This window comes from Alishewanella maricola (genome assembly GCF_016343785.1).
Classification (GTDB): domain Bacteria; phylum Pseudomonadota; class Gammaproteobacteria; order Enterobacterales; family Alteromonadaceae; genus Alishewanella; species Alishewanella maricola.
The window spans coordinates 460,987-518,657 of the sequence record NZ_JAEINI020000001.1 but is presented as its reverse complement, the minus strand read 5'-3'; the positions used below and the strand labels follow the sequence as shown (position 1 = coordinate 518,657).

Annotated in this window: 45 protein-coding genes and 1 other RNA gene (2 of these 46 only partly in view); 13 read left to right on the top strand and 33 right to left on the bottom strand. The window is 46.1% G+C overall.

The genetic code is table 11. The features are described from left to right. From JAO78_RS02535 to fabB, 4 genes are all read right to left on the bottom strand, one after another. Positions 1 to 3,087: the 5' portion of a FimV/HubP family polar landmark protein gene (locus JAO78_RS02535; RefSeq protein ID WP_226749775.1), read on the bottom strand. The gene continues 105 nt to the left of window position 1, outside the view; only the first 3,087 of its 3,192 coding nucleotides appear in the window; the start codon lies at positions 3,085 to 3,087; the stop codon falls past the left edge of the window. 225 nt (positions 3,088 to 3,312) lie between these two features. Beyond that, entirely contained in the window at positions 3,313 to 4,332 is a 1,020-nt protein-coding gene (locus JAO78_RS02530) for an aspartate-semialdehyde dehydrogenase (RefSeq protein ID WP_226749774.1), read from the bottom strand. A gap of 13 nt (positions 4,333 to 4,345) precedes the next feature. Continuing rightward, on the bottom strand, positions 4,346 to 5,461 hold the full coding sequence (locus tag JAO78_RS02525; RefSeq protein WP_226749773.1) for a 4-phosphoerythronate dehydrogenase: 1,116 nt from the start codon (positions 5,459 to 5,461) through the stop codon (positions 4,346 to 4,348). A gap of 100 nt (positions 5,462 to 5,561) precedes the next feature. Continuing rightward, a complete protein-coding gene (gene fabB, locus JAO78_RS02520; protein ID WP_226749772.1) occupies positions 5,562 to 6,782 on the bottom strand; it encodes a beta-ketoacyl-ACP synthase I in 1,221 nt (406 codons plus the stop codon). Positions 6,783 to 6,947: 165 nt separating this feature from the next. Between fabB and mnmC the strand changes: the two genes are divergently transcribed. Then, a complete protein-coding gene (gene mnmC / locus JAO78_RS02515) occupies positions 6,948 to 8,834 on the top strand; it encodes a bifunctional tRNA (5-methylaminomethyl-2-thiouridine)(34)-methyltransferase MnmC2/FAD-dependent 5-carboxymethylaminomethyl-2-thiouridine(34) oxidoreductase MnmC1 (protein WP_226749771.1) in 1,887 nt (628 codons plus the stop codon). 214 nt (positions 8,835 to 9,048) lie between these two features. Beyond that, positions 9,049 to 9,384, top strand: coding sequence for a hypothetical protein (locus JAO78_RS02510; protein ID WP_226749770.1), 336 nt, complete (start codon positions 9,049 to 9,051; stop codon positions 9,382 to 9,384). A gap of 7 nt (positions 9,385 to 9,391) precedes the next feature. Here JAO78_RS02510 and JAO78_RS02505 read toward each other — a convergent pair whose 3' ends face one another. Beyond that, on the bottom strand, positions 9,392 to 10,273 hold the full coding sequence (locus JAO78_RS02505; RefSeq protein WP_226749769.1) for a flagellar protein MotY: 882 nt from the start codon (positions 10,271 to 10,273) through the stop codon (positions 9,392 to 9,394). A 180-nt stretch (positions 10,274 to 10,453) separates the two neighbouring features. Between JAO78_RS02505 and rnt the strand changes: the two genes are divergently transcribed. Then, positions 10,454 to 11,149: a ribonuclease T gene (gene rnt, locus JAO78_RS02500; protein WP_226749768.1), complete on the top strand. Its 696-nt coding sequence runs from the start codon at positions 10,454 to 10,456 to the stop codon at positions 11,147 to 11,149. Positions 11,150 to 11,251: 102 nt separating this feature from the next. Here rnt and JAO78_RS02495 read toward each other — a convergent pair whose 3' ends face one another. Further along, a complete protein-coding gene (locus JAO78_RS02495) occupies positions 11,252 to 11,590 on the bottom strand; it encodes a Grx4 family monothiol glutaredoxin (RefSeq protein ID WP_226749959.1) in 339 nt (112 codons plus the stop codon). A 227-nt stretch (positions 11,591 to 11,817) separates the two neighbouring features. On the opposite strand from JAO78_RS02495, the gene sodB reads away from it, so the two are divergent. Beyond that, on the top strand, positions 11,818 to 12,402 hold the full coding sequence (gene sodB / locus JAO78_RS02490; protein WP_226749767.1) for a superoxide dismutase [Fe]: 585 nt from the start codon (positions 11,818 to 11,820) through the stop codon (positions 12,400 to 12,402). Between the two features lie 152 nt (positions 12,403 to 12,554). Here sodB and JAO78_RS02485 read toward each other — a convergent pair whose 3' ends face one another. Both JAO78_RS02485 and JAO78_RS02480 read right to left on the bottom strand, forming a co-directional pair. Next, positions 12,555 to 13,517, bottom strand: a complete 963-nt coding sequence (locus JAO78_RS02485; protein ID WP_226749766.1) for a sensor domain-containing diguanylate cyclase — start codon at positions 13,515 to 13,517, stop codon at positions 12,555 to 12,557. Beyond that, complete coding sequence (locus tag JAO78_RS02480; protein ID WP_226749765.1) at positions 13,514 to 14,533, bottom strand: response regulator; 1,020 nt, start codon at positions 14,531 to 14,533, stop codon at positions 13,514 to 13,516. Before JAO78_RS02480 ends, JAO78_RS02485 begins: the two co-directional genes overlap by 4 nt. 62 nt (positions 14,534 to 14,595) lie before the next feature. Here JAO78_RS02480 and tpx point away from each other — a divergent pair, with 62 nt between their 5' ends. Beyond that, entirely contained in the window at positions 14,596 to 15,213 is a 618-nt protein-coding gene (tpx, locus tag JAO78_RS02475) for a thiol peroxidase (RefSeq protein WP_226749764.1), read from the top strand. A gap of 79 nt (positions 15,214 to 15,292) precedes the next feature. Here the strand turns inward: tpx and adk are convergent, their stop codons facing one another. The 9 genes from adk to JAO78_RS02430 all read right to left on the bottom strand — a co-directional run bounded on the left by adk (position 15,293) and on the right by JAO78_RS02430 (position 30,870). After that, positions 15,293 to 15,937 (bottom strand): adenylate kinase, encoded by a 645-nt coding sequence (adk, locus tag JAO78_RS02470; RefSeq protein WP_226749763.1) that lies wholly within the window; start codon positions 15,935 to 15,937, stop codon positions 15,293 to 15,295. A 224-nt stretch (positions 15,938 to 16,161) separates the two neighbouring features. Then, entirely contained in the window at positions 16,162 to 18,090 is a 1,929-nt protein-coding gene (locus JAO78_RS02465; RefSeq protein ID WP_226749762.1) for a methyl-accepting chemotaxis protein, read from the bottom strand. A 127-nt stretch (positions 18,091 to 18,217) separates the two neighbouring features. After that, positions 18,218 to 20,149: a molecular chaperone HtpG gene (htpG, locus tag JAO78_RS02460; RefSeq protein ID WP_226749761.1), complete on the bottom strand. Its 1,932-nt coding sequence runs from the start codon at positions 20,147 to 20,149 to the stop codon at positions 18,218 to 18,220. A 155-nt stretch (positions 20,150 to 20,304) separates the two neighbouring features. Continuing rightward, positions 20,305 to 20,907, bottom strand: a complete 603-nt coding sequence (gene recR / locus JAO78_RS02455; RefSeq protein WP_226749760.1) for a recombination mediator RecR — start codon at positions 20,905 to 20,907, stop codon at positions 20,305 to 20,307. Between the two features lie 2 nt (positions 20,908 to 20,909). Continuing rightward, positions 20,910 to 21,236: a YbaB/EbfC family nucleoid-associated protein gene (locus JAO78_RS02450; protein WP_226749759.1), complete on the bottom strand. Its 327-nt coding sequence runs from the start codon at positions 21,234 to 21,236 to the stop codon at positions 20,910 to 20,912. Positions 21,237 to 21,309: 73 nt separating this feature from the next. Further along, on the bottom strand, positions 21,310 to 23,463 hold the full coding sequence (gene dnaX, locus JAO78_RS02445) for a DNA polymerase III subunit gamma/tau (protein WP_226749758.1): 2,154 nt from the start codon (positions 23,461 to 23,463) through the stop codon (positions 21,310 to 21,312). A 42-nt stretch (positions 23,464 to 23,505) separates the two neighbouring features. After that, complete coding sequence (gene apt, locus JAO78_RS02440) at positions 23,506 to 24,054, bottom strand: adenine phosphoribosyltransferase (protein ID WP_226749757.1); 549 nt, start codon at positions 24,052 to 24,054, stop codon at positions 23,506 to 23,508. Between the two features lie 346 nt (positions 24,055 to 24,400). Then, positions 24,401 to 27,385 (bottom strand): TonB-dependent receptor plug domain-containing protein, encoded by a 2,985-nt coding sequence (locus JAO78_RS02435; RefSeq protein ID WP_226749756.1) that lies wholly within the window; start codon positions 27,383 to 27,385, stop codon positions 24,401 to 24,403. A 503-nt stretch (positions 27,386 to 27,888) separates the two neighbouring features. Beyond that, a complete protein-coding gene (locus tag JAO78_RS02430; protein ID WP_226749755.1) occupies positions 27,889 to 30,870 on the bottom strand; it encodes a TonB-dependent receptor domain-containing protein in 2,982 nt (993 codons plus the stop codon). A 273-nt stretch (positions 30,871 to 31,143) separates the two neighbouring features. Here JAO78_RS02430 and dinG point away from each other — a divergent pair, with 273 nt between their 5' ends. From dinG to JAO78_RS02410, 4 genes are read left to right on the top strand one after another with little or no spacing between them, the layout of a single operon-like run. Further along, complete coding sequence (gene dinG / locus JAO78_RS02425; protein ID WP_226749754.1) at positions 31,144 to 33,198, top strand: ATP-dependent DNA helicase DinG; 2,055 nt, start codon at positions 31,144 to 31,146, stop codon at positions 33,196 to 33,198. Positions 33,199 to 33,214: 16 nt separating this feature from the next. Continuing rightward, a complete protein-coding gene (locus tag JAO78_RS02420) occupies positions 33,215 to 33,994 on the top strand; it encodes a TSUP family transporter (protein ID WP_226749753.1) in 780 nt (259 codons plus the stop codon). Between the two features lies 1 nt (position 33,995). Beyond that, the gene (priC, locus tag JAO78_RS02415) at positions 33,996 to 34,565 is read left to right on the top strand and encodes a primosomal replication protein PriC (protein WP_226749752.1); all 570 of its coding nucleotides are present in this window, start codon (positions 33,996 to 33,998) and stop codon (positions 34,563 to 34,565) included. Next, on the top strand, positions 34,562 to 35,500 hold the full coding sequence (locus JAO78_RS02410) for a histone deacetylase family protein (RefSeq protein WP_226749751.1): 939 nt from the start codon (positions 34,562 to 34,564) through the stop codon (positions 35,498 to 35,500). Before priC ends, JAO78_RS02410 begins: the two co-directional genes overlap by 4 nt. Here JAO78_RS02410 and JAO78_RS02405 read toward each other — a convergent pair. Beyond that, positions 35,471 to 36,568: a tryptophan 2,3-dioxygenase family protein gene (locus tag JAO78_RS02405; RefSeq protein WP_226749750.1), complete on the bottom strand. Its 1,098-nt coding sequence runs from the start codon at positions 36,566 to 36,568 to the stop codon at positions 35,471 to 35,473. The genes JAO78_RS02410 and JAO78_RS02405 overlap by 30 nt on opposite strands. 124 nt (positions 36,569 to 36,692) lie before the next feature. Between JAO78_RS02405 and JAO78_RS02400 the strand changes: the two genes are divergently transcribed. Continuing rightward, entirely contained in the window at positions 36,693 to 36,950 is a 258-nt protein-coding gene (locus JAO78_RS02400) for a late competence development ComFB family protein (protein ID WP_226749749.1), read from the top strand. Beyond that, entirely contained in the window at positions 36,950 to 37,105 is a 156-nt protein-coding gene (locus JAO78_RS02395) for a DUF2496 domain-containing protein (protein WP_226749748.1), read from the top strand. The genes JAO78_RS02400 and JAO78_RS02395 overlap by 1 nt, the downstream gene beginning before the upstream one ends. A 793-nt stretch (positions 37,106 to 37,898) precedes the next feature. Here the strand turns inward: JAO78_RS02395 and ffs are convergent. Both ffs and JAO78_RS02385 read right to left on the bottom strand, forming a co-directional pair. Then, an RNA gene (gene ffs / locus JAO78_RS02390) (signal recognition particle sRNA small type) lies at positions 37,899 to 37,995 on the bottom strand. Between the two features lie 109 nt (positions 37,996 to 38,104). Then, the gene (locus JAO78_RS02385) at positions 38,105 to 38,974 is read right to left on the bottom strand and encodes a DUF3014 domain-containing protein (RefSeq protein ID WP_226749747.1); all 870 of its coding nucleotides are present in this window, start codon (positions 38,972 to 38,974) and stop codon (positions 38,105 to 38,107) included. A gap of 137 nt (positions 38,975 to 39,111) precedes the next feature. On the opposite strand from JAO78_RS02385, the gene JAO78_RS02380 reads away from it, so the two are divergent. Together JAO78_RS02380 and JAO78_RS02375 are read left to right on the top strand one after the other, a co-directional pair. After that, positions 39,112 to 40,254 (top strand): patatin-like phospholipase family protein, encoded by a 1,143-nt coding sequence (locus JAO78_RS02380; protein WP_226749746.1) that lies wholly within the window; start codon positions 39,112 to 39,114, stop codon positions 40,252 to 40,254. A gap of 134 nt (positions 40,255 to 40,388) precedes the next feature. Next, positions 40,389 to 41,330, top strand: coding sequence for a GGDEF domain-containing protein (locus tag JAO78_RS02375; RefSeq protein WP_226749745.1), 942 nt, complete (start codon positions 40,389 to 40,391; stop codon positions 41,328 to 41,330). Here JAO78_RS02375 and tilS read toward each other — a convergent pair. From tilS to JAO78_RS02310, 13 genes are all read right to left on the bottom strand, one after another. After that, a complete protein-coding gene (gene tilS / locus JAO78_RS02370) occupies positions 41,284 to 42,615 on the bottom strand; it encodes a tRNA lysidine(34) synthetase TilS (protein WP_226749744.1) in 1,332 nt (443 codons plus the stop codon). The genes JAO78_RS02375 and tilS overlap by 47 nt on opposite strands. A 27-nt stretch (positions 42,616 to 42,642) precedes the next feature. Continuing rightward, positions 42,643 to 43,599, bottom strand: a complete 957-nt coding sequence (accA, locus tag JAO78_RS02365; protein WP_226749743.1) for an acetyl-CoA carboxylase carboxyl transferase subunit alpha — start codon at positions 43,597 to 43,599, stop codon at positions 42,643 to 42,645. A gap of 17 nt (positions 43,600 to 43,616) precedes the next feature. Further along, a complete protein-coding gene (dnaE, locus tag JAO78_RS02360) occupies positions 43,617 to 47,117 on the bottom strand; it encodes a DNA polymerase III subunit alpha (RefSeq protein ID WP_226749958.1) in 3,501 nt (1,166 codons plus the stop codon). Then, positions 47,114 to 47,743, bottom strand: coding sequence for a ribonuclease HII (gene rnhB, locus JAO78_RS02355; RefSeq protein ID WP_226749742.1), 630 nt, complete (start codon positions 47,741 to 47,743; stop codon positions 47,114 to 47,116). The genes dnaE and rnhB overlap by 4 nt, the downstream gene beginning before the upstream one ends. After that, entirely contained in the window at positions 47,736 to 48,899 is a 1,164-nt protein-coding gene (gene lpxB / locus JAO78_RS02350; RefSeq protein ID WP_226749741.1) for a lipid-A-disaccharide synthase, read from the bottom strand. Before lpxB ends, rnhB begins: the two co-directional genes overlap by 8 nt. A gap of 167 nt (positions 48,900 to 49,066) precedes the next feature. Further along, positions 49,067 to 49,837 (bottom strand): acyl-ACP--UDP-N-acetylglucosamine O-acyltransferase, encoded by a 771-nt coding sequence (gene lpxA / locus JAO78_RS02345; RefSeq protein ID WP_226749740.1) that lies wholly within the window; start codon positions 49,835 to 49,837, stop codon positions 49,067 to 49,069. Between the two features lies 1 nt (position 49,838). Beyond that, entirely contained in the window at positions 49,839 to 50,291 is a 453-nt protein-coding gene (fabZ, locus tag JAO78_RS02340) for a 3-hydroxyacyl-ACP dehydratase FabZ (protein ID WP_226749739.1), read from the bottom strand. Positions 50,292 to 50,293: 2 nt separating this feature from the next. Next, a complete protein-coding gene (gene lpxD, locus JAO78_RS02335) occupies positions 50,294 to 51,349 on the bottom strand; it encodes a UDP-3-O-(3-hydroxymyristoyl)glucosamine N-acyltransferase (RefSeq protein WP_226749738.1) in 1,056 nt (351 codons plus the stop codon). Between the two features lie 4 nt (positions 51,350 to 51,353). Beyond that, positions 51,354 to 51,872 (bottom strand): OmpH/Skp family outer membrane protein, encoded by a 519-nt coding sequence (locus tag JAO78_RS02330; RefSeq protein ID WP_226749737.1) that lies wholly within the window; start codon positions 51,870 to 51,872, stop codon positions 51,354 to 51,356. Between the two features lie 18 nt (positions 51,873 to 51,890). Then, complete coding sequence (bamA, locus tag JAO78_RS02325; RefSeq protein ID WP_226749736.1) at positions 51,891 to 54,380, bottom strand: outer membrane protein assembly factor BamA; 2,490 nt, start codon at positions 54,378 to 54,380, stop codon at positions 51,891 to 51,893. Between the two features lie 26 nt (positions 54,381 to 54,406). Next, entirely contained in the window at positions 54,407 to 55,762 is a 1,356-nt protein-coding gene (gene rseP / locus JAO78_RS02320; RefSeq protein WP_226749735.1) for a sigma E protease regulator RseP, read from the bottom strand. Beyond that, positions 55,762 to 56,952, bottom strand: coding sequence for a 1-deoxy-D-xylulose-5-phosphate reductoisomerase (ispC, locus tag JAO78_RS02315; protein ID WP_226749734.1), 1,191 nt, complete (start codon positions 56,950 to 56,952; stop codon positions 55,762 to 55,764). Before ispC ends, rseP begins: the two co-directional genes overlap by 1 nt. Beyond that, positions 56,949 to 57,671, bottom strand: the 3' portion of a protein-coding gene (locus tag JAO78_RS02310; RefSeq protein WP_226749733.1) for a phosphatidate cytidylyltransferase. Its footprint extends 138 nt past the window's final position; only the last 723 of its 861 coding nucleotides appear in the window; its start codon lies off the right edge, out of view; the stop codon is at positions 56,949 to 56,951. Before JAO78_RS02310 ends, ispC begins: the two co-directional genes overlap by 4 nt.

Genomic DNA, 57,671 nt, shown 5'->3' with positions numbered 1-57,671 from the left:
TAAATAAGCGCGAATCAAATCCAGTTTGCCGGCAAAACCTTCATCTTCTTTATCAACGTCCATCTTAGTATGTTCGCCAATAATACCGGCATAATCCTCTAAGCCGACATCCACATTTAATTGATTGAAACGCTGCTCATCTTCATCAGCATGCTCCATGGCAGATAACAAATTATCAATTTCAACAAAGTCATCATCTGAAATGGCCGGCTCATCGCTGATCTCCGCGGCTGTAGATTCGGCATTAGAAATAGCGAAAGCATCGTTGGCCTGCTCAACATCGTTGTCTGCCTGGGTAACGTTTTGATCTACCGCTAACTCATTTAATAACGAATCGAACTGACTGTCTTCCAGCTCGGTTAGGTTAAATTCCTCTGGGCTCAGTTCTGGGATAGCATCTTCGTCTTCGTTTTCACTCTGCTCAGCTAAGGCAGCAGCTAATTCTTCATCGCTAAATTCTGCAGCAGACTCATTGGTTAATTGCTCAATTTGCTCGGCAAGCTGGCTAAACTCATCGTCATCCGCAGTATCGTCTGACATGGCTAATTCAGGATAGCTGTCCAGTACTTTACTGGGGTTTTCTACAGACAGTGCCGCTTCTGAAGGGCGCGTGACTGAATTATCCTCATCTGAAGCTAAGTCCAGTAATAATTCTGCATCGCCTTCTGGCTCGGCATCACTGTCTAAAGCGACATCAGGGAAATGCTCTGACGATTCCGCTGTTAGAGCATTCTCAACCGCCTCTTCGTCAGCCGATGTATCTGGTCGGGTTAGCTCTGCCGCAGCATCATCAGTGTCCGTTGTGACAGCATCATTAAGCGCTTGAGCTTCAGAGTGTTCTGCCAACTCATCGGCAGTCGCGTCATCAGGTTCAGTTAATAAGTTCGTAAGATCATGGCTAAACTCGTCTTCTGCCGTTAACGTCTGGGCAATATCAGACTCAGCGTCTTCGTTCAGCAAATCGGCAATCTGTTGCACGGATGTTGCGTGCTCTGAGGCTTTTCGAGCAGCGCTGCTTTCGCTGCTATCAGAAGCGGTCTGCTCATTCAGCTGCTCGTCGATAGCAGGTAACGCGATGTCTTCAGCTAGGCTTAGTTCGTCACTCAACCGCTTAGCAGCGGCAAGCTCGAGCTCATCATCAATTAACGCTTCGCCTGCTGCCAGTTCGGTTTCTTCCGGCAGCTCACACTCAGTCACTAAATCATCATCAGCCGCCGCTTGGTCAGTAATAATGTCATCAACACCGCCTTGTGCAGTGGTGTCGATTAAATCCATGTCATCAAGCGCTTCAAGGGTGAGTTCATCGACATCCGCCTCACGAACCTCAGGGGCTGTCGCTTGCGATTGCTCCGCTGCCGCTTGCTCTAAGATATCGTCAAGCTCGGCATTCAATTGCTCTTCATCTGCAGATAAGCTGTCTGCATCTTCCGCTTCAATCGATTCTGCAGCCAATTGCTCGGCAAAGTCATCTAAATCAGAATTATCAAAACGGGCTTCTGTGGCTAATAAACGTTCGCGCTCATTATCTAACAGTAACTCGTCAATATCATCAGCATCGAGTTCGTCTGTTGCGGCATCGACTGCCTCGTCAGCAGACCTATCCAGCACATCGTCGTTAAGCTCTGCGGCTTCTTCAAGCTCATCATTATTTGTCGGCACGGGCGTAGAGTAGGGCTCATCATCCGGCAGCTCAACTTCAATTTCTTCAATATGATCGTTAACATCATCTGCAGTCTCGCGCTCTGGCGCAATAGGTTCTGCTGCTAGCTTGGCTGTTTCTGCCTCACTCGGATCCGCTAACTCAATAACATCATCATCGTCATCAGCCATTAATAAGGCCGATAAATCCGTATCCGACAAAATATTATCCGGGTCGAAATCTAATTCTTCCACGCCTTCTAATTGAATATCGTGCTCTTCCCGCACCGGCGTTACCGGATCTAAGGCGTCGTCATCAACATCTAAACGATCATCATCCATGCCATCTAACATGTCCGTGCGCAGTGGATCCGGCTCAACTAACTCGTTAATTAAAATATCGTCACTGAAATCCGGTAATGTATCATCTTCAAGGCTATCATCTAGGGCACTGACTGCACTTGGACTGGCTTCATCAAAATCGTTTTTAAACAGATCGTCATCCATATCGAGCAGGCTTTCGTCAAAATCCTGACTATTGTCGATAGGTGGCACCGGTGATTTATAGCCTGCCGAGGTCTGTGGCTCTTTGATCGCATTCGCTACCGCTTCTTCGGTTTGCCGCCCACGCCGTTTAACCCAAGCGATAAAGCCCATCAATAACAAAATAGCGGGTAACGACGCAGCAAGCGCCCACGTAATCGGATTGTTGAGCCAATTGGAGGCTTCTGCTTCTGCAGCTGCGGCGGCTGCAAGTTGCGCGGCTTCCTCCGCTTCGCGTCGGGCTTGTTGCTCGGCCAAAATTTGCTGCTGTTGTTGCAGTAGTTGGTTAAGCTGCTGTTGTAACAAGCTGTCTTCCGCTAATTGCGCTTTTAAGCCTTCAAGCTCTTGTTCCACTCGCCCTAACGAACCACGTAATTGCTGGTTTTCCAGTGCTATACCTTCAATTAATTGAATGGAGTCTTGATATTGATCTTTTAGAGCGTTCAGCTCTGCAGCGGTTTGTTGCTGCACGACATTAGGTTTATTAGCTTCTTCGCGTGCTTTGGCGCGGGCAGCAGCATCACGCGCGACTTTTTTCGCCCACTCAGCATCATCGCTATCGGCTTTACGTCGAGCGACTTCGGGATCAACCAAACGAATCTCACGCAACTCAGGGACAATTAAAATGGCACCAGGCCGTAAATGATTGAAGTTGGCGTCATTAAACGCACCAGGGTTTTTCATGAAAAGTGCGTACATCACTTGGAATGTGGTTACACTGTCGCTAGGCTTGACCTGCTCGGCGATACGCCACAAAGTGTCGCTGGGTGTTAAAGGGCCAAATTGCTTTTGCAATAGCACACTATCCGCGTTTTTCGGGCCACGGATCTGCGTCGGCGCAGACTGAGCCAGCACCATCGACGAAAAATTGACTAACAGCAAAAGTAAAATTATACGAACAGGCATCAGGATTCCTTAGCCGAGCACCTAGACTCACGTTAAAGCAAAATCATATGATAGTGTTATGCAAGCAGTGTTCCATTATTACTGCTGCTGACTCAACAAATATAATGCAGTTAGCCTCGGCTTACCAGTAAATAGCAACAAGCTCTGTTGTTTACCGCTATAAATAACACAGAGCGCCCTAAGGCGCTCTGTGATTTGTGACTCAATTAACCCGCCAAAACGGTATTACAAATAATCACGAATTAAGTGCTCAGCAATTTGAATACTATTGGTGGCAGCACCTTTGCGAATATTATCTGCCACAACCCACAAGTTTATGCCGTTTTCATGGGTAATATCTTGCCGTATACGCCCAACAAACACCTCATCTTTGCCTGTTGCGTTACTCACCTGCGTTGGAAAATCAGCGTTATTTTCAAATAACACCACGCCTGGGGCATTCGCTAAGAGCACTTTAACTTGCTCAACGGTAATCGGCATCCGCGTTTCTATGTGGACCGCCTCAGCGTGACCAAAAAACACCGGCACACGTACCGCTGTTGCATTAACACCAATGCTGTTATCACCCAGAATTTTTTGCGTTTCCCAATGCATTTTCATTTCTTCTTTGGTGTAACCGTTATCCATAAACACATCAATTTGCGGGATCACGTTAAAAGCGATCTGCCGAGCGAAATGGCCCCCTTCTTCTAAAGGCCGACCATTTAATAACTGCGCTGTTTCTTGGGCTAAGGCTTCAACTGCCGCTTGGCCAGCACCGCTTACCGATTGATAAGTCGCCACATTAATACGGCTGATCCCCACGGCATCATGAATGGGCTTTAAAGCGACCAACATTTGGATCGTAGAGCAGTTTGGGTTAGCAATAATATTACGATTACGATAATCTGCAATGGCTTCTGGGTTAACTTCGGGCACTACTAACGGAATATCCGCTTCGTATCGATAGTGTGAGGTGTTATCAATCACCACACAGCCTGCATCTGCGGCTTTTGGAGCATAAATAGCTGACACGCTACCACCGGCTGAAAACAAACCAATTTGAGCTTGACTCCAGTCAAAAGTATCCGCATCTAACACGGTAATTTTTTTGCCTTTAAAGGTAACAGTGCCACCGGCAGAGCGGCTGCTAGCCAAAGGAAATAGCTGGGCAACAGGGAAATCGCGCTGCTCTAATATTTCAATTAAATGTTGGCCTACCAAGCCCGTCGCGCCTAGGACTGCGACATTATATTGTGACGCCATCTGATGCATCCTCTTAAATCTGACTATTAAAGCCCAATTGGCCAAGCCAGGCCGGTACGGCCTGACCGACAAGCTGCAGCGCGCTGTATTCGCGCCGTGCGGGATATGACTTTCTTAGCCAGTCAAACCCATGTTGTTGCAGGTGTTGCCGCAATAAAGCGTCATCACGCCGCACATCATATAACATTCTTGCGACACTTTGGACATCCGGAAGCCCAAAATTAGCAGAAATTTGTAATTTCTCTACAGCAGGCCGAGGTAACAAGGCCGCTAATGCGATTTCTGGCGTGACTCCCAGTAACTCACAACAGCGTTGATACAGCATTTCTGTGCCGCGCGCTTTACCTTCAACACTGTGACCAGCAATATGCGCGGTTGCGATATCACAGTAAGGCAATAACGCTTGTAGGATATCAGGTTCTTGCTCCCATACATCGAGGACCAAAGGGCGACGATGCTGTTGCTGCGCCGCTAATAACGCTTGGTTATCAATAACCCCGCCGCGAGAAGCGTTAATCAAGGCACACTGCGGTTTTAAACTGGCTAGCGTGGCATCATTAAACAGGTGCCACGTAGCATTGGGCCCTTGTTTTTGCATGGGGGTATGCAGGCTAACAATGTCGGCTTGCTGACAAAGTGTTGTAAAGTCGGTGTGTGGAAAATCCGGCTCTTGCGCTGCACGTATTGGGTCACAAAGTAAAACCGGGATCCCTAAAGCATTTAACGCCCGCGCTAAACGCCCACCGATATTGCCTACGCCAACAATACCGACCGTTTTATCGGTTAACTGCCATTGATAACGCTCGGCTAAACACCACATACTGCTGAGTACATATTCCACTACCGACTGTGCATTACAGCCCGGTGCAGCACTAAACGCAATATTTTGACGCTGCAAGTAAGCCTGATCAATATGATCTGTGCCAATCGTCGCGGTACCCACAAAACGCAACTGCTGATTGTCGGCGAGTAGCATAGGCCCTACTGGCGTGACTGAACGCACTAACAAAATATCAGCCTGACTCAGTTGTGCAGCCGTGACCTTGCGCCCATCAAAGGTTGTGACCTCGCCTAACTGCGAAAAAAACTCATGCACTAACGGCATATTTTCATCAGCATAAATTTGCATTCATCGGCACTCCACTGGTTTTAACGTTAAGTGTAACAAAGTTACACGGCTAACAAAGCAAAAGGCGCCATCAAGGCGCCTTTTAAATCAACCTATTAGCTTATTTTGCGTCGTTATAACGCTGTAACACTAAGGTTGCATTCGTGCCACCGAAACCAAAACTGTTCGACATCACCGTATTTAATACTGCATCTCGTGTTTCAGTCACGATATCTAAACCTTTGGCCGCATCATCTAATTCACCAATGTTGATCGATGGGGCAATAAAGTTATGCTGTAGCATCAGCATAGAATAGATGGCTTCGTGCACACCGGCAGCGCCTAAAGCATGGCCTGTCATGGCTTTAGTTGCACTAATAGCAGGCGTTTTACCGGCAAAGACTTCTTGGATCGCCCCTAACTCTTTGACATCTCCGACTGGAGTACTGGTGCCGTGAGTATTCACATAATCAATGGGTGCGCTAACATCTTGCATCGCCATCTGCATACAGCGAATGGCGCCTTCACCACTGGGGGCAACCATGTCATAGCCATCTGAAGTGGCACCATAGCCGACGATTTCAGCATATATGGTAGCGCCACGCGCTAGCGCATGCTCTAATTCTTCAACCACCACAATACCGCCGCCGCCGCTGATCACAAAACCGTCACGGTTAGCATCGTAGGTGCGCGACGCAAGTTCTGGCGTATCATTGTAACGAGAAGATAAAGCGCCCATGGCATCGAATTCCATCGCCAGTGTCCAATGCACTTCTTCACCACCACCGGCAAACACGATATCTTGTTTACCCAGTTGGATCAACTCCATGGCATGGCCAATACAGTGCGCGCTGGTAGCACAAGCTGAACTGATGGAATAGTTAACGCCTTTAATTTTAAATGGCGTAGCTAAACAGGCTGAACAGGTACTCGACATGGTTTTAGGGACAGCATAAGGGCCAACACGCTTAACGCCTTTTTCACGTAATATATCCGCCGCTTCAACCTGTGTTTTAGAAGAAGCACCGCCAGAGCCGACGACTAAACCGACGCGTGGATCTGAGATTTGCTCTAAACTTAAACCGGCATCTTCCATCGCTTCTTGCATGGCAATGTAAGAATATGCTGCAGCATCGCCCATAAAACGCATCGCTTTGCGGTCAATCAGGGTGGCAGGATCCAACTTAATGTCGCCCCACACTTGTGAGCGTAATCCCAGTGTAGCAAACTCTTCCGCCCGGCTAATGCCAGACTTGCCCGCTTTTAACGCGGCTAATACTTCTGCTTTATTGTTACCAATACTGGATACAATACCTAAACCGGTGATTACGGCTCTTTTCATTCTGTCTCCTAGACCTATTTATTAAGGCTCATTAAAAATTTGCGTCTTATTCTACGGCTTTTCCGCAAAAAACTGGTCTGCTTTCAGCGAACAGTTGTACTCTGTTTTCAATTTTGCTTGAGCCTGAGGTAAACTACAAGTTGAATTTTCTGCACAGGCTCCAGCATGCAACCTTTATCCAACGCTCGCATTCATTTTAATCAGCAAGGCGCCCCCGTTGCCAGCGACTTCGAAGATATCTATTTTTCAGATGAAGGCGGCCTTGGCGAAACAGATTACGTGTTTTTACAGCAAAATGGCTTACCCGAACGCTGGTTACAACAGAGTAAAACGTATTTTCATGTGCTGGAAACAGGTTTTGGTACGGGTGCCAATTTTTTAGTTTGTTGGCAACGTTTTCAGCAATTTCGAGCCCAAAATCCAAGTGCACCCTGTCAGCGTTTATATTTTAGTAGCGTGGAGAAATTTCCGATCAGTGCCACCGATCTGCAAAAGGCACTGGCTTGTCATCACGAGTTAGCCGAATTTAGCCAAGCATTATTAAAAGCTTATCCGCCTGCGGTAGCAGGATGTCATCGCTTAGTGTTTGCTGAGGGCCAGGTTATTTTGGATTTATGGCTAGGTGACGCTAATGATTTATTACCCCAATTCCCGACAGACCACCAGGTTGATGCCATTTTCTTAGATGGTTTTGCGCCCTCGAAAAACCCTGAAATGTGGCAAGTCAGCTTATTTGAGCAACTCTTTCGGTTAGCCGCTCCTGAATGCACACTGGCCACCTTTACCTGTGCGGGTATTGTAAAACGCGGCTTGCAACAAGCGGGCTTTCAGATTAAAAAAGTTAAAGGCTATGGCCGTAAACGCGAAATGCTCACCGCTACTGTACCGACAGAACGCCAGCTAGAAAAAACCCACAGCATAAGCCAGCGAGCGGCTGCCATTAGTCATATCACCATTATTGGTGGCGGTTTGGCAGCACTTTGCAGCGCAGACGCTTTACTAAAGCGCGGTATCAAGGTGCAATTACTTTGTGCGGATGCGGATGTGGCACAGCGTGCCTCGCACAATCGACAAGGCGCGCTTTATCCCAACTTAACAGTACAACCAACGGTCGCTTCGTTGCTGCACTGCCACGCCTTTCATTATGCCAAACAGTTTTATCAGCATTATCATGCACTGGGATTAGACTTTCCGTTGCAGTTTTGCGGCATGCTACATCTTGCTACCACAACGCATTTAGCGACGCGCCAGCAAAAGATGGCCGCGAAGGCGAGCTGGCCAAATGACCTGGTCAATTTTGTCGATGCCGCAAAGGCATCCACCTTAGCCGGCATTGCCTTGCAGCACAGCGGCATATTCTTGCCAACAGCTGGCTGGCTGGGCCCTCAAGCATTTTGCCAAGCAATGCTAGCTCATTTGCAGCAACAACAGGGGTTTGAAGTGCGATTTAATTGCGATGTCACCGCTTTACACTCCTTAGCAACAGGCTGGCAAATCGAAACGGCAGACCATACTTATAACGCCCAGCATTTGCTGGTGGCAACTGGTGCCGATATTGGTCAGCTCGCACCACTGGCCGCATTACCTGTTAATCGTGTCCGGGGGCAAGTGAGTCATGTGCAGGCACCAGAGATCAGTCAGTTACGCACTGTGATCTGTCATAAAGGCTATCTCACGCCGGCTTGGCAAGGCGAGCACAGTGTCGGCGCAACCTTTGACCGTGATGGTCAGATCGCTCAAACAACCACAGAAGATGATCAGCAAAACATTGCCGAGTTACAACAGCAACTGGGGCAACCCGCTTGGAGTTCGGCCATAACGGCCATTTCAGCAAAGGCAGCCTTTCGCGCTACCGTACCTGATCGTTTGCCCATAGTCGGTCAGATGGCGGCGCTGAAAAACCTATGGGTGATGACAGGTTTAGGGGCTCGAGGCTTATTATACGCACCGCTATTAGCAGAATTACTCGCCTGTCAATTGGCGGCAGAACCGCTACCGCAGGGCAGCCATGCGATAGCACAGCTGGCTGCTAATCGCTTTAACAAAGGCTAGTGTTGCAAGATAAAGCAAGTAAAGACGCTTAAGTTCAGCTTGGCCGAGGCGTCTGTGCATTATCATAAAAAATACTCGCAATAGCCCGATCGCGCTAGTGAAACCCAGCCGCGCAGCAGGTACCTCTGGAAATACTTCGTCGCCAGTAGTAGTCAAAGCAGCGGAAACTTTGCTAAGGTTAATCAAGCTATTACTGATTAAACAAGGAAGCCTTATGCGAAGTTGGATTGTCACCCTAGGTTTGCTGCTCAGCTTCAGCGCAGGGCAATTAGCCGCTGCACCGGCTTTTCAGCAGATACCGCTGCCAAATGATGCACAAGAAATGGCCCGTCTAGAAACAAAGATGCCGGCGGTATTGCATTATTTTAGCCAACAAACTCAGCAAGACTTGTTACTGTTTTATATCACCGCTTTAGGCGAGCCTAATCAGCAAAAAACCTTAGCAACGCAAAAGCAATTGTATTTCTTTCGCGAACAGCAGCAGATCCGCGTGGTAATTGCCGAGCGTAATGGCTGGCGTGAAGTGTCTGTGATGGTTCAGGGCCGCTAGGCCCTTCTTAAGGTTTTGCCATTTGTAACACGACACGACGGTTAACCGCTCGGCCTAATGAGGTTTCATTCGCGGCCACATGCCGACGCTCACCGAAACCTTCGATTTGTACTTTATCTTCAGTAACCCCAGCAGCAATAAAGAATGCTTTAATCTTTTCAGCTCGCTGCACCGACAATTGTTCGTTCATCCAACGTCCGCCATAGCTGTCGGTATAACCTTGTAACTCTATCGATTCGATTTCACTATCGTACTTAAGATATTCCGCTATCTGGGTTAAACGTCGACGAGATTCTCGGCTGAGTTGATCGCCGCCACTCTCATAACTTAGTACCGTAAAGGCAATATCATCAAAGCTGTAAGGTAATAATGCTGCGATACAATGACTAAAGGCTTGGTATTGTGCAGGAAACTGCACTGGGTTTAACGCGGCCACCACTTTATCGTAAGGGCTGTACCAATCGGCGTAGTAAAACGTTGGGCTAAACCCCTGCTCTAACTCAGTGAGTAAGGTCCAAGCCACTTTTTTAGGCAGATCACCGTTAAATTGCTTTAACAGTTTCATACTGGCCACCGCTTTGGTTTTTTCACCCGCACGCCATTGCGGTGGTACCGACATCACTTCGGCGAGATCGTAATTATCTGGCAGGCGCAACATGCTCAGTTCAAAATCCATATTCAACGCTTTACCGGCTTGGCTACGAAAAATCGCTTTACCAAAATTGGGGATCTCATGCTCTAGCTGACACTGCAATGGCGTATTTTTACTTAATAACCAACTAGACTGCTCAATGCTGGCAGAATATTGACGCCATTGTGTTGACGCCGCCACACAGGTGAGTGCAGTCAAACTCAGGCTAGTACAAAAAACATAGGCTAAAGCACGCATAGGCTTAGGTTAATCCCTTTAATTTATCGTTTAATCACAGCAAAAGACGCATCTGCAGCATAACGTCAAACCGCGCCCTTTGAAAAACTAAGCAAGCATTGTGCCTAACACAAGACCTAAGCCGTATTTTTTGGCATAATAGCGCCATCTTTGGTAATTGACCTATCTGTGAACGCAACGATGCCCGCTCAAACCACTTCCTTATTGGCTCGCCGTTTTCGCGGTTACTACCCTGTAGTTATCGACATCGAAACGGCTGGCTTTAATGCTCAAACCGATGCCATGCTAGAAATCGCCGTAAATTTACTGACAATGGATGAAACAGGCCAACTGCTCCCGGGCGAAACGCTGCATTTTCATGTTGAGCCGTTTGAAGGCGCAAACCTTGATGCCAGCTCGTTAGCCTTTAATGGTATTGACCCTTTTAATCCGCTTCGAGGCGCGGTTCATGAACGCGAAGCCATTGGTGAGATCTGTAAAGCGGTGCGCAAAGCCCAGAAAGCCGCGGGCTGCCAGCGCTCAGTTATCGTGGCGCACAACTCAGCCTTTGACCAAGGCTTTTTTAATGCCGCGATAAACCGGCTAAATTATAAACGCTCGCCGTTTCATGCTTTTGTCTCTTTTGATACCACCAGTTTAGCCGCGCTGGCGTTAGGCCAAACCGTATTAGCCAAAGCCTGTGCTCAAGCAGGCATAGCCTTTGATGCGAAAGAGGCTCATAGCGCATTGTATGACACCGAACGCACCGCAGAATTATTTTGCTATATCGTCAATCGCTGGCAACAACTCGGTGGCTGGCCACTGGCTGACGCCTTAGCTGAAGAATCAACCGATGCTGAGAGTGATGCCTTAACTGCGCCAACGGACGAAGCCTAGGATTAAAGAGTAAAAATGCAGAAGGATGTAACAAAAACAGGTTATTAGCTACATCGCGAATAACATTAAAGCGGCCAACGAGGCCGCTTCGCATGCGGGCAATTATTCAGCGCTGGTTTCTTTTTGGCGCGCTGCCGCGTCCTTAATCAACGGCTGTAATTCAGCACGTTGAAACATTTCTAATATGATATCGCAACCACCCACTAATTCACCTTCTACCCATAACTGTGGGAAAGTTGGCCAATTGGCGTATTTTGGTAATTCCGCCCGAATGTCCGGGTGCTGCAGAATGTCCACAAAAGCAAATTGCTCACCGCAAGCTATCAGCGCTTGTGACGCCTGGGCAGAAAAACCACAGCTTGGGAATTTTGGTGATCCTTTCATAAATAACAGGATCGGGTTTTCAGCGATTTGCTGTTTGATTTTATCTAGCGTTTCCATAGTGTCCTCACGGTTTAACATGACTGTGTCAATATTTTACCCTGTATTAGGCCGCCAAGCACTTGAGTTTTTCAGAAAGAACCCAATATCTGCTAAACAGATAATAATGTCCCGGCAGCAGCCGAGTGGCAAAGCCCAATCGCTCAACGAATAAACTTGAGTATTTTAGTCAGGTTTTGTAGTCTAAGCGATGCAGACACATTTAACAACGTGAACGGAGAGCAACAATGGCCTTTGAATTACCAGCATTACCTTATGCGAAAGATGCGTTAGCCCCACATATTTCTGCGGAAACTTTGGAATATCACTACGGCAAGCATCACAATACTTACGTCGTAAAATTAAATGGTTTAGTTGAAGGCACACCATATGCCACTCAATCGCTAGAAGAAATCATTCGCTCAAGTGAAGGCGGCGTATTTAACAACGCAGCCCAAGTTTGGAACCACACTTTCTATTGGCATTGCTTAGCACCAAATGCAGGCGGCCAACCAAGCGGCGCGTTAGCTGATGCCATCAATGCAAAATGGGGTTCATTTGATGCTTTTAAAGCGGCATTCAACGACAAAGCCGTGAACAACTTCGGTTCAAGCTGGACTTGGTTAGTGAAAAAGGCTGATGGTAGTTTAGATATCGTCAACACCAGCAATGCTGGCACGCCAATCCAAGATGCAGCAGTCACGCCGATCATCACTGTCGATCTGTGGGAACACGCTTACTATATCGATTACCGCAATGCACGCCCAACTTACTTAGACGCCTTCTGGGCCCTAGCTAACTGGAACTTCGCTGCAGAAAACTTCGCTAAATAATTTTTAAGCAGTTTTTCGCTCAATACCCAGCTTCGGCTGGGTATTTTTTTGGTTTGTATTTTGATTTCATCAAACTGCCGTCGTGTAGCCCACAAAAGCTAGATTTACACGCATCAAGACGGTCGCGTTATTAGAATAGGGTTGCTCAACACTCAGGCTTTAAAAAGTGTCACTTGGTTACGTCCATTTTGTTTGGATTGATATAAGGCTTTGTCTGCGGTTTCAATCCACTGTAGACAATTTTGGATGTTTACATCTCGTTCCACCAAACCGAAACTCATCGTCACTTTAATCAGCTGCTGATTATACATAATGTCGAGTTGTTCAATCTTTCGACGCACTCGTTCGGCTAAATATTGCGCCTGATCGGCGGTGGTATCGAGCAGTAAAATTGCAAATTCTTCACCGCCGTAACGCCCGGCAATATCGGTTGTCCGCAAACTTTTACGAATCACATCGGACACCTTTTGGATAACCAAGTCACCAGCGGCATGTCCGAAGGTATCATTCACTTTTTTAAAATGATCGATATCACACATAATTAAACTGCTGTGATGTTGCGGATAACGCTGCAAACGATCAAACTCCAGTTTTAAGTGCTCTTCCCAATTACCGCGATTACGTATCTGCGTTAGGTAATCGGTACTGGATAACTCACGAAGTTGCTGATTAGTTTGCTGTAACGCTAATTTGTTAATTGCGGCATCGGTCACATCGTAAATCATAAAACACAGATGGCTAACCTCGCCGCGACTATCGGTGATTGGAAATATCGTGCTGTTTTGATACATGTAATCAGCGTTGCCAGTAATGGGACGATAATTATTAAAACGAAAAATATATGGACGTTGTTCCCAAATAGTAAAGGCGCGATTTTTTAACAGAAACACCGGATCGCACTTACGTCTTAGCCAGTCTTCATCAATTTCCGGAAACAAATCAAACAAATAATGTTCACGCACTTGACGTGGCGTTAGGCCGCTATGGTTTTCCATAAAACCGTTCCACAGTTGGATCCGATAATCTTCATTAACAATCACCAACCCAACATCCACAGTTTGTAACATGTCCATCAGCCAATGAATATCTGCTATGCCAGCACTTTGCTCTGTCATAACGCATCATCCATTAAAAAAGCGAGTTTATAATTCAAGGTTTTCAAACTATCCTCAGTAAACAGCAGTAATAAATCACAATTAATATTAAAATTTTCAATGCCGTAACTTAATTCTATTGTTAGGGTGGTTTTCCAACGCTTTGAATTCGCTTTAATTAACTCATTAATCGCGGCGTGTTGGCCCAGCACCACCGGGTGCCCTTGGCTAAAAGTAATATCAATTTGCTCTGCAATGCCTTTAAGAACAGCACCAATTAAGATATTCGCAATATCCATCAATAGCTCTAATTCGACAGTGCTATTCATTTCGCCATGATAATTCAGCAAACGGGCAATATCAGCAAAACTCGAGTCAGTCAGAATTAACAACGCCTCACCAGCCACACCACTCCCGATAAACCCTTGGCAAATAGCCGAATTTTCACTGTTCGGATCAATCGACGCTAATGCCATCGTCAACTCACTGACTTCAATCACATTAACATTTGGGATTGGTAAATTAACAAACACATTCAGCAAACGCGCCAGTAAATCCCCCGCTTGTCCCATGGCGACATTGGCAACTTCTTTCATCACATCGCGCAATTCATCATTCAGTTGTAAAGTATCTGCGACTTTTGGTGCAACGCGTGCCTTGGGTGTTGTCAATAACGCCATATCGTTTATCGGCAAAAAGGCCGATAACTCAACAGCACTTATAGGTTTTTTTAAAAATGCCTTCGCACCTAAGGCCATTACCCGTTCGTGCGCCTCAGGCTGCACATCACCAGAGATCACAATAACCTGCACTGGTAATTGCAATTGATTTAGCTCAGTTAGCACCTGATAGCCATCCATTACCGGCATATTTAAATCAAGCAACAACCAATCAATCGACTGTTTCTTTAAGGTGCTAAGCGCATCAGCGCCGTGTCCGGCAAAATAAATGTTGGGTTGCCAATCCTGTGGTAAGATTCTAGCCAGTTGCTTTCTAGCCAGATTAGAATCATCACAAATCAAAATTGCAGGCGTCATAACTTTCTCGCATTGCAGCAGTTAATATTATCATAACGCTGATTAACCATTGGAGCAGCAAAATGTTTTTAAAAACCGTGAATAGAAATAATCTACTAATAGCACTTTGCCTTACTTTTGGCAGCTTTTCAATTCAAGCCATCGACATCACCGAAAAGCTCCCAGCGCGGGTGAGCGCCGTAAAAGCCGGTGATCAGCAAGTTATATTATTAGGTAAACCGTTAATTACGGGTAAAAAAGCGCCTGATTTTAAAGTAGTCGATAACAACTTTAAAAAAGTCAGCCTAGAAGATTTCAAAGGTAAAACACTGATGATCAGTGTAGTACCCAGTATTGATACCGGTGTTTGCTCATTACAAACCAAGCGTTTTAATGAAGAAGTAGCTAAATTACCGGAAAACGTCGTGCTACTAACCATCAGTGCTGATCTGCCCTTTGCCCAAAAACGTTTTTGCCAACAAGAACAAGTAGAAGCGATGGCGGTGCTATCCGATGCGGTGTGGCGTGATTTTGGCAGTAACTATGGTTTACTGATTAAAGATATGGGCTTGTTAACACGCGCTATTATTTTAATCGACAATAAAGGCAAAGTGGCTTATCAACAATTAGTGCCAGAACTGGCCCAAGAGCCCGATTATGCAGCGGCACTGGCGGCGTTGCAGCAGCTTACGGCGTCTTAATGTTGCGCTAACCAAGGGATTAAAAATAAAAAAACCGGCGTAGCCGGTTTTTTTATGCGTCACTGGGCAAGATAGGCGATTAATCTAGCAATGTTACCAGTTGCTGACTCACCGCATCGACTGCCTGAGTACCGTCAATATGGTGATATTGCGTTTCACCGCGGGCCGCAGTTTCACGATAATAACCCACTAATAATTCCGTTTGCTCATGGTAAATCGCTAAGCGTTTACGCACGGTTTCTTCTAAATCATCCACCCGTGTCACTAACTCTTCACCCGTTTCATCATCTTTACCGGTCACTTTCGGTGGATTATAGACTAAATGATAAACACGACCTGAAGCGGGATGCACACGGCGACCGCTCATGCGCTCGACGATAACATCATCTGGCACATCAAATTCAATAACGTGATCCACACTAATGCCGGCATCTTTCATGGCATCAGCTTGTGGAATAGTACGTGGAAAGCCATCTAATAAGAAGCCATTGGCACAGTCTGCTTTTGCTACACGCTCTTTTACTAAACCGATAATTAATTCATCAGATACCAGCTGTCCAGCATCCATAATCTTCTTTGCAGCCACGCCGAGTTCTGAGCCCTCTTTAATCGCCGCACGTAACATATCCCCAGTTGAAATCTGTGGAATACCATATTTGCTCATTAAAAACTGTGCCTGAGTTCCTTTTCCGGCGCCAGGGGCCCCTAACAAAATTATGCGCATAGCGATCATCCTCGTCTTTTGGGATCAATTTGTAGTTTTTGTCAGGCTTGATCTTTGCATAATGCGCTCTTTGAAACAAGAAATTTGTCAACTGGTGCTACCTGAAACAGCGGTATACCTAGCCTTTAGTCGATAGTCTAGCCAAAGCCGCCGTTACAAGGTGTTATCACTGAGTAAGCAAAATAAGTGACAAGGTTTTCAGCGGCTTTCTGGCCATTATCAGACTAAAGTCTGAAACGCTTTACTAATTCTTGTAGCTGCTCGGCTAGCGTGGATAAAGCATCACTGGCCTGCGAAGATTGCTGTACGTTCAGGTTAGTTTGCTCTGCCACATCACTAATCGAATGAAAGTTTTGATTAATATCATGCGATACCACGGTTTGTTGTTCCGTTGCGGTCGCTATTTGATGCGTAGTGGCGCTAATCAGCTCAATAGCCTCATTAATTGATATTAAAGCCTGTTCGGCGCGAGTCGCGTTTTCAGCTGTTTTTTGTGCATTGTTTTCACTGTTTACCGTCGCGTTAACGGCTTTTTCTGTGCCGCGTTGCAGTTTTTCAATCATCTGTTTGATTTCAGTTGTAGAGTCTTTAGTACGGCTAGCCAGTGTTCGAACTTCATCCGCCACAACCGCAAAACCTCGACCACTTTCGCCGGCTCTGGCGGCTTCTATAGCCGCATTTAGCGCCAGCAAATTAGTTTGCTCAGCGATACTTTCGATAACTTGTAAAATACTGCCTATCTGATCGCTATCCTGTTTTAATAAACGAATAATAGCCGCTGCCGAACTGACTTCTTTAGATAGGTTGGATAAATCAAGTACGGTGTTACTGACGACTACTCGACCCTGCTTACTTTGCTGCTCAGCCTGTGTGGCCGCCTCGGCTGCTTGCTGGGTGTTCCGTGACACGTCTTGCAAAGTACTGGTCATTTCATTCATGGCAACCGCAGCACTGCTAATTTCAGTGCTTTGTCGCTGCATTCCGTCGGTGGTGTGCTGATTAATTTGCGCTAACTCTGTAGCTGCTGCCGCTACCTGATCAGAATAATTTCCTACTTCACCGAGCATTTGCCGCAAGCGTTGCTGCATCGTGGCGATAGACGCTAATAAACTGCTGTTATCACCTTGGCTTAGTTGAATTGACGCAGTAAGATCGAACTGTGATACCTGATGTACCATTGCTGCGGCATACTCAGGTTCGCCGCCTAAAATCCGTGTTACGCCTTTTACAATAAAAATACAAATATAGGTCGCGATGACCATGATGAACAGTGCAGCCATTAGCAAGGTGTACAACATATTGTTCACTTCGGCTAAGGCTTCTTGTTGCCGGCTTTCTACCACAAGGCTCCAGCCAAGCATAGGAATGTATTGATAGCTACCAATCACGGCCGTTCCCGCCGCATTTTGATATAATCCAGTGCCACTTTGCTGTTGTCGAGCTGCCACTGCGGCCTGCGTTTGTAGTGGATCTTTATTGTTAATTGATGCCGCCGGTGATAAAGCAATACCGGCCGTATCAAGCAAATATATTTCGGTATGCTCGTTAAGCTTGAGCTCATTGACCTTACTAAAAATGGCTTCTAGCTTAACGGCACCGCGCATAACCGCCACAATTTGATTATTTAGTCGGATAGGAATAGCAACCGTACTGACGGTTTGACCGGTTGCACGGGATACCACAGGCTGTGAGAATACATCCTGACCGCTGACCGCCTGTTTAAACCAAGCGCGATCAGCTACGTTAAAAGCGGCATTTTCAGCAGACGATAACACCTTGGCTTGGCCATTACTAAAACTGACCCCCGCCTGACCAATTCCGTCTAACCCAACCACAAAGATGGTGTCATATACACCTGAGTTTTGTGCCAGTTGTTGCATCAATTGCGTGGCTAATGCTAAATCTAATTGTTGGATACTCGGCAACGTAGCCAACAAGCGCATCTCATCTTGGCGCACTAATAACCAATCGGTAAAAACGTCCGCGTTCGAACTAGCGGCACTGCTTAATGTTGTTATTTCATCTGCGGTTTGTGAGGATTTATATTTAACGAAGACCAAACTGCTTAACGAGACAATCCCTATCAAAAATACACTAACAATAATAACCGTTAAACGTACACCTAAGCCTAAACTACGCCAAAATGTTGTCATACTACACCTATAAGCTTTCTTTTTTTATGGCTGTAAGTATAGCTGTAAAAATCGAAACTTTCTCAATAACAATAAGCTAAAAAAATGACCGCCTAAGCGGTCATTTTAAACGAGCATTTAACAGTGGTTACTTTGCCAACGCTAACAGTAAACCGTTTAAACGGGTTACGAAGCCCGCTGGGTTTTTCAAACTCCCCCGTTCGGCCAGTAAAGCTTGATCTAACAACACCTCGGCCCATTGCTTAAACTGCTGTTCATCTTGCTCTTCCGCAATATGCTTCACCAGTTGATGTTCTGGGTTTAACTCGAAAATGGGCTTCACTTCAGGTACTTTTTGGCCAGCAGATTCCATCAATTTAATCATCTGCGTGCTCATGTCATACTCATCCGTTACCACACAGGCTGGGCTATCCGTTAAACGATGACTGACTTTCACGTCTTTAACTTGATCGCCTAAAGCTGCTTTAAAACGCTCCGCTACCGTGGCGAAGGCTTCTTCAGTTTTTTGTTGTGCCTGCTTGGTTTCCTCATCATCTAACTTAGATAAATCTAAACCGCCTTTAGCGACTGAACGCAGCTTCTTACCATCAAATTCAGGTAAGTGTTGCACCAACCACTCGTCAATTCGATCAGAGAGTAATAAAACCTCGATGCCCTTTTTGCGGAACACTTCCAGATGTGGGCTGTGTTTCGCAGCCTCAAAACTGTCGGCAACCAAGAAATAAATATCATCTTGGCCTTCTTTCATTCGAGCCACATAATCGGCTAATGCCACGTTTTGCTCACTGCCCTCATTTTGAGTGGAGGCAAAACGTAACAGGGCGGCGATTTGCTCTTTGTTGTTATGATCTTCAGCCGGACCTTCTTTTAGCACTTGGCCGAACTCATTCCAAAAACTTTGATATTGCTCGGGATCTTTAGCCAGCTTTTCTAACATCTTCAAAGCACGGCTGCTGCAGCCTTTGCGCAGGCTTTGGCTGACTTTATTATCTTGCAGAATTTCACGAGACACGTTTAACGGCAGATCGCTCGAATCTAACACACCTTTAATAAAGCGCAGGTAGCTCGGCATAAATTGTTCAGCATCGTCCATAATAAACACGCGCTGCACATAGAGTTTTAAACCATGCTTAGCTTCACGGTTCCACATATCAAACGGCGCTTTTTTCGGCACATATAACAAGCTGGTGTAATTCGAGTTACCTTCAACTTTGTTGTGGCTCCAGCTTAATGGCTCACTCCAATCGTGTGAAATATGCTTGTAGAACTCTTGATACTCTTCATCTGAAATATCAGATTTATCACGTGTCCATAACGCAGTGGCTTTGTTAACCGCTTTCCAGTGGCCTGGCGTTGCCGCGATAGTTTCACCGTCTTCTTCACGAGCTTCAGTACCTTCTTCCCACATTTCTACCGGAATAGAAATATGATCGGAGTACTTAGTTACCGTACTTTCAATTTTCCAACGGCTTAAAAATTCGTCTTCACCTTCGCGTAAGTGTAAGGTAATTTCAGTACCACGTTCATTTTTAACAATGGGCGCTAAGCTGTAATCACCTTCGCCTGATGATTCCCACTCTACGGCACTGTCTGCAGCCAAGCCGGCCTTACGGGTACGCACGGTGACTTTGTCCGCAACGATAAAAGCAGAATAGAAACCTACACCAAATTGACCAATTAACTTCGAGTCTTTGCTTTGATCACCGGACAGTTTAGAGAAAAACTCTTTAGTACCTGATTTCGCAATAGTACCCAGGTGCGAAATCACTTCAGCTTCATCCATACCAATGCCGTTATCGCTAATGGTTAGGGTACGTGCTTTCTCGTCAAAACTGATTCGTACGCGCAGCTCGCCGTCATTTTCATACAGGCTGCTGTCTGAAAGGGCTAAAAACCGCAGTTTATCTGCCGCATCCGAGGCATTTGACACCAATTCGCGTAAGAAGATTTCTTTGTTTGAATACAGCGAGTGGATCATCAGTTGCAGCAGTTGCTTAACTTCCGCCTGAAAGCCATGGGTTTGTTTCTGGCCAGACTGGGTGGCAGTGGTATCAGTCATTTGGTGAGTCCTCAACAAAAATAATATAAGTGCGACAACAAGTACGAAGTACCTGCCTTTTCATCAAGGGATATGGGGGTTAACAGTAGGAATTCAAGCGTCGATTTTTAGTCTACTTAGCCACGCTAACGGTTAAGTAGACTCTTTACGCTGGATTAAAAGCTTTTACGGCCACTAAAGGCGTGCGCCAAAGTGGTGCCGTCGATATATTCTAACTCACCGCCAAAAGGCAGTCCTTGCGCTAAACGCGTGACCTTACAACCGTATTTCTGGCAAAGCTCAGCAATATAAAAAGCTGTCGCCTCACCTTCAACCGTAGGATTGGTTGCCAAGATTAACTCAGTGAGTTTTCCTTGAGCTAATTGTGCCGCTAATGCATCGAGGCCTAACTCTGCTGGGCCAACGCCATCTAAGGGAGACAGATAGCCCATTAATACAAAATAACGCCCTTGAAACTGCCCAGTATGCTCTATTGCAAGTTGATCCGCAGCAGACCCTACCACACACAGCACATCGGCTTGTTGTCGCTTCACATCACTGCAGATGGCGCACAGGCTATGCTCAGAAAAGGTACGGCATTGCTGGCATTGCCCTATCCCTTCCATCGCGGCCACTAAAGCCGTGCCCAGCCGAGCGCCACCGCTACGATTACGCTCAAGTAACTGAAAAGCCATGCGCTGGGCCGATTTTGGCCCAACACCAGGTAAAACGCGCAAAGCTTCAATCAGTTGCTGTAACAGGGGCGTTAACTTCGCCATAATTAGAACGGCATCTTCATACCTGGCGGTAATTGCATGCCACCAGTTACTTTCGCCATCTGCTCTTTATTGTTTTCTTCGACCCGGCGCACGGCATCATTTAATGCTGCAGCCACCAAATCTTCTAGCATTTCTTTATCATCACTCATCAGGCTGTCATCGATAGTCACTCGACGCACATTGTGATTGCCCGTCATGGTCACTTTAACCAAACCCGCGCCTGATTCACCCGTGACTTCCATTGTGGCGATTTCAGCTTGTACTTTCGCCATTTTTTCTTGCATGGCTTGCGCCTGCTTCATGATATTGCCCATGCCACCTTTAAACATACTCTATCTCTCTATTTTGTGGATGTGGAAATTGTTGGCGACAAGATAAATACTCGCTCAACAAATTACAAGGTTAATTCACCTGCAAGGTGTCAAGTTGCAGCTCTGCACTAAATATCTGTTGAATGGCTTGCAGCTTGGGATCTTGTTGCAACAAGCGGCTGACATAGTCTTTGCGTTCATGTTCTATACGCTGCTGGATCGCTAACGGACTGGCATTAATCTCTGCTAAGTATTGAATCTCTAACTGAAAATTGGCAGGAAATACCGGGCTAATTGCCGCATACAGCTTTTCACGAAAATCGCCCTTGTCCAAATGTTGCTGCGATTGGGCTACCTGCAATTGCACTTGCAGGCCATTTTGCTGCATAGCACTGTGTAATAAATATAAACGTAATAACCCCCCAATCGATAGCTGTTCGATTAAGCGCGACCAGGCATCGACCTGAGCGGCAAAACGAATAGAAAAACGTTGCTCGTCAAGCTCATCGGTATCATTACTGGGTAAAACATCAAATTGCTGCTGCTGCCACCATGCTTCCGTTAACGCTTGTTGCTCAGCAAAGCTAACGGTGTCATCTGCAGTGGCACTATCTTCATCGTCATGCTGGTGTGAACGGGGCTCTAACTTTGCAGCAGGCTCGGGTACTACCGCTGTGGCTTGTTGCGGTTTTGTTGTAGCAGCCATGGCGGATGGCGGCGTATTTAAACGTTGAGGTAATTCAGGCTGAGGCAGCGCCATCGGGCGCTCAGGCTTTTTTCCTGCGACTGTCTCCACCGCTGGCGGTGCTGCCGTCACTTGCACCCCACGCCGAGCCATAATACGCGCGGTTCCCTCATCTATCGCCGATGCTACTGGAGTAGCGCTATGCTTATCAGGCGTGGCAATCGGGTTATTGCCTAAGGCCGTGTTAGACATTGTAACACTGGCGCTTAACGTTTCTGTCGGCGCCGAGGCTATTGCCGCCGCCTCAGTGGGTTGGTGTGGTTCAGCTGCCGCAGAGGTTACCTGACTTGGCGCAGTAACGGGCGCCATAGCGTGTGGAGCAATTGGCGCAGTCATTACGGCTGGGCGTGCCTGAGGTGTCGAGGCGGCTGGTGTTGATAGCGCTTGCGTTGGCGCCGAACTTTGCGGCTCTGTACGGCTCGCGGGTACAAAGGCCATGGCCCGTAATAACGCCATTTCTAGCCCGACCACCGGCTCTGGTGCGAAAGGGAGCTCCTTCTTGCCACTAATTAACAATTGATAATACAACTGCACCGCCTCAGGCGCTAAATGCGCAGCCCAGTAACGGATCATTTCGGCTTGTTCAGATAAGTCTGACGCAGCAGGCTGCAGTTGTGTTAGCGCGGTCAGATGCAACAGCGACAACATATCATCTAACACCTGCTGATAATCAGATTGTTGACTTAACAGTTCTTGTAACGCCTGCTGCAGCTGCGCCATATCGGCGGCTAACAGCGCACTCAGTAAACTTACAGCAAAACGGGTATCTAATAAGCCCAACATCTGACGCACGGTTTCGACGGTAAGATTGCTATTACTTAGCGCAATGGCTTGGTCGGTTAAACTTAACGAATCGCGTAAACTGCCTTTGGCCGCCTTGGCTAAGGCGGTGAGCGCAGCCGCTTCAAACGGGATCTGCTCGGCAGCCAGCACTTCTGCTAAATGCTGCTCAATTTGCACCGGCGTCAGGGCTTTTAAACTAAATTGTAAACAACGCGAGAGGACCGTGATGGGTAACTTTTGCGGATCAGTCGTTGCAAGCAAAAATTTGACGTGCGGCGGAGGCTCTTCCAGGGTTTTCAATAAAGCATTAAAACTATGCCGCGACAGCATATGCACTTCATCAATCAGGTACACTTTAAAACGACCACGACTGGGTGCATATTGCACGTTATCCAGTAGATCGCGGGTGTCTTCAACCTTAGTTCGAGAAGCCGCATCAATTTCGAGCAAATCAACAAAATTGCCGGCATCAATTTCTTGGCAAGCACTACACTGGCCACAAGGCGTTGCGGTAATACCCGTTTCACAATTTAAACTTTTGGCAAAAATACGGGCGATGGTCGTTTTACCGACACCACGGGTGCCGGTAAATAAATAAGCATGATGTAAGCGACTGCTGGTTAGGGCATTCGCCAACGCGGTTTTTACATGCTGTTGCCCTACCAACTCACTAAAATGACGTGGCCGCCATTTTCTTGCTAAAACCTGATAACTCATGCCCGCTTTCCTGCACCTAACATCACAGTGCCTAGCCTAAACTTATTCGCCTTGATACTCAACCAAACTGCAAAGTTTCAAGCCTAAGGCTTCAAGTCTTGCCACGCCCCCTAATTCAGGTAAAGCGATAACAAAGGCCGCATCTTCAACTTGACCGCCTAAACGACGCACTAATTGCACGGTAGCATCGATAGTACCGCCAGTGGCTAGCAAATCATCAACCAATAACACTTTATCACCTGCAGCGATGGCGTCAGCATGTAATTCCAGTGCATCTTGGCCGTATTCTAAGGTGTATGCCTGCGAGATCCGTTCGCGAGGTAATTTACCTGGTTTACGCACAGGCACGAACGAAATACCCAACGCATAAGCCAAAGGCGCCCCAAAAATAAAACCGCGAGATTCCGTACCAATAATCTTAGTAATACCTTGCTGCTGATAATGCGCCGCAAAAGCATCAATCACTTTTTTAAAACTGGGGCCATCTTGCATTAAGCTGGTAACATCCCGAAAAGTAATGCCCGGTTTCGGGTAGTTTTCTACCGTTTTGATCACGCGCTTCAATTCTGCTGCTAATGCTTGATAATCCATTGCTTTACCCTTGTATTAAACCGATAAAAAAGCCGCCCGAGTGGCGGCTATCTGGCAAATGCAAAACTGCATTAACCCAATAACTGTACCCAGCGTAAAATTGGCACTAAACACAGCAAACTTACAAAAACAATTACAAATATCAGTATCTGTTTTGCATTCAAAGAGTCTTTAAAGTTTTCGTCAGCCATTTATTTCTACCGCGCAAAAGTTGATTCAAATCAAAACTGGTGCTTATGGTAATGAATTTATGCCTATTTGAAAAGCATTAGGCTTGAATTATCACAAAAGAAAAGCCCCGCAAAACGGGGCTTTATTCAAACTATCACTAATTCGCTAGCGCAAATTAGAAATCGTAAGACATGTTCAAGAATGCACGACGGCCAATGAACTCATACTGAGAGTACAGGATAGAGTTACCCGCTGTACGTACGCCTGCTGGAGAACCTTGTGGCGGTGCTTTATCAAACAAGTTTGCAATACCGAAGGTCACATCTACACCATAGATATCTCTTTGTACTGAAGCAGAGTGTAGGATGTAAGTAGGTGTTTCAGCAATAAACGTTGATGGCTGACCACGGTAAGTCGTCTGGTTACCATTCGCGAAGTATTTGTAATCGTCTGTGCCTGAAACATAACGCATGTTCCAAGTGTAACGCCAGCCGTCACGATTTAACGTGGTGCTTAACGTACCTACGTGCTTCGGATCACCTACATCACCAACATATTGCGAAGGATCACTGTCAGGGAACTGCTTGAATGAACGCTCAAACTGAACCGTGTGATCTAAGCGAATACGTAATGAACCAAAATCAAAATCATCTTGGTAAGTAAACAAGAAGTCAGTACCACGGACTTTTTGTTGTGCTACGTTGACATAACCACCACGAACGGTGTCAATACCAAAGTCGCCTGCTGCAGAACCATCACGACGCGTAAACTGGTCACAGAATGGCTCATTTGGGAAGTTTTCTGAACGGTAGCATAAGTCTAAAACAGTACCACCACCAATGTTAGACACTTGGCTGCTGATCACAACATCGTAGTAATCTGCTGAGAAACCAAATTTGTCTTCCGGGCTCTTCCAAACAATACCAATGCCTTGGGAAATCGAGGTTTCGGCTTCAAGTAGACCTGCACCACCACCGGTGATAGAAGTCATTGAGCTACCTGGATTAACATAAGTAGCTGGCACACCATCAGCATTACAGTTAGCCGCTATACGAGGGTCAATTGTACCTTCATCTAAGCGAGCAGACCAGTTTAAGCAAGGATCGTTACCAGTTTGGTTCAAGAAGCCCGTTTGGCCTTCTAAGAACAACTCAAACAGTGCCGGAGCACGGAATGAAGAACCACGAGAAGCACGAACTTGGAATCCGTTACCGATAACCCAGTTTGCAGATACTTTAAACGTTGAATCAGAGCCGTAAGTAGAAACATCAGTCCAACGACCAGAAGCGGTGATATCCAAACTTTCCGCTAAGAACATATCACGTAAAACTGGCACAAACACTTCACTGTAAACTGCACGAGTGTTGGCAGAACCAGCAGTGATACCGGCACCCGTAGAACCCCACAAGTTGCCTGCTAAAGTAGCTTCACCTGGCACGTCATTTAACGCATCTTGTTGAAATGATGCACCTACCGCAGTACTGATCATACCGGCTGGTAATTCAAACAAATCACCGGTGATATAACCGTCGATAGTTGATTGACGATAAGTTGTTACACCATAGTCAATATCAAATAAGAAGTCTTTAACGGCTTGAGATTGATTACCATTGATGTGATCTGGGCTTAACCAATCTACTGGTGTACAGGCCTTACCTGAAACAGGTGATACTGCACCGGCACATGGGCCACCGTATACAGCATTTTGAGCCATATCCATCGCATCAAATAGGATAACTTTGTTGTTGTATGTACCTTTGTTGTAACTGTTTTGGAATGACACATCCCAAGACCAATCACCTAATGAGCCTTCTAAGCCTAATACGTAACGACTGTAATCAATAGTCGTTTCACCGCCAGAGTGGTCAGTCATCGCAACAGGCATGAAACCTACAGCATCACCACCCCATCCATCAACTGTACCACCACGAATGTAACGTCTGCCACCTAATTGCGCGGTCCAGAACTGACGGAAGCTGTTCACTTCAGTCTTACGTTGACTGTAAATTAACTCAGAATAGGCTGAAATATTATCAGTTAAATCATAATCACCCATCATGAACACAGAAGCCACTTCGCTTTCTGGGATCATAGATTGTGCGTTTTGGAATGGGTGATCAGCATCAGCCCAGCCATCTGTTTCTTTATCGTAAGAAACAGGGTACCAACCGTTTGGTACAGAAATGTTATTAGGACCAGGTGAAGTAATTAAGCTGTTAAAGGTTGGACGGTTAGCAGCCGCGAAAAAACCGTCGTAGTCATATTGAGCTTTTACGCCAGTACGGAAGTTTGAGGCGCCTGGTGCATAGTTGAAAATCCATACGCCGTATTGCGAAGCACTACAGTGGTAATCACCGGTACGTGGATCGATAGGATCAGTACGCTCACCTGGGTTAGCTTGGCTGTAGAATAAACGCTGGTTACAATCGAAGAAATCACGATCGCCACGCGCTAACTCAGTTTGCAAGTTATAGTCAGCTACCACGCGGAATGAACCACGGTCAAAGGTTTTGCCGTAAGTTGCATTTAAACGATAATTTTCACCGCCAGATTCAAATGGCTGGTCAAGGTTAACAGTAACGTTAGAACCATCGCCTTTTTTGGTGATGATGTTGATAACACCGGCTACTGCGTCAGAACCGTATAAAGAAGACGCACCGTCTTTTAATACTTCAATACGCTCTACCGCAGATAAAGGAATTGAGTTTAAATCGAAAGCAGCAACTTGACCGCGAGTACCCGCAGGGCCAGCACGACGGCCGTTTAATAATACTAATGTGCGGTTAGCACCTAAACCACGCATAGAGATTGATTCGTTACCCGCACCACCGGCAGTGACGAAACCAACAGATAATGCTGAGATTAATTGGCTTGAGCCAGCAGCAACAGTAGAAGTACGCAGTAATTCACCTAAAGTACTTAAACCTTGGTCTTTTGCTAATTCAGTGCTGATAATAGTAATAGGAGAAGCGCTATCTAAACCATCAGTGCGGATGCGCGAGCCGACAACCTGAATGCGTTCAGTTTTTTCATCTTTTTTTGCTGTTTCGTCTTCTTCAGTTTCTTGCGCTGAAACAGAACCGGCAAATGCCAATGTTGTTGCAGCACCGAAAACCATTGCTAGCCGAACTGCTTTGCTTAGCTTGTTATTGGTGAACATATTTAACTCCCTGGATGACTCTTCAGAGTATCTCGTTGTTTTTTGTAGTCAGTCACATCTTTATGTGTGTCTGCTGAGAATCGCCCGAATACAATCTCGGTACAACACTGCCCGATAATATGCAGCAAAAAAATTCAGGTCAAGATTAAAAGCATGTTATTAGTCGCAAAAATTGAACTTTTTGACACTATTTCTTTTTATGTGTTAACAAAACAATACAGCCCACAAAAAACAAATAAAAACAAACATTTCAGCATCATTAAATTTACATCCAGCACTCTTAACATCATTTTTGGCTTCTAAATTAATTAGAAAGATTTAGCGAAAGTTTATGAAATAAATAAAAATCATTCTTCAGTTAACTCATAGTCAACCTTGCAGATAGCTTTACAAGTACCCACTGCCGTTACTTGCTCAATAAACATGATACTTTTTTCATTGATGCAAAAAAAAACCTCTGACAATTGTCAGAGGTTTTTATTAACCGAATAACTTACGCAATATTAATATTTCAGAGAAATACCAAAACGGTAAGTACGGCCTAACATGTCATAGTAACCTGGGAAAGTGTTACCGTTGTTCACTGAAGTACTACCTGCTTCACCACCAACGACTGGCGCGTCACGGTCGAATAAGTTATCTACACCGAAACGGATAGTCAGGTTTTCAGAAGCAACATAGCTTGTGGCTAAGTCGAAGTAGCTGAATGAACCAATTTGACGGAAGGCTTCAAAAGTAGCAGCTTGTTGCGCAGTTTCACGCTCGATTGAACCTAAGTAACGCCATAACAGTGATACTGACAGGTCATTCATGTTCCAAGTAGTACGTTGTGTCGCTTTAATTTCGTGCTGTGGGTTACAGTTAGTACCGTAGAAACCATTACAATCAATCACTGACGATACTGGTGAGCTTAAGCTCTTCACTTCTAGATACTTGTTGATGTTACCCGCAAAATCCAACATACCCATATCACCTAAATCAAAACCGAAGTTGAAAGCCGCTTCAACACCGCGAGTTTTGATATAAGACAGGTTGGTGGTATAGGCTTCAACACCTGCACCAGGGATGTTTAATGAACCACCGATACGCGTGATTTGCGCACACTGTGCGGCATTACCAAGCTCATAACAGCCATCTAAGATTTCTTGAGCAGTGTTTTCACCGATGTAACCATCAATGTTGATGTCATAGTAATCAACAGAGAACATTGCACGTTTAATAGAGTCAAACTCTGGGCTCCAAACAAAACCTACTGTTGTAGTATTGGCGGTTTCTTCGTTTGGTAAACTATCAGGGTTAGAACCTGACAGAATGTTGATCTGACCAGATACGATATCATTAACCTGACCAACTTGTGCTGCAGTTTGGCCTGTTGAAATACACAGAGCACGTAACGTAGCACTGATATTCGGGTTAGATACTGAACATGGGTCTAAATCAGCGTTATCTAAGTTAGTGGTTAATGGCGCATACAACTCACCTACGTTAGGTGCACGCGTTGCTTTTTGCTTCATAACACGAACTAACAACTCGTCAGTTGGACGGTAAGCTAAACCTAGTTTCCAGCTGCCTGTTGCGCCAACAGTGTCGAAGTGAGAGTGACGGTAACCGAACTCTAACTCAAGCAGGTCAACCAGTTCTTTGCCTTCAACTAGTGCTAATTTACCTTCGCCGTATAATTCATTCACTTTGAACGAACCACCAACAGGTAATGAGTTACCGCCTGCGCCACCTAAACAGCTAGTTGGTGCAAGTTTCAAACACTCATCTGGGTTGAAGAATGCCGATTCTTCACGATACTCATAACCAAAGCTCATGGCTAAAGGTGTATCAGCAAATGGAGAAACCACAGCATCAATTGGACCATCGATTACTGCAGAAACAACACGTTGTTGATAAGCCGTTGTAGAGAAAGCCGTTGCTGAAGCATAAGCTGCCATTTCTGGCGTAATAGTACCAAAACCACCAAACAGGTTAATTGGCACACAACCAGCGCCGCCGGTGTTACAGGTAGTGGTGCTTGAAGCGTTTAATGCGTTAGCAATGTTGGCAACGTTAGTATAACCGGCGTTGGTATTTACACGGTTCGTTTCACCGTGTTGTAAAGACACATCGTATGCCCATGAGTCATTGATAAAGCCTTTTACACCACCGATTAACTGGAACTGATCAGTATTGAACTCAGTTGAACGGGGGCCAAGCTCCACTGTACGACGGAAGATAGAAAGTAACAATGAGTCAGGGGTATCAACTACACCGTTATTGTTGCCATCAATCCATGTCGTTAAACCAGGACCGTTTAACTGGCTGATGCTGTTATTCGCTGCAGTTACTAAAGCGCTACGAGCTTGATCAGAGAAAAATGGGTTAGCAACTGGTACCATAAAGGTATTACCGAAAATACCTGATGGAGCAACTTGTTGTAATACGTTAGTATTTGTAAAGTTGAATGAGCCGTATACAGTTGTATCATCATTGATGTCCCAATGCGCAATAGCAGTACCGCTAAAACGCTTAGAAGGTGTTTGATAATAGTTATACGGGTTGAAGTTAAAGGCCGAACATGTTGGGCCAATCACTAGAGAACCGTCATCACGGAATTGACCGCTGGTGCCTGTGGCGCCAACAATACCTACGCGTGTTGGGATTGTTGTACCGCTACCACCACCTGGTGCTACTACGTTTGGCGCGTTTTGGCCACATAATGGCTGTGTTGGTGGAATAGGTGCAATACCTTGTTGGAAGTTAGATAAGTTACCGCCAGACGCAGTAGAAATACCATAATTACCTAAAGTACGTTGACCTAATAATAATGGGTCACGGTCATAGTAACTGAAAGAAACAACGGCGTTACCTTTATCATCGTCAAAGTTGCCACCGATGGTTAAAGCAATGTTGTCTGTAAAGGCATCGGCTTCAGCCGTTCTTGAATGGCCTGCATCTAACTGCACACCTTCAAAATTCTTTTTCATGATGAAGTTAATTGCACCAGAGATTGCATCAGAACCGTAAACGGCTGAAGCACCACCAGTAACCACTTCTACACGGTCGATTAGTGCAGTAGGGATAGTAGAGGTATCTACGCTACCTGCAGTGTTGAATGGCACAACGCGCTTGCCATCAACCAAAATAAGGTTACGGTTTGAACCTAAGCCACGTAAACTGATAGTGGCTGCGCCGCCTGTACCGTTGTTCACGTTACTGTTGTCACCTGGGACTGCGCCAGGTAATACACGAAGTACGCGTTCAATTTCAGGTTGTTGTTGTTTTTCAATTTCTACAGCATCAATAGTATTGATTGGGCTGGTAGACATTGCGTTTGCACTTCTGATACGGCTACCCGTTACAGAAATACGTTCAACTTTTTCTTCTGCTGCTGGTGTTTCTTGTTGAGCGAATGCAGCACCAGAATACATAGCAACTGATGACGCACTCAAGAACAAAGCAAGACGCACTGAGCCCGAAATTTTATTAGTGGTAAACATGGTGTTCTCCCTGGATCACATTGGGTGTGATTCTGTGTATAAGCTTTATCCTGACTTTTGAAAAAGTTCAAGAAATCGTTGGAATTATTATTCCACGTCTTGATAATAAACATAACAATCGGGCTGGTCAATCATGTCAACCAAACAAAGTTGTTCAACATTTGTATTTTTTAACCGCGAAAAGCATTAAATACCTTTACTATACAAATCAGATACATACTGATGCAAAAGTAACTTTTGACGAGCAAATGTAAAAACTAAGAAGATTTTAAGATGCTAAATAACGGTACAAAACAACAGATTAGGCAAATACACCAACAATTAAAACAACAATTGCCTAACTACCAGCCTCGGCCCACGCAGAATAAATTGATTGCGGAAATAGCGAATATCGTTGCAGGCAAGTACGATAGACACGATCGCATCGGTTTAATTGAGGCGGGTACCGGTACCGGCAAATCTTTAGCCTATTTGCTTGGCACCCTACCTTATGCCTTAAGTCAAAAGAAAATAGTGGTGATTGCGACGGCAACAGTGGCACTGCAAGAGCAGCTTATTAATAAAGACCTACCTTTTTTTCGGCAACACAGCGGCTTAGAGTTTGATTACAGTCTGGTAAAAGGCCGACAGCGCTATGCCTGCATTGAACGCTTACAACAACTTATTCAACAACCTACGCTGTTTAGTCAGGATGCACCTGATGCCCATCAACAAGCGTTATTACAACGTTTGTTAGACGCTTGGCAACAACGTAGCTGGCTGGGCGACCGCGATACGTTACCCGAGCCTGTAACTGACGAGCTCTGGTATAGCTTACAAGCCGATGCCCACTACTGCAGTAAAACACAGCGTCGACATTTACACTGCCCTTTTCACTTAGCCCGTGCTGAAATCAGCAATGCACAAGTGCTAGTGGTCAATCACAGTTTACTGTTATCAGACTTATTAAACGGTGGCGCGGTATTGCCCGAACCGGCAGAAACCCTTTATGTGATTGATGAAGCACATCATCTTGCAAGCTGTGGCAGAGAGCTACTGAGCGCCAGCGCGCAATTAACGGAAAATGGCCCTTGGTTAGTGAAATTACGCAAAACGCTTACGCAACTTCAAGCCGTTTTACCCGATACCGCATTGCGCGATTGCATGCGCTTAGACGATGCGGTGAGTGATTTTAACGTCGCGCTTAAACCGATTCAGCGCAGTGTGCAAGAGTTTCTACCCAGTTGGTTTAGCAGTAAACAGCAAACCGAATATCGTTTTAAACACGCGGCTTTACCCAAATTGTGGCAGCAACAAGCTGAGGTTTTGGCACAAGCGGGCCAAAAAGCCACTAACCTGTGCGATAAGTTGTTAACCGAGCTACAGCAAAAGCTTTCGGAAAACAGTAAGATCCCTAAGCTGTGGTACACGTTATTACAAGAGTTAGCTTATGCACGCCAACGCTTTGAGCAACAGCAAGCCCTGTGGCAATTATTACAACAAGCGCAAAAAGAACCTGCTTGGCAAGCGCGTTGGTTACAGCGGCGTGCTGATACCGATCTTTTATTTATGCACGCCAGCCCCTTGGCTGCAGGCTTACAATTAGAACAGCTGTTATTTAGCCAAGCCTTTGCGGTGATCCTTTGCTCTGCCACACTGACCGCCTTAAACTCGTTCGATTATGCAAAAAAGGAATTAGGGTTAAATGCCCATACTGGCTTGCAATGTTTACAAGTCGATTCACCTTTTGCTTATCAACAACAAGCTGAAATACTGCTACCCAAAACACGCTGTGAACCTACTGACAGCGCTTTTACCGCTGAATTGGTGCGCCTATTACCGCATTATCTCAATACCCCTGCCGGATCGTTGGTGTTATTTGCGTCTTATTGGCAAATGCAAGAAGTGGCCACGGAGCTTCGCAAACAAGGTTTTACGCTACTGGTACAAGGCGAGGCTTCGCGACAAGCTTTGCTGCAATTACATGCAGACAGGGTGAATGGCGATAACGCCAGCATATTATTTGGCACACAAAGCTTTTCGGAAGGGTTAGATTTACCTGGTAAACTGCTGACCAATTTAGTGATCACTAAACTTCCCTTTGCCGTGCCCACTTCACCGCTGGAAGAGGCCTTGAGTGAAGCCATCACCGCCCGAGGCGGTAATGCTTTTTTACAATTAAGTATTCCGGCTGCGGCGAAAAAACTGGTGCAGTCTTGTGGTAGACTGCTGCGCCAAGAGCAAGATGAAGGGCGTATCGTTATTTTAGATCGCCGACTGGTAAGTAAAACTTATGGTAAAGCCATGCTTGATGCACTGCCGCCATTTCGACGAAATATAGAATACTGACAGGATCTCAACCGTTATGCCCGAGCTGGTTCTTACGACAGAACTGCTGCTATTACTCTGCAGTGTGGCCTTTATTGCCGGTTATATTGATGCTATCGCCGGGGGTGGTGGTTTATTAACTGTACCGGCTTTGCTTACCGCGGGCTTGCCACCGCATGTGGTGTTAGGTACCAATAAACTGGCCGCGACCTTTGGTTCTTTTACCGCTTCGCTTACTTATTATCGAAAGCGTCTATTTAACCCGCGTTATTGGCGCACCAGCCTGATTTTTACCGCCCTAGGCGCATTAATCGGTACCTTGGTCGTCGATCAATTAAGTACCGTATTGCTAGAAAAACTGTTACCCATCCTCATTCTTTTTGCTGCGATCTATACCCTATTTAATCGCATGCAGCCCGATGATCGGATGACATTACCGACACCGAGTAAAAAATTGTTTTGGCAACAACGTCTGCAGGGGCTCACATTGGGCTTTTATGATGGCGTAGCCGGCCCGGGTACTGGCGCTTTTTGGATGGTATCGACCATGGCAATGTATAAAATTAACTTACTACTCACCAGTGGTGTCGCCAGAACCATGAATTTTGTCAGTAATGGGTTTTCATTGGCCGCTTTTATTGTGCTGGGCCATGTACATTTTACCCTCGGTTTAGCCATGGGTTTTTGCTTGATGTGCGGCGCATGGTTAGGTGCGCACTCTGCCATTCGTTTCGGTACTAAGTTTATCCGGCCCGTATTTATCAGTGTGGTCATTGCCATTGCGGCACGTTTAGCGTGGCAGGCTTGGAGTGCTTAAGATGAACAGCTTCACCTCGGAGCAACTGCGTCATTTACAAGCTCAATTGCAGCAATTATTAAGCTGGGCGCAACAACTTGATCGGCAAAGAAAACCCGGTAAGCCGGTGCACTGGTTCGATTCGGCCTTGTTTAGTTGTCATTCACCGGATCTGGCAGATTATGTGCAGGATAGCGTGCGTAATCTAAACCGACTGCAACAACAGGCTGATCATTTATCTACCACAGCCAAACAACGGATTACTGAACGCTTAAATGAACAAATTTCGGCGTTAACCCAGGCATTCCGGCTCAATCAAGTGCGCCAACAACATCAGCATGTCGCGGCTCCTCGTAGTAAAGCGGCGGTGCAACAACTTGCGGTCACAGGTCAGCAGTTATATCAACAGCTAAGTGAATACCAACAATATGAAAGCCGCTTATTAGACATGGTGCGACAAGCCGAGCGGGAAAGTGATGCAGAAGCAACCAACCGCACTTTGACCCTACATGGTCGCTTGGGTCGCTGTCGAAAAGCGATTTATGAGGTTGAGTTAGCCATTCAAAAACTGGAGTCAGGAAAAAACCGATGAGCCAAGCGCTACCGCCGCTAATTTATCATCCTTGTTACAGCGAATTGGCTTTACCCGAACGCCATCGTTACCCAATTGGTAAGTATCGCGCTTTGCAACAAGCACTGCTCGCTATCGGTGTACCTGCTGCACATTTTACCGAAGCGCCAGCTGCCCTACCGGCCGATCTCAGTTGTATACATGCAAGTCACTATGTTGAAGCCTTATGCAGCGGCACGCTGGATGCCAAAGCCATGCGCCGTATTGGTTTTCCGTGGTCTGAACAACTAATTTCACGCTCATTGCAATCGATAGGTGGCACTTTACACACCGCAGAATTAGCGTTAGCGCAAGGCTTAGCCGTGCATCTAAGCGGTGGTTATCATCACGCTTTTCATGATTTTGGCAGTGGCTTTTGCTTGTTTAATGATTTGGCTTTCACCGCGAAAACATTGAAACAACGGGGTGTGGGCCCGGTCTTAATTTTTGATCTGGATGTGCATCAAGGCGATGGTACCGCGCTGCTGTTAGCCAATGAGCCAGAGATTATCACTGCTTCCATTCATTGTGAGAAAAACTTTCCGGCACGCAAACAGCACTCTGATTGGGATATTGGCGTAGCAACGAACTGTAGCGAACACGAGTATTTAGAAACCGTGCAGCAAAGCTTAGACAGTTTATTAACGTGGTATCGCCCTGAACTGGTTTTGTACGACGCAGGCGTGGATGTGCATAAAAATGATGATTTAGGTTTATTATCGATCAGCACGGCCACTATCGCCCAGCGCGATCAGTTAGTTCTCGAAAGCTGCCGCGCCAAACATATCCCGGTCGCGGCAGTCATTGGCGGAGGCTATCAACGCGATCTCGCCGCACTCACTGCGGTGCATCTGCAGTTATTTAAAGCGGCGTTCAACGTATTTGGCTCAAGCTTGGGGCGCGAAATAAAAACCTAACTGCCGTTTGATCGGCGTGGGTAAGGCCGGTAAAGCTGACTTTGGCAGTAAAAAAGTTGCCATAGTGAATAAATCGGTGAAGATACGATTCTTCTCAGTAGTGCGCTTTAAATAATCATGCCCTGACGAGCCACCGGTGCCAATTTTACTGCCCAACATCCGTTGTACCATCATGGCATGCTTGTAACGCCAGATCGTCAGTTGCTCATCAATCTCTGTTAAACAAGTTAATAACTGAAACGGTAAATTGAACAGCGGTTCTTCTTGATACAAGTTGATAAACAAGGCCGATAGCATGGCTTTTTGACTTAACCGAAAACTACCTTGCTGTTGTAATTGCTGATATTTCTCCGGATCGAGTAAGGCCGAAAATTTTTCACGCGTACGGGCAATTTCTTGCAACTGAAGATCACGCTCGGTATCCGATATCTGCTCAATTTGCGAAACGATACTCTGATCATTTTGCAACATCTGCTCGGTTGCTTGTTGGTACATTTGCCAAAAACTAAAGTCTTCAAATTGTAAGAACGGCATGCGCTCTAACCACTTTTCAATGCGTTCAAACAAACTTGGCGCCTGCTCTAAGTTTTGTAAAAACTCACGATCGGCGTCATTTAACCGGCTATAAAATGAGTTTTTATCAAAATCGATGCGAAATTCGCTTTTTAAACCCAAACCAATTTCGAGCATTTTAAATTGAATGCTCTGAAAACCGGAGGCCGGCACTAAGTAATCGCGAAACGCCATAAAGTCTTGCGGTGTCATCGTTTCGATGACTGCAATTTGCTGATTAAGCAGTTGTTGAATACTGATAATACGCTTTAATTTATGCACCATACCGGTCAATTGTTCATCTTTGACTTCAGCTTCAGCGAACACCGCCATAACAGCACCTAGCTCATGCAAAATTTGTTTAAACCACAGTTCATATACCTGATGTACTATAATGAATAAGGTTTCATCATGGGCTTCAGCGCCATAGCGCTTACTTTCCGGGGCTTGGGCGGTTAAAAGCTTGTCGAGTTGCAAGTAATCGCCGTAGTAACATGCTGTTGTATTTTTTTGCATACGCTTAATAACCACTTATCGCTGTTCAGCGCATTGTAACAAGGCGCGCAACTAACTCAATCTTTCAGTAGTCTTTTCGATCAAAGCTGATTATGCTTAAAGTACATTAACGAGGAGAAACGCCATGACATTGGATAGCGATATTCATAATTTTTATGAAAAACTATTGTTAGATCATATTGTTGAGCTGGGATTAGACCAAGAAAAAGACAGCGAGTATTTAGCTGATTTATGCTGTATCTCTTTAAATTTATTACCGCCACGATACATTCGCTATGAAGTGGATATGTCATTTTACATGCCACAAAGCGAACGCTTTGAAATGCAAATGAAAGTAAAAGAAGCTACTAGCCGCGCCCGCAACTTTTTGGATAACCAGTAATGTCATCTCTTGAGCAGGCACCCGACCATGTCAAACTGGCCGTCGATTTAATTTTGTTGCTAGAACAACAAAATTTGCCTGCAGCAACCTTGCTGGCTGCCTTAAAATTAGTCGTCAAAGATACTGAAAACAAACTGGCCGGGGCCTTAGAATAAGCGCGGAGTAGCGAACCGCTCAAAGGCGATGAGTTAACCTTTTCGCCGTTGGCGATACAGGTTCTTTTTCGGGATCGCGAGCCACAAGCTTCGGGGTCAGATACCTAGACCCCTCTATTACGCAGCGTTTAGCGTTTTCGCCGTTGGCGAGATACTTTCTTTTGCGTCGCAAAAAGAAAGTATCCAAAGAAAATGCGACCCTACGTTGCTGCGAAACACCGGCTCAACCTAACACAGCCAAGGCGACGAGGTAACTCGTTCGGCACTACCGTGCCTCGCTCAAACACCCCTCGTCTTAAAACCTTGGCCGCGCTAGCTTGCCCGGCTTGCAACGTAATGGGATTAACAGCAAGAACGGTTATGACTTTTTGCATTCACGTGGATTTAGCTTCGCAGTCAGATACCTAGATCATAACCGTATGCTGCAGATTACATTTTTAATCTCTAGTCTCTGCCCCTGAGGGATCGGATTAAAGCTGGATGAGTTAATAGCGAAGTAAACTTTGGCTGGAGACGTCTTTTTCAGGGATGAAAAAGAGGAGCGTACAGGGAGGTATTTACCGCGTGCTCCAGCCGAAGCTTTACGCAGCGTTTAACGTTTTCGCGAGCATTCGGGGGCTGATACCATAATTCTCGTCTTAAAACTTTACCGCGCCAGGTTGAACGGCTTGCAATGTAATGGGATTAACAGAAGATCACTTCGGGTTGATGCGGGGCGAGTTAACAGCGAAGCAGCAGTTTAGGCCAAAGTTTTGAATGAAATAGAGTAAACAACGAGGGAGTTGGGTGGCAACTCCACCAGCCACATCCCGGCACATACATCATAAACTGTGGCTGCTTCCTTCCGGACCTGACCAGGTTCGCCTACTAGTATTGCGAGAGGACCAATGGAGTTGCCATGGTATTGCCTTGATGGCAGCGCGCATTATCCGCAAAACCGTTCGGGGTTGCAAGTGCTAAGCAGCAAGCTGCAACCCTAACGCTGATAAAAACAACAGTTTAATTACCTAAAGCTTGCTGATAGGTTTGCAGCACCGCTTTTAAACGACGTTGTTGCGCCGGTGATAAGCGTAATAATTGTTTCTGCGCTTCAGGTAACGCCTCTAACTGCGGATCAGCGTAAACATACATGACCGAAGGGCGGATTAATTCGGGCTGACTCGACAACTCTGGCGTAGCCAGCAATAGATTAATCGTTTGACGTAAACGCTGTTCAAAACTCATGTCAGGATAGCCGAGTTCGGCGAAAGCCTCGTCAAGCAAGGGTTGATAGCGCGCTTTCAAAGCCAATAACTGTCTTGCTGGTACGCTTTCTAACAGCTGAATATAAGGCTCATAGCGGGCGGCATTCGCTGCAGCCATCCTAAAACGATCCGGTGACACTTGCTCAACTAAAAAAGCGTCAGCCGGTGCAGATAACACGGCATGGCCTGCGACTAATCGGCCTTGCGCTAAATTATCAACCGTGACCACAAAATGCCGCACCATATCTTCACGATTAAATAGCGATGCCATACCCGCTTTCCAGTTCAGCGCTAACAAATCTTCGCTTATCACTTTATCAGAGGTATTCAAAGGTGGTAACGGCGGTAGCTCGGGTTTCACTTCGGCCATGGGTGTTTCAATGGTTGCTATCGGCTCTGGCATAACGGCAGGTTCGTTAACAGGTTCAGGTTGCATTTGCTCAGCTTGCTCTACTGCGGCAACTTGTTCGGGTTGCGGTAATAATACCGGTGGCAGCATGACGGTTTCGGTCGGTTCGGCCGGGCCTTTGAATAAAAACCATAATGCAGCGATAATGATTAAAACTACGCCGGCTAAACCGGCATAATATACGGACTGTCCACCACCTGAAGCTTGTTGTGACATAGTGATTTACCTGTGCTTTTGAAATAAATAACCCTTAAGGGTGTCTAGCATTGCATTAATCTCAATTATCAGCAATATACTAATTGAAGAGTACAGGTTGTAGAAAAAGTTCAGTACAGGATGTTTAACACCTTATTATGCAAACAGACCCCACAGTAACATCTAGCAAGACCGCATTAATGTTAACCGGTGGTGGCGCACGAGCGGCCTATCAAGTTGGCGTGCTTAAAGCGATTGCCAGTCAATATCCACGCAGTAGCCCACTACCATTTAAGATTATCAGTGGCACTTCTGCTGGCGCCATCAATGGTGCAGGCCTTGCCTGCTATGCCTCTTGTTTTCATTTAGGGGTGAAAAAAATTGAATCGGTTTGGCGAAACTTTCATACCGCGCAGGTTTATTACTCTGATTATCCTCGGCTAATTCGCCATCAAATTCGTAATGTTTATAGTGCCTTTCAAGCAGACTATGCCAATAAAAAACCGGTCAGCTTACTGGATAACAAACCGCTTAAACAGTTATTAAACAAAATTCTCGACTTGCAGCGCATTGACCTAAATATTATGCGCGGTTATCTGTCTAGCTTCTCGGTTACCGCCTCTTGTTATAATACTGGCGATTCGATTAGCTTTTTTCAATCTGATACGGCAGAAGAATGGCGCCGAGCCAAACGTTGTGGCCAACGCACCCTGTTAGATGTACATCATTTAATGGCTTCTGCGGCGATACCGCTGCTGTTTCCCTCGGTACGTATCCATCAACGCTACTTTGGTGATGGCTCAGTTAATCAATTGGCGCCCCTTAGCTCGCCGATCCATTTGGGTGCTGACAAAATTTTGATTATTGGTGTCGACGATCCACGCCGTGGTGCTTTTCGAGAGCGCAGCTTACACCACCCAGATTTAGCCACGGTGGCAGGTCATTTACTTGATACGGTATTTACCGACACGCTGAACTCCGATTTAGAGCGAATGCAGCGCATCAATAAAACCGTTGAGCTGTTAAAGCAGCACAATATTGAAACGGAACTCAAGCCCGTGCAAAGCTACATGATTAATCCAAGCCAAAATTTTAATCAATTAGCCAGTGAATACTTTTTGTGTTTACCGATCGCCATTCGCTCCCTATTGCGCGTTACGGGTATTCGGCAACACTCTGATTCAAGCTTAGTCAGTTATCTATTATTCGAACAAAAATACACGCGCCGTTTAATTGAATTAGGCTTTGAAGATGGTATGCAGCAGATGGATAGCATCATGCAATTTCTTGCCGCACCATAAAATTAATGCCGTCAAAAAACCGCCAACCTTAAACACAATTAAACTTAATCAAGTAAAAACAATAACTTAAAAAACTGGCCTAACATTTGCTTAATCCTTATCAGTGCAACAATAAATTCTGGTAAGGTGAGCATATGTGGCAAGAATCAAGCAACTTAACTAACGCGTTTGGTGACTTATCCATCGGCAGTATTTGGCAAGAAACTCCAGACTGCAGTGAAAGCAGTTTAGTCAGTCAATTACAAACCACCTTAGACTTGCAGCAGCAATTGGATATTTTTTCCATGAGCGCAGGTCGTGTTTTGCCTCTTTGCGGAATGACGTTAAATACCCACTCCAGCAACTTGCAAGCCCGTGGTTCAAAAAAAGGGGCTTATCATCACCAATCAAAATTGGTGCTAGAAAACCAAGTATTAGCTGAGATTAGTTATGATTCGGCGCATGCGTTTACGCCTTTAGTGCAACGGCAACTGCTGTTATTAGAATCAGAGTGGCTGTTTGCATTGCGCAATGCACTATTGGTCAGTCGCTTGCAGCAAATGGCTTTGAAAGATCCATTAACCACGTTAGGCAACCGTCGCTTTTTTGACGATAGTTTTGTCAAATCCGTGCAACTGGCTAAGCGCCACCAACTACCTTTGACGTTATTGTTATTAGATTTAGATAACTTTAAACAAGTTAATGATAACTCTGGCCACTATGTGGGTGATGAGGTGTTAATCGCGGTAGCAGATTGTATGCGGGAATCGCTAAGAGCCACTGACAGCTTGTTCCGCTTTGGTGGGGACGAATTTGCGGTATTGCTCTCTGATAGTGATGCAGAGCATGCGGATGTGGTGGCTGATCGTTTACTGCAAAGCATTTATACAAATGCTTTTTTAGCGAGCCATAACGTCGGTTGCAGTATTGGTATGGCGCGGTTATCGGCTGAACATCAACCGCGCGATTTATTTCATGCCGCCGATGAAGCCTTATACCAGGCTAAATTATCAGGCAAAGGTCGGGTCAGTCAATATAATGGCGGCCGTATTAAGTTGCTAGAAAAGGCAGCTCATTCTTTGCTGGCTGCCAGCTAAGCCACGCTTTAGCTTGTTCATCGCTGTAGCTACTGGCATAACCAGCGACTAACACCAATTGGCCCTCATGCAGCAGCAACGGTATTTGCCCTCGCTGCCAAGGGGGCGATTGCCATAGCTTAAACCACTGCTTTAACGGCTTAGTCTGCTTTCCTGTCGGTTTAAACGGCAAATTTAACATACCAAATACCACTTGATACTGCTGTGACGCTTCAGCTATTGCTAATGCTCCCGCTACCTTGGTTTTATGCCAGAGTAACTGCCCCCGATCTTCGGGTAACTGACAGGCTTGTTGCCAAGTTAATACGCAACTGGGTAAGGCTTGCCGTTGAGAATCGTTATTCAGTAAATAAAGATGCTGTTGATAACGGCGAACCAACAAGCGCCCGGCCACTAATTGCGGCTGAGCATCGGCTTTCGCCGCGATAACTTGCTGTTTTAACGTTAAAAGCCACTGTGTATCTGGATTAAAGCCGGCAGCATATAACCAACGGCGTAACACCAAGTCTTGCTGTAGCGGATGCTGCTGACTCAGTGCAATAAGATCGAGCTTATCTGGCGTGGCACAACGCGCTAACGCTTGTTCGGTATAATATTCCGCTAAACTGGCGGCATCTTGCAGATGTTGCACACTGCGCCCTACCGTACTGAGCCACTGCGGCCAGCGCTGTTTTAATACCGGGCTCACCGCATGTCGCACAAAATTGCGCTCAAACTCGGTGTTCTGATTACTTTCATCTTCTACCCAAGACAGCGCATGGCTAGTGGCATAATCCATTAACTGTTGGCGACTGATGGCCAGTAACGGCCGCCACAACTGGCCTTTGGCAAAATGTCGACAGCTTGGCATGGCGGCTAAACCGTTTAAGCCGGCACCGCGTTTTAATGCTAGCAGTAAGGTCTCGAATTGATCATCTGCATGATGTGCGCACACTAAGCTCGTTTGAGGCTCAGTAATATAATCCGCTAGTACCTGATACCTTGCGCGGCGTGCTTGTTGCTCAATATTGGTATTAGACGGCAGGTGTACATGGCAAAGCTCAAAAGGCAGGTTAAGCTGTCGACACTGTTGCTGGCAGAAACGGGCCCAGGCATCGGCTTGCGGGCTTAGCCCGTGATGTACATGCACCACTTGCAAGGGAATGGCGTGTTGTTGGCATAAAGGCCAAAGTAAATGCAATAAAACTTGTGAGTCTAAGCCACCGCTATAAGCCAACACCAGCCGCGAGGGCTGGTGTTGATGCAGTTGCTTGAGCAAATACTGGCTTAAGTCTGTTCGGTGCAAAGCTGACCTATCCTCAGCTAGCTATGCTTAACAATAACCGTAAGACATTAAACGCTTGTAGCGTTTTTCTAGTAATTCTGCGGTACTGAGTTTTTGTAACTTCTCTAAGTCACGCAGTAAAGCCTGCTTTAAGGTGCTGGCCATTTGCTCTGGCGAGCGATGGGCGCCGCCTAGTGGCTCAGTAATCACTTCGTCAATTAATTTTAGCTCTTTTAACCGACCGGCAGTAATACCCATAGCATCAGCCGCTAATGGCGCTTTTTCAGCGCTTTTCCATAAAATAGAGGCACAGCCTTCTGGCGAGATAACCGAATACGTGCTGTATTGCAACATATTCACTTTGTCGCCCACACCAATAGCTAAAGCACCACCAGAACCACCTTCACCCACAACCGTACAGATCACCGGCACTTTCAAACCGGCCATCACTTTTAAATTACGGGCAATGGCTTCAGATTGGCCGCGCTCTTCAGCGCCGATACCCGGGTAAGCACCTGGCGTATCAATAAACGTAATGATCGGTAATTTAAAACGTTCGGCCATTTCCATTAAGCGTAAGGCTTTACGATAACCTTCTGGTCTTGGCATGCCAAAGTTACGACGGATTTTTTCTTTAGTATCGCGACCTTTTTGATGGCCGATGACCATCACCGCTTGCTCACCAAGACGGGCCGTTCCGCCGACAATCGCATTGTCATTAGCAAAAGCCCGATCGCCACACAGTTCATCAAAATCGGTAAACATATGCCGAAGATAATCAAAGGTATATGGCCGACGAGGATGGCGCGCTAATTGTGCAACTTGCCATGCACCTAATTCCGCAAAAATCTTTTTGGTCAGCGTCAGGCTTTTTTCTTTTAATTTGTTAATTTCTTCTTCTAACCCAAGATCATAATCGCCATTGCGACTGACATTGCGTAATTCGTCTATTTTTGCTTCCAGTTCAGCAATAGGTTGCTCAAACTCTAAATAATTCAGCATCATCGACTATCACTACCTAATTAATTAAATTCCAATTCTATTGTTGCCATTTGTCGTAACTGATGCAACAAAGCGTCTGTGGGCGTGACCCACCATGCTGTCCCTAACTGCAGTCTAACCTGCCCTTCCTCGCGTTGATACCAAAGATGTACTGGCACGGTGCCAGCTTGATACTCGGCTAACGCCCGTTTTAACTTTTCCAGATAATTCTGATCAATCTGCGTCGATTGTACAGTGATATTCAGAGATTTCAGCGATTTTTCTCGCATCGCGGTAATTTCGCTGACATCGCGGCCGGACATTGTAAGGCCACCGTTAAAATCATCAAAGCTGACCTGTCCATTAACCAGTAAAATTCGGTCTTTTTGTAGCAATTGCTCGAAAGTTTCCAGCTGTTCTGGGAAAAATCGTACATCTAAACGAGCAGATTTATCATCTAAGGTCACAATAGCCCAGCGCCGACCTTTTTTGTTAATCATAACTCGCACAGAAACAACTAAACCTGCGACTTGCACGCTTTGATCTTTTTTCGTTGGTTGTAAATCGACTAAGCGGCAACTGGTGTAATGCTTAATTTCATCAAGGTAGCGATTTATAGGATGACCGGTTAAATATAACCCCAGCGTTTCCCGCTCGCCTTCTAACCAAACTTCATCGGACCACAGCGGCACCATTCTTAAGCTTTGTGTACCGGGTTCATCTTCGGCACCACCGAGTAAACCAAATAAATCGTCTTGGCCAACCGCTTGTGCTTTGGCATGTTGCTCGGCGGCTTTCATGGCTTCTTCCAAATTAGCCATTAAAATAGCGCGTTGCGGCCCAGGATGTTGTTTAGCTCGCGTCGGCCCTAATTGATCCATAGCACCGGCTAAAATTAATTTTTCCATCACGCGTCGATTTAAACGCTTCAGATCAACCTTAGCACAGAAGTCAAACAAATCACTAAATTCACCGTGTTCACGCCGGGCCTCGATAATGGCTTCAATAGGGGCGGCTCCGACACCTTTGATGGCGCCAATACCGTAAACAATGTGACCTTGTTCGTTCACGGTAAACTTATGTTGGCCCGCATTGACATCAGGTGGGATCAAGGTCAACTTCATTCGCTCACATTCATCCACCAAGGTCACAATTTTATCGGTGTTATCCATATCGGCTGACATCACCGCCGCCATAAATTCGGCGGGATAATGCGCCTTCATCCATAACGTTTGATAAGAGACTAAAGCATAAGCGGCAGAGTGCGACTTGTTAAAACCGTAGCCGGCGAACTTCTCAACTAAATCGAAGATTTTTATCGCTAATTCTGGATCGATGCCATTTTTTGCGGCACCTTCTTGGAAGGTATCGCGCTGTTTCGCCATTTCTTCCGGTTTTTTCTTACCCATGGCGCGGCGAAGTAAGTCAGCACCGCCCAATGAGTAACCCGACAGCACCTGAGCGATCTGCATGACCTGCTCTTGGTAAAGAATGATGCCGTAAGTCGGTTCCAAAATCACTTTTAACGATTCATGCTGCCAAGTGGCATCGGGGTATGAAATTTCTTCACGACCACGTTTACGATCAATAAAGTTATCAACCATCCCCGATTGCAATGGACCCGGGCGGAATAATGCCACTAAGGCAATCATATCTTCGAAACAGTCAGGTTGCAGACGTCGGATCAGATCTTTCATCCCACGCGATTCCAGCTGGAATACTGCCGTGGTATCAGCTCGCATTAGCAGTTGAAAGCTGTAGCGGTCATCCAGTGGAATACTATTAATATCGACCAGCGCACGTCCTTCTTTTTGCAAACGGGCGTTGGCCATATTGACCGCCCATTGCAAAATAGTCAGGGTACGCAAACCTAAAAAGTCGAACTTCACTAAACCAGCATATTCCACATCGTTTTTATCAAACTGGGTGACCGGGTTTTGACCGTGTTCATCACAGTAAAGCGGTGAAAAATCAGTAATTTTTGTTGGGGCGATAACCACACCACCCGCATGCTTTCCGGCGTTACGGGTTACCCCTTCTAACTGCCTTGCCATGTCAATCAGATCGCGAACTTCTTCATCTGAGTCATATAACTCCGGTAAGCGCGGTTCTTCTTTAAACGCTTGTTCCAAGGTCATGCCGGGCGTGGGCGGGATCAGTTTCGAGATGCGGTCAACAAATCCATAAGGATGGCCTAAGACTCGACCGACATCGCGGATCACCGCTTTCGCCGCCATGGTGCCGAAAGTAATAATTTGTGACACCGCTTCACGGCCGTACATATCGGCAACGTGTTCAATCACCTCATCTCGGCGATCCATACAGAAGTCGACGTCAAAGTCAGGCATCGATACCCGCTCGGGATTTAAGAAACGCTCAAATAGCAGGTCAAATTCCAGAGGATCAAGATCGGTAATTTTTAATGCATAGGCAACTAACGAACCCGCCCCCGAGCCACGGCCAGGGCCCACCGGAATATCGTTATCCTTGCTCCATTGAATAAACTCCATTACCACCAAAAAGTAACCGGGAAAACCCATTTGGTTGATCACGTCTAATTCAATTTGCAACCGTTCATCATAGCCGACACGCTGCGTAGCTCTGACTTGTTCATCTGGAAACAGTTGCAATAATCGGTGCTCTAAGCCTTCGCGCGATTTCATCACTAAGAAATCGGCGTCTGACATGCCACCGGTGGGAAACGCCGGTAAGAAATATTCGCCTAAACGAATCGTCACATTACAGCGTTTAGCAATTTCTACGCTGTTTTCCAAGGCTTCAGGAATATCAGCAAACAGCTGCTGCATCTCAGCTGCGGTGCGTAAGTATTGCTGCTCTGAGTAGTTCTTCGGACGACGCTTGTCATCTAAGGTGAAACCATCATGGATCGCCACCCGAATTTCGTGGGCAGGGAAATCGCTGGCTTTTAAAAATACCACTTCATTAGTGGCGACCACGGGTAAATCTTCCGCTTCGGCTAAGGCAATGGCCTTTTGAATATACCGCTCTTCCTCTGCTCGGCCAGTGCGACATAATTCAATATAGAATCGCTCAGGGAAATACTGCTGATAAAAACTGACCAGCTGTTGCACACTGCCCGGATTCTCTTTTAGCAAGGCTTTGCCGAGTAAGCCATCTTTGGCACCGGATAACACGATCAGGCCCGCGGCATGTTCAATTAACCAATCATGATCTAACTGCGGTTTGCCATCGATGTGGCCGCGTAAATAGGCTTTTGAGATCAGGGTTGTCAGATTTTGATAACCCACGTTATCAGCGCATAACAGTAACAGCCGGTTTAACTCACCAGGAAAGATCGGATGTTGTACCCAGCAATCCACACCAATGATCGGTTTAATACCTGCATCGTGCGCCGTACTGTAAAAACGGACCAAACCACACATATTCATTTGATCGGTTAAGGCTAAGGCTGGCATCTGCAAACCTGCCGCCATTTTAACAATAGGTTTGATCTTCGCGACGCCATCGATCATCGAAAAGTCGCTATGCACCCGTAAATGGATAAAGGCCGGATCGCTCATCGCGCTGTAACCTCGCACTGGCCTGTCTGCTGAGCGTGTTGCTCCACGATTAACCGCACAGGTTTAAAGCTGCGCCGATGCTCAGGTAAAATGCCATATCGTTGAATTGCGGCTAAATGCGCAGCGGTGGGGTAACCTTTGTGATCCGCAAAGCCAAATTGCGGATGAGCCTGATGCAGCAGCTGCATTTCAGCGTCGCGTGCCACTTTGGCTAAAATGGAGGCAGCGCTGATCTCAGGCACCAAACTATCGCCTTTCACTACTGCTGTCGCGGGCATGGCTAACGCAGGGCAACGATTACCATCAATTAAGGCCCACTGTGGTGTAATCGCTAAACCGGCCACTGCGCGCTGCATAGCTAACAGGGTGGCATGCAAAATATTAAGCTGATCAATTTCTGCAGGCTCGGCTCGGCCTAACGCCCAACACAGAGCCTTTTCTTTAATTTCTTCGGCTAATAGCAGGCGTTTTTTCTCTGATAGTTTTTTGGAATCGTTTAACCCCTTAATCGGTTTAGTGGGATCTAAAATCACCGCAGCGGTAACAACCGCACCAATCAAAGGGCCACGGCCCACTTCATCTACGCCGGCAATCCATTCTACCTCTGGCCGAGAATACTCAAACATCTGCCATTACCTCACTGATTGCGGCTGCCGCCACCTGACTCGCCTGCTGCTTTAATTGTTGATGGATCGCTAAATACGCTTGTTGTAGTTCAATAGACGGCTCGGCAAGCAACGGCTGCATAGCACTCACCAGGGCCGTTACGTTAAGATCATCTTGCAGTAACTCGGTGACTAAGCCTTTACCCGCTAATAAATTAGGTAAGCTAACATATTGCAACTTAACCAAACGCTTGGCGATTTGAAAGGTGAGCCAATTAGTCCGATACCCCACCACCATGGCACATTTGGCTAATAAGGCTTCTAAGGTGGCGGTACCCGATGCAATAAAGGTGGCATCAGCAGCGAGTAAGACTTGGCGTGCTTGGCCGATATATTCAGTTACCACTAAATCGGCAGCGTGCTCCGCTTTTACTTGTCGCCATAAAGTGGCTTTGGCGGTCGTCACCATATTAGTAATTAATTGTATTTCTGGGCGTTGCTGCTGTAGCTCAGCCGCCGCTTTGAGAAAATCAGCAGTTAATAAGTTAATTTCGTTGGAGCGACTGCCCGGCATAATCGCCAGTACTGGGCGCGATGGATCTAAACCTAATGCCTGCTTAGCCGCCGCTTTGTCCACTTGCAACGGCATCGAGTCGGCTAAGGTATGCCCGACAAAAGTACAGGGTACTTGATACTTATCATAAAACGCTTTTTCAAACGGCAGTAATGCCAGCACCATGTCGGTTGCTCTGGCAATTTTAAAAATACGTTTATGCCGCCAGGCCCAAACTGACGGGCTAACATAATGCACGGTTTTTACGCCCTGTTGTTTTAAGGCCAATTCTACTGGCAAATTAAAATCAGGCGCATCAATACCAATAAACACCGCCGGCTTATCTTGTAAAATGGCGCTGACAATTTGCCGCTTTACTTGTAATAAACGCGGTAAACGGCCTAACACTTCGACCAAGCCCATTACCGCTAACTCTTCCATATCAAATAAAGCTTGAAAGCCCTCAGCTTGCATTCGTGGACCGCCTATGCCGAAAAACTCGGCGTGGGGATAACGCTGTTTTAAAGCAACAATGAGATCCGCGCCAAGGATATCGCCAGAGTGCTCGCCAGCAATGAAGGCAAATTTAATAACGGGGGTAACGGGTAAGTCGTGTTCAGCCATATCCGGGCAAATGCTTCCTGTAAGTGTCTATCTGTCATGCGATGCGCTATAACGGCTATCTTAACCGCTAATCCGCTTCAGTAAAACGCAGTAATAACAAAAACGCTCTGCCCCTTACAAGCAGGCAGAGCGTTTTATTCGCAGCACAGCACGGTTAAATGCTCAGGCTAGCGAGCAATACCACGGCTGGCGTCTGCAATGAAATCCGTAAATAATTTCACTTCAGGCATGCTAGCTGATTTTTCAGCTAAGGCTTCTAAGGCTTGTGGCACGGTTAGGCCTTTGCGGTACACTTCTTTATAAGCGCGGCGAATTTCTAACAACGCTTCGCTGCTAAAGCCACGACGTTTTAAGCCTTCGGTATTGATACCGGCAGGCACACAAGGGGCACCATGCACCATTAAATAAGGAGGGACATCTTTTAATACAATAGAGCCACCACCGCAAAAACTATGTGCACCAATTTTGACAAATTGATGTACGCCTGTCATGCCGCCTAAAATGGCCCAATCTCCAACATGCACATGCCCCGCTGCCTGAGCACCACTGGCGAAGATGATATTGTTACCAATAACGCAGTCATGCGCGATATGCGTGGTGTTCATAAATAAATTATGATCGCCGATAATGGTTTTACCTTGATCTTGCACCGTACCACGGTGCACTGAGCAGCCTTCACGGAACACATTGTAATCACCAATAATCAGCTCTGTCGGTTCACCTTTGTACTTTTTATCCTGACAAGCTTCACCAATACTGGCGAATTGGAAAAAATGGTTACCTTTACCGATGTTAGCAGGGCCTTTGATGGCAACGTGCGTTTCTAACACACAGTCGTCGCCTAACACCACATCGTGACCGACGTAGCAAAAGGCCCCTATTTTTACATTTTGTCCCAACTTAGCGCTGGCTTCAATTACTGCGGTAGGATGAATCACGTTACATCTCTCTTCTGGCACACATAAGTTCAGCGCTGCATACGACTTGACCGTCGACTTTTGCTTCGCCATAAAACTTCCAAATGTTGCGACGTTCCTTTAAAAATTTCACTTCTAAAATTAAGGTATCACCGGGCACTACCGGTTTTTTAAAACGGGCTTCATCAATGGCGGCAAACAAATACAATTCATTTTCTGAACGTTCTGTTGCCGTTTTAAAACCTAAAATCCCGGTAGCTTGTGCCATGGCTTCTAAAATCAATACACCAGGGAAGATTGGCATGCCGGGGAAATGACCAGTAAAAATAGGCTCATTGATGGTAACATTTTTTAGTGCGGTCAATGACACGCCTGGTGTGTAATCCAACACCTTATCAATTAATAAAAACGGATAGCGATGTGGCAACAAGGCCATGATTTCCTGAACATCCAGGCTATTAAGTGAGTTAGCCAAAATTAATCCTCTGAGGCGCTATCAGCAGAACCGTCTGCTGCGGCCAATTGTTTTTCCAATAATTTTACGCGCTGATACAGTTGATCAATTTGCCGTAATTTCGCCGTCGTTTTTCGCCACTCGGCATTTGTTGTTGCAGGCAAACCTGAAGTATAGACGCCTTTTTCAGAAATGGATTTCATGACCATGGCCATTCCTGAAATATGTACACCATCACAGATAGAAATATGACCGTTAATGGCAGCTGCGCCACCGATAATACAATAACGACCAATGGTCGTGCTGCCGGCAATTGTCGTTGCACCGGCAATCGCAGTATGATCACCAATTACGACGTTATGGGCAATTTGAGAAAGGTTATCAAGAATAACGTTATTACCAATCACCGTATCGTCGATAGCACCACGATCAATACAGATATTCGCACCGATCTCGCAATCATCACCGATACGCACACTGCCCGTTTGTGGGATCTTCAGCCAACGGCCACGTTCGTTGGCAAAGCCAAAGCCATCCGCACCAATAACCGCGCCACTTTGGATAACGCAACGCGCACCAATTTTTACGCCATGATAAACGGTAACATTAGCCCACAGGCGGGTATTTTCGGCAATTTCAGCGCCTTCGCCGATAAAGCAGCCGGCACCAATTTGCACCCCTGCCGCAATTTTTGCGTTAGCCGAAATAACCGCATTGGCACCGATATGGGCATCAGCGGCAATCTTGGCACTGGCATCAATTACAGCACTTGGCGCAATACCCTGTTTAGCTGTGTCAGGTGTGGTGTCAAATAATTGTGCGGCTTTGGCAAAAGCAACATAAGGATCGGCCACCACTAAGCTGTTAACTCCGGGGGCAACGAAAGGTAAATCTGTAGCTTTAATCAGCACCGCACTGGCCTGAGTATCGGCTAAATATGAACGGAACTTGCTGTTAGATAAAAAGCTCAATTGGCCTGGGCCAGCTTTTTCTAAAGAGGCAACAGCAGAAACGCCGCAAGCGGCGTCTCCGTTAAGTTCTGCATTAAGCTTTTCAGCTAAAACAGAGAGTAGCATCACAGTATTATTTCGCCTTGCCGACCTGTTGAATCACTTTTTCAGAGATATCAAATTCTGGTTTAGCATAAACTGCTGAAGTTGCATTTAACACTACATCAAAATTTTCACGAGCCGCAACCACATCAATAGCGGCTTTAATCAGACCAAGAATACGGTTACGCTCTTCTGTTTGGCGCTGACGAATTTGCTCATCCAGAGGGCGTGCCAGTGTTTCATACTGTTGCCGCTGATTGTTAACTGTCTCTGTTAAATCTTTTTGTTGTTTTTCGCTCATGGTAGGACCATCACGACGCAATTTCTCAATATTGAAATTGATATCGGTTTCTAACTTGTTCACTTCAGCTATTTTAGCGGCGAACTCGTTTTTGATTGTTTCTTGCACTTGCGCGGCTTGTGGAATACTCGCTGCAACAGCGGCTACATCAACAAAACCAATTTTTACTTCTTTAGCTTGTGCATTACCGGTATAAAGCATCGCCACTACAACAAATACTGCAGATTTAAAAAGATTTGAATTAAACATCTTATTTCCTATCATGTTCTAGAAAGTTGTACCAATATTGAAACTAAAGTTTTCTTGTAAATCACCGTCGTATTTCTTAATGATTTTCGCCAAACTAAAGGTCAAAGGCCCCATAGGTGAAATCCATTGTACCGATATACCTGCTGTTGCTCTTATCAAGCTAGGATCAGAATAATCGATGAGTGCAGGATCACGATCACTCGCGATCAACTGTACCAAATTGGCATACCGATTAATATCAAATTCTGTGTCCCAGACGTTACCTGCATCAACAAATATACTGGTTCGCACTGAATTACGATTTTCTTCTTTTAAAAATGGTGTGGGGGTAATTAATTCCAGCGTCAACATCGCCATCGCATTACCACCAATCGAGCGCTGCGACACCTGATAAGAGTCATTACTGATATCACCAGGGAAGGCAATACTACCGCCTATTGGATCAGGTACGCCCGGTACTGAACTGGTTGAACGGAAGATAGCATGAGGACCGATAATACGGTTTTCAAAACCCCGCAGGTTAGTACCACCACCGTAAAAGTTTTCGGTAAAGGGTAAGGTGTAATCGTAACCATCTTTATCACCGTAACCATTACCATAACCTAATTCGAACTTGGCACGGAATGACCACTGATGATCATTACTCAATGGCACATACTGCTGCGCTTCAAAGTTAGTTTTAAAGTACTGCAAATCAGAATTAGGCGTAGTGACGCGCAAGGATAAGTTCATCATGCGACCTGCGGTAGGGAACAAACCCCGGTTTAACGTACTGTGCATCCACGACGTACTTAATTCAAAGTTAGTGAAATCATAACCACCGTCTGGATTAGACGCATCTAACAATACCGCGCGAAAATGACGTAACTGGTCATATTCGTTTATTTGGTTGATCTTGTTGACTGAAACATTGGCACCGAAGTTTAAGCGGTTACGCTCGTTAATCGGATAACCGACGTTAGCGCCGACGCCATAACTTCTGCGGTTGTAGGCTTCAAGGTTAGATGAGGTGCCGCTGTAATCGAGGTCTGAATAAAATACCTGACCACCTAAGCTGATGCCATCCAAGGTATAGTAAGGATCGGTATAGCTAAGCGTCACGCTCTTTTGGTACTTGTTGGTATTAAGATTAATACCGGCTGAGTTACCCGAGCCTAAAAAGTTGTTTTGTTCCACACCAATCTGGAACGACAGACCTTGGAAGCTACCATAAGACACACCCGCATTAAAACTGCCTGATGGTTGCTCTTTGATAGTAAAACCAATATCCACTAAATCATCAACACCTGGCACCGGTGAGGTAGCAAAATCGACTTTTTCAATGTACATCAGACGTTGTAAACGCTCTTTTGACAACTCTAACGAGTCGTTAGATAACCAAGCGCCTTCCATCTGCCGTAATTCGCGACGAATAACTTCGTCTTTGGTGCTGGCATTGCCTTTAATATCAATACGACGCACGTAAACGCGTTTACCTGGATCGACACTGATGGTTAACGCCACTTCTTTTTTGTCATCATCAATGGTCGGAATCGTGCGAACTTTCGAGTTAGCATAACCAAAGCGCGCTAAGAAGCGAGCAATGCTTTCTTCGGTGAAGGTGACTAAAGCGCCGTTATACAGCTGGCCTTTTTGCAAAGGTAAAATAGCGTTAATGACCTCGTCTTGCCCAATCAAATCACCCACGAAATTAATTTCGCTAATGTTATATTGCTCGCCTTCTGTCACGTTCATGGTCACATAAACAGCAGTTTTATCTGGGCTAACTGCCACCTGTGAAGAGTCGATATTAAAGCGCAGGTAGCCGCGGTCAAGGTAGTAACTGTTGATCTTTTCAAAGTCACCTTGCAGCGTTTGCTTTTGATAGCGGTCCGAAGTCCAAAAACGCCACCAAGGCATATCTTGTTTTGATTCAACAACGCTAAGCAATTCTTCATTTGGGAAGATTTGGTTACCGACGATGTTGATTTGACGCACAGAAGCGGCATCGCCCTCTTCAAAGGCAAACTCAAGATTGACGCGGTTACGCGGCAGGTAGGTGACTTTGACTTCAACCTTAGCCTGATATTTACCCACACCGTGGTAAAACTCAGTTAAACCGTTTTCAATATTTTTGAGGATCGTTTTATCAAGCGGCTCTCCCACTTGGATCCGATTGCCAGCAAGACTTTCGTTAAGCTGCTCTTCTTTAATATCTTTGTTGCCTTTGAACTCGATATTATTGATGGTTGGACGCTCGCGCAGCCGATAAATAACGGTGTTACCATCACGGTATACCCGAATATCATCGAAGTGACCGGCGCTATATAGCGTGCGAATACTGCGCGACAAAGCAAAGTCTGTCACGGTATCACCAATGTTGAAAGGCAGGTTATTAAGTGCCGCACCCAGTGCAACACGTTGCAGGCCTTCGACCTGGATATCCTGTACGGTAAAAGATTCTTCAGCAAGCACCGAGTTGCTGCCTGTAGCAAGCAAGATCGCAGCTACTAATCGTTTAATTGTCATTATTTGAACTACTTATGATTAGTTTATTACAAACGAGAAATATCGTTGAGCAGCGCAATTCCCATTAACATTAGCAGGACTAAAGCACCGAAGCGAAAACCTATATCCTGCGCTCTCTGAGAGACAGGTTTACCGCGTATTAGTTCCACCACAAGATACATTAAATGGCCTCCATCCAAAATAGGTAAGGGCAATAAATTGATTACGCCCAGATTAACACTGATCAATGCCATAAAAGACAAAAACGCGATCAGGCCAATACTGGCGGAGCTTCCTGCACCTTGTGCAATCGAAATGGGACCACTCAAATGTTTTACCGACACATCGCCGGTTAATAATTTGCCAACCATGGCAAAACTGAGCCGCGTTAACTGCCAGGTTTGATTTAACCCTTCAGCCATCGCCGCAAACACCCCATAGCGTTGGGTATAACGCAGGCCCTCAGGCCAAGGTGACACGGTAGGTACCACGCCCAACACCCCTAAACTAAAACCAGCGCTGTCTTGCGTTAATGCTGGCGTTGCGTCGAGTGTCAGTTGCTGATTATCCCGCAGCAGCATAAAACGCAAAGTTTGCTCAGGTTGATTTTTTATCGCCTGCTCCACTTCGCTCCAGGCACTAATGGGCTGGCCATCAATAGCCAAAATGATATCGCCCGCTTGCAAACCCGCAGCGTCGGCAGCAGAGCCTGGGGAGATCATCGCCAGGGTAGTGGTGGCCTGAGGCAGCAATAACGACAAACCTAAACTTTGGAAAACAGAATCACGCTCAGGGTCAAATTGCCAATCGCGTGTGTCGAGCACAACTTCACGCTGTCGAGCCGTTTCTGTATGTTCTAAGGTTAAACGAATTTCAGAACGACCCAATTGTTCGACTAACAGTAAGTTTGCTGTGCGTACATCGCGTGAGGGTCGACCATTAACGGCGAGTAATTGTTCATTTTGCTGCACCCCGGCCAGTGCCGCGATAGATTGCGGTTGGGCTTGCGCTATCACCGGTTTGACTTCCGGCACACCAATAAGATACATCACCCACAGCAAGAAAATGGCAAAGATAAAGTTGGCTGCTGGGCCTGCGACCACAATAGAGATGCGCTGCCAAACTGTTTTATGATTAAAGGCGAGATCTTTAAATTGTGGCAAAACAGGATCGACTCGCTCATCGAGCATTTGCACATAGCCGCCAAGCGGAATAGCAGCGATAACAAATTCAGTACCTTGACGATCACGCCAACGCACTAAGCTTTTGCCAAAGCCAATAGAAAAACGCTTTACCAGCACGCCATTTTTACGTGCCAGCCAAAAATGACCAAATTCGTGAACGGTGACTAAAATACCTAGCGCGACCACAAAACTCAGCGCATTCAACAAAAAAGCCGACATTAACCCCTCTCCAACAACTGCCGAGCATAGGCTCGTGTTTCGGTATCGAGCGCCAATATATCATCCAGCGCGTGCGCTTGATAGGTTAGGAAGCGATTGAGGCATGAAGCATTAATCTGATGGATACCGTTAAAGCTTAATTTTCCGGCAAGAAAAGCCGCCACAGCCACCTCATTAGCCGCATTCAGTGCTGTGGTTGCCCCCTGACCTGCGGTGCAAGCATCCATCGCTAAATACAGGTTTGGATAGCGTGCAGCATCGGCTTGCTCAAAGGTAAATGACTGTAAGCTAAAGAAATCTAAGGGTGGAACCGGGCTACTGATCCGCGATGGAAATGCAAAAGCATGGGCAATCGGCGTGCGCATGTCGGGTTGACCCAGCTGTGCCAGCACGGAACCGTCAGTATATTGCACCATCGAATGAATGATACTTTGCGGATGAATCACCACTTGAATATCTGCGGCCTGACAATTGAACAGCCAGCGCGCCTCGATAAACTCTAAGCCTTTATTCATCATGGTTGCACTGTCGACTGAGATTTTTTGCCCCATGCTCCAATTAGGATGGGCAACCGCCTCAGCCACCGTAATCTGCTCAAAAGTGTCTAACGGACGAGTCAGAAAAGGCCCGCCACTGCCCGTCAGTAATAAACGAGAAATACCAAACTGCTGCAAGGTGGCTTGCTGGGTATTTTGCTGGAAAGCTAACGGCAGACATTGAAAAATCGCATTATGTTCGCTGTCTATCGGCAATAAGGTGGCACCATGGGCGGCCACCTTTTGCATAAACAACTCACCGGTCATCACTAGGGCTTCTTTGTTGGCTAAAAGCACCGTTTTACCTTGCTCGACTGCAGCCAAGGTTGGTAGTAAACCCGCAGCACCGACAATCGCTGCCATGACGATATCAGCGTCTGGATGCCCGGCTAACGCCACTAAGCCAGCTTCGCCGCTTAAGACCTCAGTCGTTAAGCCCGCTACTTTTAACTTTGTAGCCAGCTCTGCAGCCGCAACGCTGTCTTGCATCGCAGCAAAACGCGGTCTCACCGCCAAACATTGTTGCAATAATTTGTCGACACCGGTGGCAGCCGTTAATGCTAATACCTGGAATTGCTCGGGATGCTCAGCTAATACCGATAAGGTACTGCAACCAATCGACCCTGTTGCCCCCAGAATAACCACTTGCTTCATAAAAACTGTTTACCTAAAAAGGCCAACATCAGTGCAAACACCGGTGCGGTCGCCGTTAAGCTATCAATACGATCTAAGATACCACCGTGCCCGGGTAAGAAAGCCCCGCTGTCTTTTTTGCCCGCTACACGTTTAAACATACTCTCGCTTAAATCACCGAACACCGATAACACGGTAAGTAACACAGCAGCAACATACCAGTACAGGCTGTGATCGGTTTTCTCCAGCCACGCTAACAGCGCAGTGACCATCAATAAGACAAAAACTAAACCACCGAGCATGCCTTCCAACGTTTTCCCTGGGCTCACTTTGGGCAGTAATTTGGTGCGACCAAATGGCTTTCCGACCAAATAGCCACCAATATCCGCGGCCCACACTAAGCCAAGTAAACAACAAATTAGCCAAGCACCGTAAAAGGGTGTTTCATCATAATGCATGCCGCGAATGAAAATTAAAGCCGCCCAAGCGGGTAACAGTGTGAACCAGCCCATCAGTGCGCGTCTAACGCCACTGGTGGCCCACAAAGTTTGACTGTTTGGAAAGGTTAACACTAAGACGATAGCCAGCGTCCACCAGGCTGCGCCGAGCAATAACAAACTGAATAACAGTAGATTACTACTCAAGGGCTCGCTAAATGACACTAGGCTATACCAGCACAACATAATAAGCGCAGTTAAGATGACATAACTGGCTCTAATACGCCGAGCGGCTAAACCACA

Bases quoted from the DNA above. Each gene is read 5' to 3' on its own strand.
- apt (WP_226749757.1), bottom strand. From the start codon at position 24,054: ATGGATTATCAAGCATTAGCAGCAGAATTGAAGCGCGTGATCAAAACG.
- dinG (WP_226749754.1), top strand. From the start codon at position 31,144: ATGCTAAATAACGGTACAAAACAACAGATTAGGCAAATACACCAACAA.
- JAO78_RS02385 (WP_226749747.1), bottom strand. From the start codon at position 38,974: ATGTCACAACAAGCTTCAGGTGGTGGACAGTCCGTATATTATGCCGGT.
- JAO78_RS02375 (WP_226749745.1), top strand. From the start codon at position 40,389: ATGTGGCAAGAATCAAGCAACTTAACTAACGCGTTTGGTGACTTATCC.
- JAO78_RS02435 (WP_226749756.1), bottom strand. From the start codon at position 27,385: ATGTTCACCAATAACAAGCTAAGCAAAGCAGTTCGGCTAGCAATGGTT.
- JAO78_RS02530 (WP_226749774.1), bottom strand. From the start codon at position 4,332: ATGGCGTCACAATATAATGTCGCAGTCCTAGGCGCGACGGGCTTGGTA.
- adk (WP_226749763.1), bottom strand. From the start codon at position 15,937: ATGCGCATAATTTTGTTAGGGGCCCCTGGCGCCGGAAAAGGAACTCAG.
- rnhB (WP_226749742.1), bottom strand. From the start codon at position 47,743: ATGTTTGAGTATTCTCGGCCAGAGGTAGAATGGATTGCCGGCGTAGAT.
- fabB (WP_226749772.1), bottom strand. From the start codon at position 6,782: ATGAAAAGAGCCGTAATCACCGGTTTAGGTATTGTATCCAGTATTGGT.
- rseP (WP_226749735.1), bottom strand. From the start codon at position 55,762: ATGTCGGCTTTTTTGTTGAATGCGCTGAGTTTTGTGGTCGCGCTAGGT.
- htpG (WP_226749761.1), bottom strand. From the start codon at position 20,149: ATGACTGATACCACTGCCACCCAGTCTGGCCAGAAACAAACCCATGGC.
- bamA (WP_226749736.1), bottom strand. From the start codon at position 54,380: ATGACAATTAAACGATTAGTAGCTGCGATCTTGCTTGCTACAGGCAGC.
- dnaE (WP_226749958.1), bottom strand. From the start codon at position 47,117: ATGAGCGATCCGGCCTTTATCCATTTACGGGTGCATAGCGACTTTTCG.
- JAO78_RS02465 (WP_226749762.1), bottom strand. From the start codon at position 18,090: ATGACAACATTTTGGCGTAGTTTAGGCTTAGGTGTACGTTTAACGGTT.
- JAO78_RS02450 (WP_226749759.1), bottom strand. From the start codon at position 21,236: ATGTTTAAAGGTGGCATGGGCAATATCATGAAGCAGGCGCAAGCCATG.
- mnmC (WP_226749771.1), top strand. From the start codon at position 6,948: ATGCAACCTTTATCCAACGCTCGCATTCATTTTAATCAGCAAGGCGCC.
- JAO78_RS02330 (WP_226749737.1), bottom strand. From the start codon at position 51,872: ATGTTTAATTCAAATCTTTTTAAATCTGCAGTATTTGTTGTAGTGGCG.
- JAO78_RS02480 (WP_226749765.1), bottom strand. From the start codon at position 14,533: ATGACGCCTGCAATTTTGATTTGTGATGATTCTAATCTGGCTAGAAAG.
- accA (WP_226749743.1), bottom strand. From the start codon at position 43,599: ATGATGCTGAATTATTTAGAGTTTGAGCAACCTATTGCTGAACTGGAA.
- JAO78_RS02420 (WP_226749753.1), top strand. From the start codon at position 33,215: ATGCCCGAGCTGGTTCTTACGACAGAACTGCTGCTATTACTCTGCAGT.
- JAO78_RS02525 (WP_226749773.1), bottom strand. From the start codon at position 5,461: ATGCAAATTTATGCTGATGAAAATATGCCGTTAGTGCATGAGTTTTTT.
- recR (WP_226749760.1), bottom strand. From the start codon at position 20,907: ATGGCGAAGTTAACGCCCCTGTTACAGCAACTGATTGAAGCTTTGCGC.
- sodB (WP_226749767.1), top strand. From the start codon at position 11,818: ATGGCCTTTGAATTACCAGCATTACCTTATGCGAAAGATGCGTTAGCC.
- rnt (WP_226749768.1), top strand. From the start codon at position 10,454: ATGCCCGCTCAAACCACTTCCTTATTGGCTCGCCGTTTTCGCGGTTAC.
- JAO78_RS02400 (WP_226749749.1), top strand. From the start codon at position 36,693: ATGACATTGGATAGCGATATTCATAATTTTTATGAAAAACTATTGTTA.
- priC (WP_226749752.1), top strand. From the start codon at position 33,996: ATGAACAGCTTCACCTCGGAGCAACTGCGTCATTTACAAGCTCAATTG.
- JAO78_RS02510 (WP_226749770.1), top strand. From the start codon at position 9,049: ATGCGAAGTTGGATTGTCACCCTAGGTTTGCTGCTCAGCTTCAGCGCA.
- JAO78_RS02430 (WP_226749755.1), bottom strand. From the start codon at position 30,870: ATGTTTACCACTAATAAAATTTCGGGCTCAGTGCGTCTTGCTTTGTTC.
- JAO78_RS02380 (WP_226749746.1), top strand. From the start codon at position 39,112: ATGCAAACAGACCCCACAGTAACATCTAGCAAGACCGCATTAATGTTA.
- tpx (WP_226749764.1), top strand. From the start codon at position 14,596: ATGTTTTTAAAAACCGTGAATAGAAATAATCTACTAATAGCACTTTGC.
- JAO78_RS02405 (WP_226749750.1), bottom strand. From the start codon at position 36,568: ATGCAAAAAAATACAACAGCATGTTACTACGGCGATTACTTGCAACTC.
- ispC (WP_226749734.1), bottom strand. From the start codon at position 56,952: ATGAAGCAAGTGGTTATTCTGGGGGCAACAGGGTCGATTGGTTGCAGT.
- JAO78_RS02505 (WP_226749769.1), bottom strand. From the start codon at position 10,273: ATGCGTGCTTTAGCCTATGTTTTTTGTACTAGCCTGAGTTTGACTGCA.
- JAO78_RS02395 (WP_226749748.1), top strand. From the start codon at position 36,950: ATGTCATCTCTTGAGCAGGCACCCGACCATGTCAAACTGGCCGTCGAT.
- dnaX (WP_226749758.1), bottom strand. From the start codon at position 23,463: ATGAGTTATCAGGTTTTAGCAAGAAAATGGCGGCCACGTCATTTTAGT.
- JAO78_RS02410 (WP_226749751.1), top strand. From the start codon at position 34,562: ATGAGCCAAGCGCTACCGCCGCTAATTTATCATCCTTGTTACAGCGAA.
- JAO78_RS02485 (WP_226749766.1), bottom strand. From the start codon at position 13,517: ATGACAGAGCAAAGTGCTGGCATAGCAGATATTCATTGGCTGATGGAC.
- lpxB (WP_226749741.1), bottom strand. From the start codon at position 48,899: ATGGCTGAACACGACTTACCCGTTACCCCCGTTATTAAATTTGCCTTC.
- JAO78_RS02495 (WP_226749959.1), bottom strand. From the start codon at position 11,590: ATGGAAACGCTAGATAAAATCAAACAGCAAATCGCTGAAAACCCGATC.